Source organism: Pseudomonas sp. SDO5215_S409, assembly GCF_054071325.1.
The window spans coordinates 1-54,920 of sequence record NZ_JBSVWN010000032.1 but is presented as its reverse complement, the minus strand read 5'-3'; the positions used below and the strand labels follow the sequence as shown (position 1 = coordinate 54,920).

Annotated in this window: 55 protein-coding genes and 1 pseudogene (1 of these 56 running past the window's edge); 28 read left to right on the top strand and 28 right to left on the bottom strand. The window is 62.9% G+C overall.

The genetic code is table 11. From position 1 onward, the window contains the following. Positions 1-709, bottom strand: partial view of a hypothetical protein gene (locus ACW9H9_RS17330; protein WP_457344293.1) — the beginning only. Its footprint begins 983 nt before the window's first position; only the first 709 of its 1,692 coding nucleotides appear in the window; the start codon lies at positions 707-709; its stop codon lies off the left edge, out of view. Positions 710-868: 159 nt separating this feature from the next. Next, a complete protein-coding gene (locus tag ACW9H9_RS17325) occupies positions 869-1,189 on the bottom strand; it encodes a hypothetical protein (RefSeq protein WP_457344294.1) in 321 nt (106 codons plus the stop codon). Between the two features lie 201 nt (positions 1,190-1,390). Here ACW9H9_RS17325 and ACW9H9_RS17320 point away from each other — a divergent pair, with 201 nt between their 5' ends. Together ACW9H9_RS17320 and ACW9H9_RS17315 are read left to right on the top strand one after the other, a co-directional pair. Then, the gene (locus ACW9H9_RS17320) at positions 1,391-2,899 is read left to right on the top strand and encodes a class I adenylate-forming enzyme family protein (RefSeq protein ID WP_457344295.1); all 1,509 of its coding nucleotides are present in this window, start codon (positions 1,391-1,393) and stop codon (positions 2,897-2,899) included. Between the two features lie 50 nt (positions 2,900-2,949). Then, positions 2,950-3,930, top strand: coding sequence for a hypothetical protein (locus ACW9H9_RS17315; protein ID WP_457344296.1), 981 nt, complete (start codon positions 2,950-2,952; stop codon positions 3,928-3,930). Positions 3,931-3,932: 2 nt separating this feature from the next. Here ACW9H9_RS17315 and ACW9H9_RS17310 read toward each other — a convergent pair whose 3' ends face one another. Then, on the bottom strand, positions 3,933-4,562 hold the full coding sequence (locus ACW9H9_RS17310; RefSeq protein ID WP_457344297.1) for a LysE family translocator: 630 nt from the start codon (positions 4,560-4,562) through the stop codon (positions 3,933-3,935). Positions 4,563-4,714: 152 nt separating this feature from the next. Here ACW9H9_RS17310 and ACW9H9_RS17305 point away from each other — a divergent pair, with 152 nt between their 5' ends. Beyond that, entirely contained in the window at positions 4,715-5,188 is a 474-nt protein-coding gene (locus tag ACW9H9_RS17305; RefSeq protein ID WP_457344345.1) for an Lrp/AsnC family transcriptional regulator, read from the top strand. Positions 5,189-5,200: 12 nt separating this feature from the next. Here the strand turns inward: ACW9H9_RS17305 and ACW9H9_RS17300 are convergent, their stop codons facing one another. From ACW9H9_RS17300 to ACW9H9_RS17275, 6 genes are read right to left on the bottom strand one after another with little or no spacing between them, the layout of a single operon-like run. Then, positions 5,201-6,133: a phosphatidate cytidylyltransferase gene (locus ACW9H9_RS17300; RefSeq protein ID WP_457344298.1), complete on the bottom strand. Its 933-nt coding sequence runs from the start codon at positions 6,131-6,133 to the stop codon at positions 5,201-5,203. 1 nt (position 6,134) lies between these two features. Further along, complete coding sequence (locus tag ACW9H9_RS17295; protein WP_457344299.1) at positions 6,135-6,755, bottom strand: lysophospholipid acyltransferase family protein; 621 nt, start codon at positions 6,753-6,755, stop codon at positions 6,135-6,137. Positions 6,756-6,764: 9 nt separating this feature from the next. Then, positions 6,765-7,208, bottom strand: a complete 444-nt coding sequence (locus ACW9H9_RS17290) for a hypothetical protein (protein WP_457374538.1) — start codon at positions 7,206-7,208, stop codon at positions 6,765-6,767. Then, positions 7,198-8,496, bottom strand: a complete 1,299-nt coding sequence (locus ACW9H9_RS17285; protein WP_457344301.1) for a phosphatase PAP2/dual specificity phosphatase family protein — start codon at positions 8,494-8,496, stop codon at positions 7,198-7,200. Before ACW9H9_RS17285 ends, ACW9H9_RS17290 begins: the two co-directional genes overlap by 11 nt. Before the next feature lie 2 nt (positions 8,497-8,498). Next, entirely contained in the window at positions 8,499-10,247 is a 1,749-nt protein-coding gene (locus ACW9H9_RS17280) for a bifunctional alpha/beta hydrolase/class I SAM-dependent methyltransferase (RefSeq protein ID WP_457344302.1), read from the bottom strand. A gap of 10 nt (positions 10,248-10,257) precedes the next feature. After that, positions 10,258-10,881, bottom strand: a complete 624-nt coding sequence (locus tag ACW9H9_RS17275; RefSeq protein WP_457344303.1) for a CDP-alcohol phosphatidyltransferase family protein — start codon at positions 10,879-10,881, stop codon at positions 10,258-10,260. A gap of 223 nt (positions 10,882-11,104) precedes the next feature. Between ACW9H9_RS17275 and hflK (ACW9H9_RS17270) the strand changes: the two genes are divergently transcribed. From hflK (ACW9H9_RS17270) to cfaB, 12 genes and pseudogenes are all read left to right on the top strand, one after another. Then, the gene (gene hflK, locus ACW9H9_RS17270; protein WP_457344304.1) at positions 11,105-13,036 is read left to right on the top strand and encodes a protease modulator HflK; all 1,932 of its coding nucleotides are present in this window, start codon (positions 11,105-11,107) and stop codon (positions 13,034-13,036) included. Positions 13,037-13,045: 9 nt separating this feature from the next. Further along, on the top strand, positions 13,046-14,038 hold the full coding sequence (hflC, locus tag ACW9H9_RS17265) for a protease modulator HflC (RefSeq protein ID WP_457344346.1): 993 nt from the start codon (positions 13,046-13,048) through the stop codon (positions 14,036-14,038). Continuing rightward, positions 14,035-15,069 carry a protease modulator HflK gene (gene hflK, locus ACW9H9_RS17260; protein ID WP_457344305.1) on the top strand — a complete coding sequence of 345 codons (1,035 nt, stop codon included), beginning with the start codon at positions 14,035-14,037 and terminating at the stop codon, positions 15,067-15,069. The genes hflC and hflK (ACW9H9_RS17260) overlap by 4 nt, the downstream gene beginning before the upstream one ends. Beyond that, a complete protein-coding gene (locus ACW9H9_RS17255; RefSeq protein WP_457344306.1) occupies positions 15,066-16,955 on the top strand; it encodes a heavy metal translocating P-type ATPase in 1,890 nt (629 codons plus the stop codon). Before hflK (ACW9H9_RS17260) ends, ACW9H9_RS17255 begins: the two co-directional genes overlap by 4 nt. Positions 16,956-17,090: 135 nt before the next feature. Then, complete coding sequence (locus tag ACW9H9_RS17250) at positions 17,091-17,711, top strand: cytochrome b/b6 domain-containing protein (RefSeq protein WP_457344307.1); 621 nt, start codon at positions 17,091-17,093, stop codon at positions 17,709-17,711. Then, a complete protein-coding gene (locus ACW9H9_RS17245; protein ID WP_457344308.1) occupies positions 17,708-18,493 on the top strand; it encodes a molybdopterin-dependent oxidoreductase in 786 nt (261 codons plus the stop codon). Before ACW9H9_RS17250 ends, ACW9H9_RS17245 begins: the two co-directional genes overlap by 4 nt. Positions 18,494-18,546: 53 nt before the next feature. Beyond that, positions 18,547-18,831, top strand: coding sequence for a pentapeptide MXKDX repeat protein (locus ACW9H9_RS17240; RefSeq protein ID WP_457344309.1), 285 nt, complete (start codon positions 18,547-18,549; stop codon positions 18,829-18,831). Between the two features lie 80 nt (positions 18,832-18,911). Next, positions 18,912-19,058, top strand: a pseudogene (locus tag ACW9H9_RS17235) (hypothetical protein); the annotation flags it as partial. Positions 19,059-19,174: 116 nt separating this feature from the next. Next, positions 19,175-19,429, top strand: coding sequence for a BufA2 family periplasmic bufferin-type metallophore (bufA2, locus tag ACW9H9_RS17230; RefSeq protein WP_457344310.1), 255 nt, complete (start codon positions 19,175-19,177; stop codon positions 19,427-19,429). Positions 19,430-19,494: 65 nt separating this feature from the next. After that, positions 19,495-20,340: an MNIO family bufferin maturase gene (gene bufB, locus ACW9H9_RS17225; RefSeq protein ID WP_457344311.1), complete on the top strand. Its 846-nt coding sequence runs from the start codon at positions 19,495-19,497 to the stop codon at positions 20,338-20,340. Beyond that, complete coding sequence (locus tag ACW9H9_RS17220; protein WP_457344312.1) at positions 20,331-21,122, top strand: HvfC/BufC family peptide modification chaperone; 792 nt, start codon at positions 20,331-20,333, stop codon at positions 21,120-21,122. The genes bufB and ACW9H9_RS17220 overlap by 10 nt, the downstream gene beginning before the upstream one ends. Before the next feature lie 83 nt (positions 21,123-21,205). After that, on the top strand, positions 21,206-22,387 hold the full coding sequence (gene cfaB, locus ACW9H9_RS17215) for a C17 cyclopropane fatty acid synthase CfaB (RefSeq protein ID WP_457344313.1): 1,182 nt from the start codon (positions 21,206-21,208) through the stop codon (positions 22,385-22,387). 42 nt (positions 22,388-22,429) lie between these two features. Here the strand turns inward: cfaB and cls are convergent, their stop codons facing one another. Continuing rightward, entirely contained in the window at positions 22,430-23,869 is a 1,440-nt protein-coding gene (gene cls, locus ACW9H9_RS17210) for a cardiolipin synthase (protein WP_457344314.1), read from the bottom strand. A gap of 130 nt (positions 23,870-23,999) precedes the next feature. Between cls and ACW9H9_RS17205 the strand changes: the two genes are divergently transcribed. Then, on the top strand, positions 24,000-24,521 hold the full coding sequence (locus ACW9H9_RS17205) for a DUF3617 domain-containing protein (protein WP_457344315.1): 522 nt from the start codon (positions 24,000-24,002) through the stop codon (positions 24,519-24,521). Here the strand turns inward: ACW9H9_RS17205 and ACW9H9_RS17200 are convergent. Genes ACW9H9_RS17200 through folE2 form a run of 7 tightly spaced genes read right to left on the bottom strand, consistent with a single transcriptional unit; the run spans position 24,518 to position 30,161 of the window. Further along, positions 24,518-25,855 carry a dihydroorotase gene (locus ACW9H9_RS17200; protein ID WP_457344316.1) on the bottom strand — a complete coding sequence of 446 codons (1,338 nt, stop codon included), beginning with the start codon at positions 25,853-25,855 and terminating at the stop codon, positions 24,518-24,520. The genes ACW9H9_RS17205 and ACW9H9_RS17200 overlap by 4 nt on opposite strands. Positions 25,856-25,858: 3 nt before the next feature. Then, positions 25,859-26,419 carry a gamma carbonic anhydrase family protein gene (locus ACW9H9_RS17195; protein ID WP_457344317.1) on the bottom strand — a complete coding sequence of 187 codons (561 nt, stop codon included), beginning with the start codon at positions 26,417-26,419 and terminating at the stop codon, positions 25,859-25,861. Beyond that, positions 26,416-26,841 (bottom strand): phosphoribosyl-AMP cyclohydrolase, encoded by a 426-nt coding sequence (hisI, locus tag ACW9H9_RS17190; protein WP_457344318.1) that lies wholly within the window; start codon positions 26,839-26,841, stop codon positions 26,416-26,418. Before hisI ends, ACW9H9_RS17195 begins: the two co-directional genes overlap by 4 nt. Continuing rightward, positions 26,838-27,722: a metal ABC transporter substrate-binding protein gene (locus ACW9H9_RS17185; RefSeq protein WP_457344319.1), complete on the bottom strand. Its 885-nt coding sequence runs from the start codon at positions 27,720-27,722 to the stop codon at positions 26,838-26,840. The genes hisI and ACW9H9_RS17185 overlap by 4 nt, the downstream gene beginning before the upstream one ends. 11 nt (positions 27,723-27,733) lie before the next feature. Beyond that, positions 27,734-28,600 carry a metal ABC transporter permease gene (locus ACW9H9_RS17180; protein WP_457344320.1) on the bottom strand — a complete coding sequence of 289 codons (867 nt, stop codon included), beginning with the start codon at positions 28,598-28,600 and terminating at the stop codon, positions 27,734-27,736. Continuing rightward, positions 28,600-29,268 carry a metal ABC transporter ATP-binding protein gene (locus ACW9H9_RS17175; protein ID WP_457344321.1) on the bottom strand — a complete coding sequence of 223 codons (669 nt, stop codon included), beginning with the start codon at positions 29,266-29,268 and terminating at the stop codon, positions 28,600-28,602. Before ACW9H9_RS17175 ends, ACW9H9_RS17180 begins: the two co-directional genes overlap by 1 nt. Beyond that, positions 29,265-30,161 (bottom strand): GTP cyclohydrolase FolE2, encoded by an 897-nt coding sequence (gene folE2, locus ACW9H9_RS17170; RefSeq protein ID WP_457344322.1) that lies wholly within the window; start codon positions 30,159-30,161, stop codon positions 29,265-29,267. Before folE2 ends, ACW9H9_RS17175 begins: the two co-directional genes overlap by 4 nt. Before the next feature lie 128 nt (positions 30,162-30,289). On the opposite strand from folE2, the gene ACW9H9_RS17165 reads away from it, so the two are divergent. Next, the gene (locus ACW9H9_RS17165) at positions 30,290-31,522 is read left to right on the top strand and encodes an N-acetylmuramoyl-L-alanine amidase (protein WP_457344323.1); all 1,233 of its coding nucleotides are present in this window, start codon (positions 30,290-30,292) and stop codon (positions 31,520-31,522) included. Here ACW9H9_RS17165 and ACW9H9_RS17160 read toward each other — a convergent pair. After that, a complete protein-coding gene (locus tag ACW9H9_RS17160) occupies positions 31,519-31,884 on the bottom strand; it encodes a glutamine synthetase (RefSeq protein ID WP_457344324.1) in 366 nt (121 codons plus the stop codon). The genes ACW9H9_RS17165 and ACW9H9_RS17160 overlap by 4 nt on opposite strands. A 128-nt stretch (positions 31,885-32,012) precedes the next feature. Here ACW9H9_RS17160 and dksA point away from each other — a divergent pair, with 128 nt between their 5' ends. The 4 genes from dksA to ACW9H9_RS17140 are packed head-to-tail and all read left to right on the top strand — an operon-like array spanning position 32,013 to position 35,305. Continuing rightward, positions 32,013-32,417: an RNA polymerase-binding protein DksA gene (gene dksA / locus ACW9H9_RS17155; protein WP_457344325.1), complete on the top strand. Its 405-nt coding sequence runs from the start codon at positions 32,013-32,015 to the stop codon at positions 32,415-32,417. Between the two features lie 27 nt (positions 32,418-32,444). After that, positions 32,445-33,653 carry a zinc metallochaperone GTPase ZigA gene (zigA, locus tag ACW9H9_RS17150; protein WP_457344326.1) on the top strand — a complete coding sequence of 403 codons (1,209 nt, stop codon included), beginning with the start codon at positions 32,445-32,447 and terminating at the stop codon, positions 33,651-33,653. Then, positions 33,653-34,297: a DUF1826 domain-containing protein gene (locus tag ACW9H9_RS17145; protein WP_457344327.1), complete on the top strand. Its 645-nt coding sequence runs from the start codon at positions 33,653-33,655 to the stop codon at positions 34,295-34,297. Before zigA ends, ACW9H9_RS17145 begins: the two co-directional genes overlap by 1 nt. A gap of 45 nt (positions 34,298-34,342) precedes the next feature. Next, on the top strand, positions 34,343-35,305 hold the full coding sequence (locus ACW9H9_RS17140; protein ID WP_457344328.1) for a CobW family GTP-binding protein: 963 nt from the start codon (positions 34,343-34,345) through the stop codon (positions 35,303-35,305). On the opposite strand, the gene ACW9H9_RS17135 is transcribed toward ACW9H9_RS17140, so the two are convergent. After that, positions 35,299-35,691, bottom strand: a complete 393-nt coding sequence (locus tag ACW9H9_RS17135; protein ID WP_457344329.1) for a DUF3301 domain-containing protein — start codon at positions 35,689-35,691, stop codon at positions 35,299-35,301. The genes ACW9H9_RS17140 and ACW9H9_RS17135 overlap by 7 nt on opposite strands. Before the next feature lie 118 nt (positions 35,692-35,809). On the opposite strand from ACW9H9_RS17135, the gene pdxY reads away from it, so the two are divergent. Next, positions 35,810-36,682, top strand: a complete 873-nt coding sequence (gene pdxY, locus ACW9H9_RS17130) for a pyridoxal kinase PdxY (RefSeq protein ID WP_457344330.1) — start codon at positions 35,810-35,812, stop codon at positions 36,680-36,682. Between the two features lie 65 nt (positions 36,683-36,747). Here the strand turns inward: pdxY and ACW9H9_RS17125 are convergent, their stop codons facing one another. Continuing rightward, entirely contained in the window at positions 36,748-37,233 is a 486-nt protein-coding gene (locus ACW9H9_RS17125) for an acyl-CoA thioesterase (RefSeq protein ID WP_457344331.1), read from the bottom strand. Between the two features lie 281 nt (positions 37,234-37,514). On the opposite strand from ACW9H9_RS17125, the gene ACW9H9_RS17120 reads away from it, so the two are divergent. Further along, on the top strand, positions 37,515-39,278 hold the full coding sequence (locus tag ACW9H9_RS17120; protein ID WP_457344332.1) for a cation:proton antiporter: 1,764 nt from the start codon (positions 37,515-37,517) through the stop codon (positions 39,276-39,278). A 19-nt stretch (positions 39,279-39,297) separates the two neighbouring features. Here the strand turns inward: ACW9H9_RS17120 and ACW9H9_RS17115 are convergent, their stop codons facing one another. From ACW9H9_RS17115 to uvrD, 3 genes are all read right to left on the bottom strand, one after another. After that, on the bottom strand, positions 39,298-39,705 hold the full coding sequence (locus ACW9H9_RS17115; RefSeq protein ID WP_457344333.1) for an SMI1/KNR4 family protein: 408 nt from the start codon (positions 39,703-39,705) through the stop codon (positions 39,298-39,300). Positions 39,706-39,840: 135 nt separating this feature from the next. Then, a complete protein-coding gene (locus ACW9H9_RS17110) occupies positions 39,841-40,713 on the bottom strand; it encodes a Tim44 domain-containing protein (RefSeq protein ID WP_457344334.1) in 873 nt (290 codons plus the stop codon). 186 nt (positions 40,714-40,899) lie between these two features. Then, complete coding sequence (gene uvrD / locus ACW9H9_RS17105; RefSeq protein ID WP_457344335.1) at positions 40,900-43,083, bottom strand: DNA helicase II; 2,184 nt, start codon at positions 43,081-43,083, stop codon at positions 40,900-40,902. Between the two features lie 268 nt (positions 43,084-43,351). Here uvrD and ACW9H9_RS17100 point away from each other — a divergent pair, with 268 nt between their 5' ends. Together ACW9H9_RS17100 and hexR are read left to right on the top strand one after the other, a co-directional pair. Continuing rightward, positions 43,352-46,225 carry a putative bifunctional diguanylate cyclase/phosphodiesterase gene (locus tag ACW9H9_RS17100; RefSeq protein ID WP_457344336.1) on the top strand — a complete coding sequence of 958 codons (2,874 nt, stop codon included), beginning with the start codon at positions 43,352-43,354 and terminating at the stop codon, positions 46,223-46,225. 161 nt (positions 46,226-46,386) lie between these two features. Beyond that, a complete protein-coding gene (gene hexR, locus ACW9H9_RS17095; protein ID WP_457344337.1) occupies positions 46,387-47,253 on the top strand; it encodes a transcriptional regulator HexR in 867 nt (288 codons plus the stop codon). Between the two features lie 199 nt (positions 47,254-47,452). Here hexR and ACW9H9_RS17090 read toward each other — a convergent pair whose 3' ends face one another. The 4 genes from ACW9H9_RS17090 to ACW9H9_RS17075 form a co-directional block, all read right to left on the bottom strand. Continuing rightward, entirely contained in the window at positions 47,453-48,139 is a 687-nt protein-coding gene (locus ACW9H9_RS17090) for a hypothetical protein (RefSeq protein WP_457344338.1), read from the bottom strand. A 2-nt stretch (positions 48,140-48,141) separates the two neighbouring features. Continuing rightward, a complete protein-coding gene (locus tag ACW9H9_RS17085; protein ID WP_457344339.1) occupies positions 48,142-48,756 on the bottom strand; it encodes a hypothetical protein in 615 nt (204 codons plus the stop codon). Positions 48,757-48,779: 23 nt separating this feature from the next. Continuing rightward, positions 48,780-49,937 carry a DUF2515 family protein gene (locus ACW9H9_RS17080; protein ID WP_457370435.1) on the bottom strand — a complete coding sequence of 386 codons (1,158 nt, stop codon included), beginning with the start codon at positions 49,935-49,937 and terminating at the stop codon, positions 48,780-48,782. A gap of 126 nt (positions 49,938-50,063) precedes the next feature. Then, positions 50,064-50,249, bottom strand: a complete 186-nt coding sequence (locus ACW9H9_RS17075) for a hypothetical protein (protein ID WP_457344347.1) — start codon at positions 50,247-50,249, stop codon at positions 50,064-50,066. Here ACW9H9_RS17075 and ACW9H9_RS17070 point away from each other — a divergent pair. Beyond that, entirely contained in the window at positions 50,187-50,384 is a 198-nt protein-coding gene (locus ACW9H9_RS17070) for a PA3496 family putative envelope integrity protein (protein WP_457344341.1), read from the top strand. The two genes, ACW9H9_RS17075 and ACW9H9_RS17070, sit on opposite strands and share 63 nt — an antisense overlap. Here the strand turns inward: ACW9H9_RS17070 and ACW9H9_RS17065 are convergent. Continuing rightward, positions 50,314-51,288 (bottom strand): LysR family transcriptional regulator, encoded by a 975-nt coding sequence (locus ACW9H9_RS17065; protein WP_457344342.1) that lies wholly within the window; start codon positions 51,286-51,288, stop codon positions 50,314-50,316. The two genes, ACW9H9_RS17070 and ACW9H9_RS17065, sit on opposite strands and share 71 nt — an antisense overlap. A gap of 194 nt (positions 51,289-51,482) precedes the next feature. On the opposite strand from ACW9H9_RS17065, the gene ACW9H9_RS17060 reads away from it, so the two are divergent. Both ACW9H9_RS17060 and oadA read left to right on the top strand, forming a co-directional pair. Then, entirely contained in the window at positions 51,483-52,898 is a 1,416-nt protein-coding gene (locus ACW9H9_RS17060; protein WP_457344343.1) for an acetyl-CoA carboxylase biotin carboxylase subunit, read from the top strand. A gap of 102 nt (positions 52,899-53,000) precedes the next feature. Further along, on the top strand, positions 53,001-54,809 hold the full coding sequence (gene oadA / locus ACW9H9_RS17055; RefSeq protein ID WP_457344344.1) for a sodium-extruding oxaloacetate decarboxylase subunit alpha: 1,809 nt from the start codon (positions 53,001-53,003) through the stop codon (positions 54,807-54,809). Positions 54,810-54,920 lie beyond the last annotated feature (111 nt).

Sequence of the window (54,920 nt, the reverse complement as noted above, 5' to 3'; positions counted from 1 at the left end):
GGGCCTGGCCACGACTCGGGTATTCGGGGAAGAGCTTGGCAAAGTCGCGATCCAGTTGTTTCTGAGAGACTTTGGCGTCGTACAGCAACCGTGTGCGCTCCTGCGGCGCATAACTGGGCTGGTAGACATGCACCACGTGGGTGTCCGGGCCCAGCAGCGAACAGTCTTCGCGCAGCAAGGCCCGGCCGAACTCCGGCCAGGCGTCGGCAACCACGTTTTGGCCCGGCGCCCGACGGTCACCGATCAGTGCGACGGTATGGTCCGGCTCCGGCGACACCAGCAGCGAAACCGGCTGTTGGATACCCGAGCTTGCACAGAGCAGCGCACAGACCGCATTCATCTCGCCGCAATTGCCCGCCTGGAAGCGCGCCGCATTGCGGGCCAGGTCGACCTGGTCATATTTGGCCCCCTCGCGGGACAACATCGTGCGCTTGAACGAATCCCCGTCGGTACTGAGCAGATGCGCCACCTGGTTGCCCGAACCGCTGTTGAGTACTTGCCAGGTGTCATCGATCGCCTGGTTGGCCACCAGCAGTGCGTCCATTTGACGGGGCGACACCGCTTTGACTGTCACCGGGTGCCGCGTGCTGCCGGCGGCGATGGCCGGGTGTGAGAGTGCCTGTCTCAGGGGGACGCGCTGGTGGTCGTCGGGGCCGTTGAACAGGTTTTGGTTTACCGAAAACGTCGAACTGTAGGTAGTAAATGGCATGGCAATTCCTTTGCAGGGGGGAATGCTGCGCGAGCCCTGTGGGCGCACCTGAATCTCAAGCGAATGAGTGTGAGTGTCGAACAACCCTGTTCCGGTTCCCGTGCAAGGGCGAAAACCGGCCCCTGCTTCCCCGCCTGGCAGCGCTGATCAGCGCCAGCGTTACCGCTTGGGCAACGTGGTCATGTCACTCCAGTCGGTGCTCACCGCTTTTTGCTCCTTGCGGTTGTACAGGCACAGCTCAGTGCCGGTCTTGCCCTTCATGTGCGGCTGAAGGTACTGGCCTTTGATCAACAGCGCGTTGTAGCCAACGGTGTCGTCAAACAGCGCGGCGGTGCCCGCGGGTCTGGCGTTTTTCAGTTGGCTGATTTTCACGCAGCTGTCGATCACGGCCTTGTCCAGTTGGGCCCAGGCTTCGGGGCTGGAGGCGTGGGCCTGGGTGGCGATGGCCGTCAAGGCCAGTAGCAGGGGGGCTGTTTTCATGGGGAACTCCTGGGGGGTTTCGTCACTGTGACGTGCAACGGTTGGAGCCGATAAGCGCGCGGCGGTTCGGTGCGCCAAGAAAATTCGCGGCAACCTCGTGCCTTCAAGCGTCACGGGGAATAAATCGCCAGGGCCGCGTGTTCCTTTGAGGAGTCCGCGCGTTATCGCGGGTGTTTTCTTCCTGGCCCTCTGGAAAAAACCATGTCGACCCCTTTGTCTTCTGACCACACCCGATTACCTGCGCAAACCCCGTTAGACGCGTTGTTTCGCCACGCCGCTGAGCGGCCCAACGCGATTGCCCTGATTGCCGGGGACGAGGTCTGGTCCTACCACCGTCTCGCCAGCGAGGTGGTGGGGTTGAGTGAGGGGCTGCGCCGTGCGGGCATTGTGCCCGGTGATCGTTTGGTGATGTCGGTCCGCACCTCGCCGGTGTACGCGGTATTTCTGTTCGCGGCGATGATGACCGGCGCCATCGTGGTGCCGTTGAAGATCGAGTTCACCGCACGCGAGTTGAACGAGTTCATGAGCTGGCTGCGGCCCGCCCTGTACATCCACGAGGCGGACCTCGAGCTCGTCGCGCAGCTGGAACTGGGGCAGGCCCGGCGCCTGGACACCCGTGAGCAGGGCGCGCACTCCTGGCGTCAGCTGGTGGGCCCGGCGTCGCCCGGCCAAGCGGTGTTGCCGACCAGTATCGATGCCACGTGCGTGCTGTTGGCCACCTCCGGCACCACCGGCATGCCTAAGCTTGTGGCCTACAACCAGCGAGTCATCTCCCATGTGATGGGCGGGCTCGACGCCTGGTGCATCACCTCCGACGGCTGCGTGATCGGCAGCACGCCGGTGGCGCATGTGTCTGGAACACTGGTGATGCTGGCGGCGGTTACCAATGGGTGCCAAGAGGTGATGATGAGCCGCTTCGACGCCGAGCAGTTGCTGGACATCATCGAGCAATATGGCGCCACCACGTTGTTTGTCGCACCCTTCATCTGCACGCCGTTGGTGGACGCGCAGCGCAAGCGGCCCCGCGATCTCAGCTCGCTGCGCGTATGTGGCGTGGGCGGCGACGCGTGCCGGCCGCAGATTGCCGAAACCTTCGAAAGCACCTTCAACCTCACGCTGGGCAACACCTACGGGCTGACCGAGTGCATTGGCAGCACCACCTTCGGCGAAGATTGCCGCGCCCTGCGCGGCGTGCCCGGGCGCACGCGGCTGGTGGATGCGAACGGCGTCGACGTGGCGCCGGGCACCGTGGGCGAGTTGCTCCTGAGCGGCCCCAACCTGAGCCTGGGTTACTGGACCGGGCCCGGCGACATCATCAGCCATACCCAGGACGGCTGGTTCGCCACCGGCGACCTGATGGTGCAGCAGGACAACGGTGAGTACCGCTTCGTGGGGCGCAACAAAGACCAGATCGTGTGCAACACCGACAAGATTTCGCCGGTGGAAGTGGAGAACCAACTGATCCTGCACCCTGACGTCGCCGACGCCGCAGTGGCCGGGGCGGCCGACGAAGACACCGGCCAGCGCGTGGTCGCGCTGGTCAAGTGGCAGGCCGAGGGGACCACCCCGGCAGCGCTACACGACTGGTTACGCGAGCGGCTGGCGCCGTTCAAAGTGCCCAAGCAGATCCTGGTGGTCGATGTAATTCCTCGCAACGCGCTGGGCAAAATCGACCGGGGCGCGGTCGCGCGCATCATCCAGGCGTCCTGATTAACGCTAGACTGCGGCCCTGTGCCTATCAGCCAGGGACGTGGTCACTGATGAACAAAACCTTTTATCGCGCCGATCAGCGCCTGCCCTTGAGCCCCTCGAACAGCCTGGCACCGGGCCTGGTGAAAATCAGCGGCACCGTGGTGCTGAGGCAAACACGCCTGTCGCCGGTGGACGGCGTGCCGTGTGCCGGTTACCGGTTGAGCATCGAGCAATACATAGGGAGTGATCCGGGCGACCGGATGCAGTGGCAAACGGTGTTCTCGGATGCCCAGTGCATCGACTTCGCCGTCAAGGATGCCCACGGCACTGTGGATATCTGCGCAGAGGGCATCGAGTTAATGAGTGGGGAAGTGCCCGAGTGGGGACGCTACCGGCCCACCGCCGGGCCGAATCGCCAGCAGGGCGAGGTGTTGCTCGATGAGGGGCTGGCCGTGGTGGTCATCGGCACCGCCGTTCGGCGCCACGGGAAAACCGTGATCGCCCGCGGCGAACACCCGGGCAGTGTGTTTGGCGTTGAGCGCTTGCGCACGGTGCAGAACTGGCAGGTGGGGCTCCCCGCCTGGCGTATGTTGGGGCTCTGCGCGCTGCTGGTGGTGGCGTTCAGCATCGCCCTGCTGAGCATCGGCCCGGCGCAGTGGGCCCAGTGGCGGTTGCCCAGCCGGGAAACCTTTCAACAGATGGCGGCGTGGGGGCCTGCATATGAGTGGGCCGCGCTGCTGTATCAACGCCCCGGCCCCACGCTGGCGTTAATGGCGGTGTTCGGCGGCCTGTTGATAAGTGTTGGGTTGATGGGCCTGGCGCGGGTGCTGCTCTATAAAGATATCCACAGGGCGGTGCAGCCGGTGCTGGTGGCCTGGGCCGGCATCGGTGCCGTCACGGGCGGCCTGGTGGTTTGGGCCCTGCTGGCGCTGGCGGTAGACCCGTTCAAAGTGTTGCTGATCTGGCTCAGCGTCATGCTGGCCCTGTTGGTGTTTTGTGCCACCCAGCAACGCGCCTTGCGGGCGCTGCTGGCGAGCATCTTTCGCTAGGCTCAGGCGTTTTGCACAAAGGCCAGCCTCACGGCAAAACCGATCAACACGCTGCCAAACAGCCATTGCTGCACCCGCTGGGCCGAGGCGTTGCGGGCCAGCCACTGGCCGATGCGGGCACCGGCCAGGCCGTAGCCGGTGTCGAACGCCAGCCCGACAGCGACGAGAATCGCGCCCAGCAGGGCGAATTGCGCCACCACCGGCGCGCCGTGGGGGTCGATGAACTGCGGCAGCAACACCGAGCAAAACAGCAGCGCCTTGGGGTTGAGCAGGTTGGTCAACAGGCCGCGCTTGAACGCATCGCGCCAGGCGTGCACCGACGCGGCAGCCGTTTGCGCGTTGAAGTCGGGCAACAGCGTGGCCCGCAGGCACTGCACGCCAATCCACAACAGGTACGCCGCGCCTCCCCAGCGCACCACGTCGAACGTCCACGGCGCGACTTTGAACAACGTCGCCAGCCCCATCCCCGCCAATGCCACGTGGCAGGCCCGCGCCAACCCCAGGCCTGCGGCCGTGGCCAGGGCCATCGCCTTGCCTTGGCGCGCGCCGGTTTGCAGCAGCAGGATCATGTCCGGCCCGGGCAACAGGTACACCACCGCCAATGCGACTAAAAACAACCAGAGCTCTGCCATGTGCCTACCCCTTGCGGCGTGCGATACGGAATGTGTGGGGCCATTTTAGGGGCGAAGGGCGGGGCAGGTGCTTGCGTAGTCAGCCGTAAAGGCGTCTAGTCTTGGCACAATCTGCCACTGACATCGGGCGAAACATTTCATTTATGCCAAATCTGAAACTGGATGCGTTTGACCGCAAAATTCTAGAGGCCCTGCAACGCGATGGCCGCCTGAGCAATGTGCAACTGGCCGACGAGATCGGCCTGTCTGCCTCGCCCTGCCTGCGTCGGGTGCGTCTGCTGGAAGAGGCTGGGGTGATTCGGGGCTACCAGGCCAGCCTGGACCGTGACGAAGTGGGCCTGGGCCTCACGGTGTTCGTGGGGGTCAAGGTGGAGCGGCACAACGATGAGCAGGCCGAGGCGTTCCGCCTGGCGGTCACGGCGCTGCCGCAGGTGATTTCGGCGTTTCTGGTGTCGGGCGAGTCGGACTTTTTACTGCAAGTGGTGGTCCCGGACCTGCGCGCTTATGAGCGGTTTCTGACCGGCAGTCTGTTGAAGTTGCCGGGGGTGAGCGATATCCGCAGCAACTTCGCGATCCAGACCGTGAAAACCCCAGGGGCGCTGCCGCTGGGGCATTTGCCGGTGTGACGCTCGGTGTTTTCAGGTCCACCAGTACCGCACCAGGTGGAAGAAAATCGGCGCCGCAAAACACACCGAGTCCAGGCGGTCCAGCATGCCGCCGTGGCCTTCGATCATATGGCCCCAGTCCTTCACGCCCCGGTCGCGCTTGATGGCCGACATCACGATGCCGCCAGCAAACCCCAGCAGGTTGATCAACAGCGCGATCAAAAACGACTGCCACGGGTTGAACGGGGTGGTCCACCACAGCGCCGCGCCGATCAGCGACGACAGCAGCACCCCGCCCACAAAGCCTTCCACGGTTTTTGACGGCGACAAGTTGGGCGCGATCTTGCGTTTGCCGAACAGTTTTCCGCACACGTACTGCAACACGTCCGACAGCTGCACCACGATCACCAGGTAGGCGATCAACAGCAGGTTGCGCCCTTCGTAACCGACGATGTCCAGGGTCAGCAGCGCGGGCACGAAGGACACGCAGAACACCGCGATCATCAGCCCCCATTGCACCTTGGAGGCGCGCTCCAGGAAGTGCGTGCTGTCGCCGCCCAGCGACGCGAGGATCGGCAACAGCAGGAACACGTACACCGGGATAAAGATCGAGAACAGCCCGTACCAGTCAAAGTAGATCAGCAGGTATTGCAGCGGCAGGGCCAGGTAAAACGCCGCCACCAGCGCCGGGTAATCACTGCGCCGGGTGGGGGTGAGGGTCAGGAATTCGCGCAGTGCGTAGAACGACACCGCGTAGAACAGCAGGATCACCGCGCCGGTGCCCAGCCAGAACGCGATACCGATCACCACCACCATCACCCACCACGCGTTGATGCGTGCGTTGAGGTTGTCGATGACCGCATTCGGCGTGCCCCGGGTGCGCCACTTGAGCGCAAGGCCGATCAGCGAGGCGAGGACCAGGATCAGGCCGATGCCGCCAAACAGCATCAGGGTTTGGCTATCCATGTCAGGTGTGCTCCGGGGCAAGGGCGAGCAGGGCGTCGCGGGTGCGGGCGAGAAACAGCGCCTTGTCTTCGCCGTCTTGCAACTGCAAAGGCGCGCCAAAGCTGGTGGTGCACAACAGCGGCAGCGGCAACACCCGGCCTTTGGGCATGACGCGGTTGAGGTTGGCGATCCACACCGGGATCAGTTCAGCCTGTGGGTAACTTTTTGCCAGGTGATACAGGCCGCTCTTGAACGGCAGCAAACCGTTGTCCAGGTTGCGCGTGCCCTCGGGAAAGAGGATCAGCGAGTCGCCGTTTTCCAGCGCCGCCAGCATGGGCTGCAAGGGGTTGTCCACAGGGTCCTTGCGCTCGCGGTCGATCAGCACGCCATTAAAGACGCGGCGGATAATGTAACGGCGCAGCGCGCTCTGGTTCCAGTAATCGCTCCCGGCCACCGGGCGCGTGAAGGCGCGCAGGTTTTGCGGCAGCGACGCCCACAGCAGCACGAAATCACCGTGGCTGCTGTGGTTGGCAAAATAGATGCGCTGCACCGGCACCGGCGCGCACCCCAGCCACAGGCTGCGGGCGCCGGTGACCGTGCGGGCCATGGAGGTAATCAGGGTGGCGACCACGGGTTCGAGCATGGGGGTTCCTTACGCGGCGAAGGGCAGCCAGGGGCTGGCCAGGATGATACCGAGGGTCAACAGCACCTGCGCCCCCAGCAGGTAGACCTGTTTGCGCAGCAGTTTGAGCGCGCCGCGGCGGCGCTCGGCCCACGGCCGGCCAGCGCGCTTGGCCGATTGCATGCCCAGGGTTTGCAGGGCTTCGTCCAGGTCGGGCGTGCGTGACAGGTCGCGGGCGAGCAGGGCGAACAGGTCGGCGTCGAACGCCACCCGCAGGGCCCAGTACTTTTGCAGCAGGCCCAGGATAATCATCCACAGGCTCAACAGCAGGCAGATCGGCGTCAGGGCCACCAACAGCCATTGCGCCAGGCCAAACACCACGCCCAGCAAGGTCAGGCCTGTGGATAACTGGTCCAGCGAGCGGCCCCGGCGCAGCAGGCTGGCGACCACGTGCAGTTCCATGTCAGCGGGCATGGGGCAAACCCTCCAGGGCTTCACGGTGAGCGGGATGCAGGACCACCTGCCCCCGGGCTGTACGAAGGATAGCCAGTGCCTCATCGACCGTGGCCGCGCGCCCTCTGTTCAGCAGCCAGGCGGCCACCGCCGTGGCACTGCGCGAGTAACCCAGCGCACAGCACACCAGCAGCGGGCCCTGCTGGCGCAGGCGTTCGATCGCCTGCGCGGCGTCCAGGCATTGCGCCGGGGTGGGCGCTACCAGGTCGAGCACCGGCACGCTGCAATAGGCGCGGCCCCGGGGCTTGAGCGGCAGTTCGGCGCACAGATCGACGATGGCCTTGAATGAATCAGCCTCTGCACCTGCGGGAATTCGCCCCAGCCAAACGTTATCCACAACCGGGTCGGGCTGCGGATGCCTGCGTGTCCACAGCCGGGAATTGAGCCACGCCGCTGCCCGATAAGGCGCGAACAACCAGCGCGCCGCTGGGCTGAGTGAACCATCGGCGCGTTTCTGAAACCCCGCCGCCCCCGGCATCAGGTAGTTCACCGCCACCAACCCCAGGGACACCGCTGGCCACAACAGCCACAGCGCCCCGCCGCCCAGCGCACACGCCAACGCGGCAACGGCCAGGCCGCCCCCGGCGTAGCGTAACCCCACGCGCCACCGCTGCCGGTCCCGCGTGAGCCGCCCCTTCAATAGCGGGCCGCGCTGCTCCAGTGGCCACAACCATACGCACAGCCAGCCCAGCAAGGCGCCTGTGGGTAAGTCAATAAAGTGATGTTGATAAGTGGTCAGCACCGACACGCCGATCAACCCGAACCAGCCGTGCACGGCCCAGCGCCACAGGCCCCGGCTGTGCTGTTGGTAAAGTGTCCACAGCACCACCAGCAGGGCGATGTGCAACGACGGCGCCTGGTTGAACGGTTTGTCGAAGCCCGCCAACACGGCAAACAGCCAGCCAAACACGCCGTCCAGTGGCGGGCGCTCGAAGGTGAAGCGCAGCGGCCAGAGCAAAAAGCAGCTCACGGCAATCAACTGCGCGGTGAGCAGGCGCAACGCGTGTTGGTTGAGTGCGCGGCGGCTGTTGGGCAGTAACAGGGAAAACCCGTAAAGCAGGTCAATCGACCAATAGGGCACGATGGTCCAGGCCCAGAAGGGCATCTGCGTTTCCCAGCCAAACACCAGCGTGCCCACATCACTGCGCTGGCTGGTTACCCAGGTGGCCAAGCCGTAGGTGCCGAAAAACACCGGTGCCAGCAGCAACAGCCACAACACCGCCGGTTTCAACAGGCCGGGTTCGCGCATGCTCAGCGCTTCTGCGCCAGTGACACGGTGAAAATCCCCCACTCATCCACCCGCTGGGTGAGCTTGCGAAAGCCCGCCGCCTCGACCAACTGGTCCATCTCGGCCTGGCTGCGCCGCCGCATCACCCACGCCTGGCCCTGGCGATGGCTGGTCAGGGCACGGGCGATCAGTTCCAGCTGCGGGTGCCAGGGTTGGCCGGTGTAGACCAGATAACCGCCGGGCTCCACGGCCTCGGCCAGCCCGGCCAGCGAACCGCCGACCATCGTGTTGTCGGCAAACAGTTCGTACAGGCCGGACACCACCGCCAGCGTCGGGTTGGGCGCCAGCGCGGCCAAGTCTGCCCGGTCGAAGGCATCGCCTTTGACGAAGCGGGCGATGCCCTCCAGGCCTTTTTCGCGGATCAGCGCGCCGCCGTCGCGTACGTTGATGTCGCTGTAATCGCGCAGCAGGATCGATTCGGGCAGCGGCGAAACACCCTGCAACGCCTCCAGAATGTAACGCCCGTGACCGGCGGCAATGTCGACGATCCGCACTTCGCGCCCTTGCTCGCGCAACCGGGCCATGGCCAGGCGCAGCAGTTCCTCTACGTGCAATTTGCGCTGGCGAATGCCGCGCCAGCCGATGGAGTTCAGGTAGTTGGCGTCGATCATCCGCCCCAGCGGGCCTTTGCCGGTGGGCTGGTTGCGGTACACGTAGTCCAGGGTGCTGCCAGAGTCAAAGCCGGTGTCGAACCCAAGCTTCACCCCGCTCGACAGCGTTTTGCCCAGGCCCATGCTGGCGCGGGTCAAGCGCCAGTACAGGTCGCGTGGCGAGTGGCGCGGCAGCGGCGCGGCGAGGGCTTCGGACTCGGCGCAGGTGGCGCCCAGTTTGTCGGCATGCAGCAGGTTGGCGCGGTCCAGTGGCTGCTCGAAATTCTGCAGGATAAAGCGCCGGGCGCTGCCCACCGCCACGGCGCGGTCGCGCTCGCCCAGGGTGTCGTGAAAGAACCCCGGCAAAATGTGCAGCTCTTTTTTAAGGCTGCCCAGGCGGTCGAAAAACTGTTGCTGGGGCGCGCGGTGTACGACGAAGTCGGCGCCGGAAACCAGCAATTGCGTAGGCACCTGGATGGCCTGGGCGTCGGCCACCACCCGGTCGGCGGCTTCATACAGGCCCAGCAGCACATTCACCGAGATGGCCTTGGTGATCAGCGGGTCGCTGTCATAGGACGCCACGCGCGCCGGGTCGTGGCTGAGAAACCGGGCCTTGACGTAACTGTTGACGAAAAAATTGCCACGAAACCTGCGCATCAACGCCAGGCCCGGTCGGGCGAACGGCACGTACAGCTTGACCTTGAACGCCGGTGAGGCCAGTACCAGCGCGCGCAACTGGGGCGCGTAGTCGTGCACCCACGTTGCCGCGATCACCGCGCCGACGCTTTGCGCGATGACCGCCAGTTGGTCGGCCTCGATGCCGTAGGTGGCGCCGATATGGTCGCAAAAGGTCTGCACGTCCCGGGCACTGGTGGCAAAACTGGGGCTGTCCCCGCGCGCGCCGGGGGACTGGCCGTGACCGCGGGCGTCCCAGGCAAAAAAGTCGAAGCCCGGCAGGTCCAGTTCGTCCACCAGGTGGGCGATGCGCCCGGAGTGCTCGTGGCCGCGATGGAACAGCACGATGGCCTTGCGCGGCGCCTGGCTTGGGGCCGCGGGCCAGTGGCGGTAGAACAGGGCCACGCCGTCATGAGTGTCGAAGCTGTGCTCTTGCTGTTCGCGCATCGCAAAGTCCTTATGCAGAAAGGGAAGTGTGCTGTGCTTCGTTCAGGCCCTGTCGTACCCGGTTGAACAACGTATAGCCCAGCAGGAGGGCAACCACCCACATCACCCCCTCCACCCAAGCGTCACCCAGCCAGCCCAGCGCCACGCCGGTGGCCAGCACGCCCAGCACAAAAGCGCGGTCGCTCTTGCCCATGGGCCCGTCATAACGCCGCGAGGCCCCGACCATGGGCCCGAGCACGCCGGCGTACTCGCTGAACAGCGCCAGCAACGTCACCAGCAGCACCGGCACCAGGTTGACGCCGGGGATCAGTGCAAACGGCAGGACCAGCGCGCTGTCGGCGATCACGTCACACAGCTCGTTCAGGTAGGCGCCGAGCCGCGATTGCTGGCCGAATTCCCGTGCGAGCATGCCGTCGATGGCGTTGAGGGCCATGCGCAGGATCATCCACAGCGGGATCAGCGCGAACAGCCACATGTGGTGGGCAAAGCTTGCGATCAACAGGCCCACCAGCAGCGACACCCCGGCGGCGAGCACGGTGATCTGGTTGGCGGTGGTGCCGTTGTCATAGAGGCGTTGTACCAGCGGGCGTAGCAGGTTCTGGAAACGCGGTTTGAGCTGGTAGATCGAGATCATGAGCGGACAGTTCCTTGTCGATGGCCTGCGAAAACTCTGGGGAGTGTGCCGATTTATGTCGAGCCAAACCAGTGAGCACGCCTGTTTCTGGGGGTGTCGTCACGTTTGCAGCCTCGGCGCTTGCACGCGGAAGGGGCGCCCGGGCAGAGATTTGTATCCAAACACAAAAATTTCACGCCTGCCGTCATAAAGTAACCAATTGTTTCTTGGCGAGTGTTGGCGGATGCATGTGGACCTGGACACTGACGGCGCCGCTGTCGAAGGCTTGCCGCGTTTTCAGCAAGGGCTGTTTCATGCCCGGCGTTTAAGGCAGGCCGGTATCGGCCTGGTTGCGCTGGCCGTTGTCGGCTGGGTGCTGGCGCTGTTTGTCGCGCTGTTTGCGCCGCTGTCGATCTGGCCGGTGGTGTTGAACACCGGTGCCCAGGCCTTGCTGGTGCTGATGGCGGGCGTTCAGTCGGCCTGGTGGGTCGCCGACTGGCGGGCCCAGGCGCTGGAGGTCCCGACACCCGCTCCGCTCGAGTCACCGGCCCCGACAGAACCTGCGCGTTGGTTTGAGCGCGGGGTAAGCGTGTTGACCCGCAGCCTGCGGGCTCATATCGGTACGCCCGTGATGTGGCTGTGCGGCACGTCGCTGTTTGCGCTGATCAACCTTCAACAGTTCTGGAACCTTGCGCTACCGGCAGCCCCTGTGGGCGCGTCTGCCAACGTCGGCGCGGCGGTCGCGCTGGTGTTGGCGTTCGGGTTGTTGGTGTTCGAACGCCGGCTGGCGCAGGAAAGCACTGCCCAGTGGCCCGAGGCCGAGCCGTTGGCACAGTTGAGCCGGGTGACGATTACCTGCCTGGTGGTGAGTGGGATTTGCCTGTTGTTTGCCAGCGAAACGTCGGTGTGGCCCGTACGCCTGGCGGTGTTGGTCGGCGTGCTACCGGGGCTGGTGGCGCTGGAGTTTCTGCTCCGGGGCGGGCTGTCGCTGTTCAGCCCGCGCCAGGCGCGCCTGGAACCGCGCCTGATCGCCCACAGTTTTGTGGCCGGGCTGCTGCGCTGGCCGCCGCGCCCGCTGCAGGCGTTGCAGCACGAATTGCACAACCGCTTCGGCATCGACCTGCGCCAGATCTGGGCCTTTACCTACATGCGCCGGGCATTCCTGCCGGTGTTGGTGGTGGTGCTGGCGGTGGGCTGGTTACTGACAGGCGTGCATGAAGTGGCCCTGCAAGGCCGTGGGATCTATGAGCGCTTTGGCAAGCCGGTCGAGGTCTTCGGCCCTGGCCTGCATGTGAGCCTGCCCTGGCCCCTGGGCCGGGTGCTGAGCGTGGAAAACGGCGTGGTCCATGAACTGGCCACCAGCGTCGGCCAGGCCACCCCCGCCGAGGTCGCCCCCGCTGAAGGCCCGGCACCGCTGATCGCCAATCGGCTGTGGGACGCGACCCACGTGAACGATAAATCCCAAGTGATCGCCAGCAGCCGCGACGACAAGCAGAGCTTGCAGATCGTCAACATGGACGTGCGTTTCGTGTACCGCATCGGCCTCACCGACCAGGCCGCGCTCGCCGCCACTTACAACAGCGCCGATGTGCCCACGCTGATCCGCAGCACCGCCAGCCGCGTGCTGGTGCATGCGTTCGCCTCGCGCACCCTGGACGAGTTGCTCGGCGAGCAGCGCAACCGCCTCGCCGACGACATTGGCCAGGCGGTACAGGCCGACCTGCAAGCGCTGGACAGCGGCGTGGAAATTCTCGCCACGGTGGTCGAAGCCATCCACCCGCCCGCCGGGGCGGCCAACGCCTACCACGGCGTGCAGGCGGCGCAAATCGGCGCCCAGGCGTTGATCGCCCGGGAGCGCGGCGCCGCCAGCGAGCAGGCCAACCAGGCGCTGTTGCAGGCAAGCACGGCGCAGGACCAGGCGCAGGCGACCGCCCATGAAGTAAATGCCGACGCCCGCGCCGCAGACTTACGCTTCACCGCCGAGCAAACGGCCTACGCCGACGCGGGCAAGGCCTTTGTGCTGGAACAGTACCTGAGCCAGCTGCGCCAGGGCCTGAGCCAGGCCCGGCTGCTTATTCTGGATCATCGCCTGGGCGCCGGTGGCGCACCGACCATCGATCTGCGTTCCTTTACCTTGCCGGCCGACCCCGTGGCGCCGCGTAAAGCCGGTCAATAAGGAGTTCATCTGTTGAGCGCTCATTCCCACGATCACGGTCATCATCATCACCACCACCATCATCACGGCCATGGCGATGACCACGAGGCTGGCCCTATGCCCTGGCGGCGCCTGGCTTGGGCCCTGTTGCTGGTGCTGTTTGCCGTGGCGGCCGCGAGCCTGGTGCAGGTGCGTTCCGGCGAGGCCACGGTGATCACGCGCTTTGGCAACCCGTCGCGGGTGCTGCTCACGCCGGGCCTGAGCTGGCGCTGGCCGGCGCCGTTCGAGGCGGCGATCCCGGTGGACCTGCGTCTGCGCACCACCTCCAGCGGTTTGCAGGACGTGGGCACCCGCGACGGCCTGCGCATCATCGTGCAGGCGTACGTGGCGTGGCAGGTGCAGGGCGATGCCGACAACGTGCAGCGTTTCATGCGCGCCGTGCAAAACCAGCCGGACGAGGCGGCGCGCCAGATTCGCACCTTTGTTGGCTCGGCGCTGGAAACCACCGCCGCCAGTTTTGACCTGGCGAACCTGGTGAACACCGACGCCGCGCACGTGCGCATCGCCGACTTTGAGGCGCAGCTGCGTCAGCAGATCGATCAACAATTGCTCAGCACCTATGGCGTGCGCGTGGTGCAAGTGGGTGTCGAACGGCTGACCCTACCGTCGGTGACCCTCAGCGCCACCGTGGACCGCATGCGCGCCGAGCGGGAAACCATCGCCACCGAGCGCACCGCCGTAGGCAAGCGCGAGGCCGCGCAGATCCGCTCCGCCGCCGAGCGCGACGCCCGCATCTTGCAGGCCGACGCCACGGTGAAAGCCGCCGATATCGAAGCGCAATCACGGGTGCAAGCCGCGCAGATTTATGGCCGCGCCTACGCGAGCAACCCACAGCTGTATAACTTGCTGCGCAGCCTCGACACCCTGGGCACGGTGGTCACGCCCGGCACCAAAATCATCCTGCGCACCGACGCGGCGCCGTTTCGTGCGTTGGTGGACGGGCCCAAGGACGTGCAGCCATGACCCCGCGCGCAACCCTGGACAGCCCGTGGGTGCAGGCCGGGCGCCTGACCTTTATGGCGCTGTATGCGGTGACGGTATTGGCCGCGCTGGCGTGGGCGTTTTCCAACGTGCGCCAGATCGACCCGCAAGACCGCGCCGTGGTCCTGCGGTTTGGCGCCCTGGACCGCATCCAGAACGCCGGGCTGCTGACCGCCTGGCCGAGCCCCTTCGAGCAAGTGGTGGTGCTGCCCGCGGCCGACCGGGTGCTCGAGCGCCGGGTGGACAACCTGCTGCGCTCCGACGCGGCCTTGCAGGCCGACCGCGTGGCCAGCTTTGCCACACCGCTGAGCGACGCGCTGGCCGGTTCCGGCTACCTGCTGACCGGCGATGCGGGCGTGGTGCAACTGGAGGTGCGGGTTTTCTATAAAGTCACCGAGCCTTACGCCTTTGTGCTGCAAGGTCCCCATGTGTTGCCCGCGTTGGACCGGCTGGTGACGCGCAGCGCCGTGGCGCTGACCGCTGCGCGTGACCTGGACACTATTCTGGTGGCCCGCCCCGAACTGATCGGCACCGACAACGGCGCCGCCGAGCGCCGCGAGCGCTTGCGGGGCGACCTGCTGCGCGGCATCAACCAGCGGCTGGCAGACCTTGGCACCACCGGCCTGGGCCTTGGCATTGAAGTCACCCGTGTGGATGTGCAGTCGAGCCTGCCAGGCCCGGCGGTGAACGCCTTCAACGCCGTGCTCACGGCCAGCCAGCAGGCCGACAAGGCGGTGGCCAACGCCCGCACCGAGGCCGAAAAACTCAACCAGGCGGCCACCCAGGACGCCGACCGCACCGTGCAAGTGGCCCGCGCCCAGGCCAGCGAGCGCCTGGCCGAGGCGCGCGCGCAAACCGCCACCGTGGCCAGCCTGGCACAGGTCGACGACCCCGGTTTGCTGCTGCGCCTGTACCGCGAGCGTCTGCCCAAAATCCTCAAACAGGCGTTGTCCGTCACCACGGTGGACCCCAAGGACGATTCCCGCCTGATTATCCAGGGAGCCGAACAATGAGTGCCGCTGCCGCGCCGATGCTGTCGGGGGCCGAACAACGCAGCGCCGCCCGCCAGTTGACCTTGGCCATGCTGGCCCTGGGCTTGCTTGCGCTGGGGCTGGTGTGGCGCTGGCTGGCGCCGGATCAGAGCGGTGTGAGCCAGTTGTTGCTGGGCGCCGCGTCCTTATTGGTGGCTGTGCCGGTGATGCGCTCGGCAGGGTTCAGCCTGCGGTATCCCAGTTTGCATGGCATCACCGACCAGTTGATCGCCCTGGCAATGCTGGGGGCCTGGGCCACCGGCGACCTGCTGACCGCCGCCTTGCTGCCCATCATCATGATCTTTGGCCATGTGCTTGAAGAGCGCAGCGTGATTGGCTCGCAGGAAGCCATCCACGCCCTGGGCCAATTGACCCGCAGCCACGCGCGCCGGGTGCAGGCCGACGGTGCTCTGGTAGAAGTCGACAACGCCACCTTGCAGCCCGGTGATGTCGTCGAAGTGCGCGCCGGTGACCGCGTGCCCGCCGACGGCGTGGTGCTGTCGGGCCAGGCGAGCCTGGACACCGCGCCGATCACCGGCGAGTCGGTGCCGCTGGAGGCCCGGGTGGGCGTGCCGGTGTTTGGCGGCGCGATCAACCTGGACGGTTTGCTGCGCGTGGAGGTGACGCGCACCGGCGACGAATCGACCTTGGGCAAGGTCATCGCGCTGATGCAAAGCGCCGAGCGCGCCAAGCCCCCGATCACCCGGCTGCTGGAGCGGTATGCCGGCAGTTACCTGGTGCTGGTGTTGCTGCTGGCGGCGGTGACCTGGTTTGTGACCCACGATGCGCAGGCGATGCTCGCCGTGCTGGTGGCGGCCTGCCCGTGTGCGCTGGTGTTGTCGGCACCGGCCACGGCGATCGCCGGTATTGCGGTGGCGGCGCGCCACGGCATTTTGATTCGCAGCTCGGCGTTTCTGGAAGAACTGGCGGACTTGACCTCGCTGGTGGTGGACAAGACCGGCACGCTGACCTTTGGCCGCCTGCGGTTGCAGTCCATCGACACCTCCCAAGCCGACCGCCAGCCGCTGCTGGACCTGGCGGCCAGCCTGGGCTCGGCCAGCAGCCACCCGGTGAGCCGCGCCTTGGCGGGGTTGGGGCAGCAGCCGTGGGAATTGTCGGATGTTCGTGAGCGACAGGGCCTGGGCGTGGTGGCGAATACACCACAGGGCGAGGCGGCGCTGGGGCGCCCGGAGCTGTTCGGGAGCTTGGGCATCGCGACCCCGGCGGTGCCCGAGCATGACGGCCCGATTGCCGGCCTTGCGTTGAACGGGCAGTTTCTGGCGTGGCTGTTGTTGGCCGACAGCGTCAAGCCCGAAGCACGCCAGGCCCTGCTGGAGCTGCGCGAGCTGGGCCTGGGCCGCCAGTTGCTGCTGACCGGCGACCGCCAGAGCGTGGCCGACAGCCTGGCGCGGGAGGTGGGCCTCAGCGACGTTGAAGCCCAGGCGCTGCCAGAGGACAAGCTCAACCGGGTGCTGGGCGAGATCGGCAGCGGCTTTCGCCCCATGGTGGTGGGCGACGGCATCAACGATTCGCTGGCCCTCAAGGCCGGGGTGGTCGGCGTGGCCATGGGCGCGGGCGGCGCAGACATCGCCCTGGCCTCGGCAGACGTGGTGCTGATCGGCAGCGACCTGCGCAGGCTGGGCACCTGTGTACGGCTCAGTCGCCGTTGCCGGCAGACCTTGCAGGTGAACGTCATCATTGGCCTTGGCTGGACGCTGGCCATCGTGGTGTTCGCCGCTTTTGGCTGGCTGGGCGCCGCCGGGGCGATGATCGCGGCGGTGTTGCATAACCTCAGCACGCTGTTGGTGCTGTGTAATGCCGGGCGTTTGCTACGCTTCCAAGAGCCGTTATCGAAGCTCGACAAATAATTTCAAAATATTTTCGTACCGGTTGTAACGGCAGATGGGCAGCTCACTCTAGTGCTATATCGAGACTGAACAATCCGTTCAGACCGACGCCCATGCCGATACTACGCTGCAATAAGCAGCAACCGGGGCCCGGATATGTCGCAGACCACTGCTTCACCCAAATCAAGTCACCCACGCTGGTTACGCCTGACCCATTGGCTCAATGCCGTGGCCGTGGTGGTGATGGTCACCAGCGGGTGGCGCATCTATAACGCCACACCCCTCTTCGATTTCAGCTTTCCCAAGTCGATCACCCTCGGTGGCTGGCTCGGCGGCGCGTTGCAGTGGCATTTTGCGGCGATGTGGTTTCTGGCAATCAACGGCCTGATTTACCTGGCCTTCAACCTGTTCAGCGGGCGTCTCACGCGGCGCTTCTTTCCGGTTTCCCCCAAAGGTGTCCTGCATGACCTGTGGGCTGCACTGCGGGGCAAGCTCGGCCATGCCGACCTGCAACATTACAACCAGGTGCAGCGTGCGGCTTACCTGTTTGTGATGGTGGACATCACCTTATTGGTGATCTCCGGGCTGGTGTTGTGGAAGTCGGTGCAGTTCCCGCTGCTGCGCGAGTTGATGTTTGGTTATGAAGGCGCCCGTCGTGTGCACTTTTTTGCCATGGCGTTGCTGGTGGCTTTCGTCGCGGTGCATCTGGTGATGGTGGCGCTGGTTCCTAAGACATTGGTGGCCATGATTGTTGGCCGCAAGAAGGAGCACGTATGAAAAAGCGCATTCAGATCCCCGGCTTGGACGAAACCTCGATTTTGACCGACGCCCGGAAAATCCTTGCCCCGAAAATCGAAGACCGTTCGCGCCGTTCGTTCCTGCTGCGCGGCCTGACCCTGGGCGGAGTGGCACTCTTGTCGGGGTGCGACATTACCGACAACCAAAGCGTCGACACCGCGTTGTCATCCATGTCGCGTTTGAACGACCGGGTACAGGGCTGGCTGTTCAACCCCAATGCGATGGCGCCCACTTATCCCGAGTCGATGATCACCCGGCCGTTTCCCTTCAATGCTTTTTACGGCATCGACCAGGCACCGACGGTGGAAGAAGAAAGCTTTCGCCTGGAAGTCACCGGAATGGTCGCCGATAAGCGCAGCTGGCGCCTGGAAGAGTTGCGCGCCATGGCCCAGACCGAACAGATCACCCGGCACATCTGCGTGGAAGGCTGGAGCGCGATCGGCCGTTGGGGCGGCGTTCGGTTCAGCGACTTTTTGCGGCATATCGGTGCCGACACCGATGCCAAATACGTAGGTTTCAAATGCGCGGATGACTACTACACCAGCATCGACATGGCCACCGCTCTGCATGCGCAAACCTTGTTGGCGCTGACCTACGACGGCGCGGTGCTGCCACGCGAATACGGTTTCCCGATGAAACTGCGCATGCCCACCAAGCTGGGCTACAAAAACCCCAAACATATTCAGGCGATTTTCGTCAGCAACACCTACAGCGGCGGCTACTGGGAAGACCAGGGCTACAACTGGTTCGGCGGCAGTTGATGAACGTTGCACCCTTTCACCCAACCACAACCCTAGCTCCAAGGAGTTTCACCATGAAAAAGTTGACGACTGTTGTTCTGTCCATGTGCCTGGCCTTTGGTGCCGCCAGTGTTTTTGCTGCCGACACGATGAGCAAGGACGCCATGTCCAAAGACTCGATGTCCAAGGACGCCATGTCCAAGGATGCGATGAGCAAAGACGCCATGTCTAAAGACGCGATGAGCAAGGACGCCATGTCCAAAGACTCGATGTCCAAGGATGCAATGTCCAAGGACGCGATGAAAAAGACCGACGCCATGTCCAAGGACGCCATGAAAAAAGACGCCATGTCGCAGTAAGCGTCGCCTCTGCCCAGCGGCTAGTTTCGATGCCGCTGTCACGACGATGAGGCCGGGCGATACCCCCGGGCTTTCGCCCCATCGTGGTGTTCGCCGCTTTTGGCTGGCTGGGCGCCGCTGCAGCGATGACCGCAGCGGTGTTGCATAACGTCAGCACGCTGTTGGTGCTCGCTGATGCCGGGCGCTTGCTACGCTTCCAAGAGCCGTTATCGAAGTTCGACAAATAATTTTCAAAGTATTTTCGTACCGGTTGTAACGGCACAAGGGCGACTCACTCTAGTGCTATGTCGAGACTGAACAATCCGTTCAGACCGACGCCACTTTCGATCATGAGGAAACAACAATGAATATCAAGTCTGCTGCTGCCGGTGCCGCTCTCGCAATGGCCGCTGCTACTCTGTTTGCCGGTGTCGTGACTCAAGCCCAGGCAGCCGATACCGCCGTGCACTGCTACGGTATCAACGCCTGCAAAGGCCAGAACGATTGCAAGACCAAGGACCACGCCTGTAAAGGCCAGGGTTCCTGCAAAGGCCAGGGCTTCCTGGTTCAGCCAAGTGCCGCTGCATGCGCCAAGGCTGGCGGTACTGTCGGCGAGTAACCGCTCAACGGTGTTCCCGCAGCGGCGGCCCCCCACCGCTGCGGACACTTTGCCTGGAGTCTGCGATGTCCACTTCTTCTCAAAGCCTGGGTTATGGCCTGGGCCTGCGCAGCGAGTACTACCAGGAGATCCTTGAACAATCGCCCGCCGTGGATTGGTTCGAGGTGATCTCCGAGAATTATTTGGTTCAGGGCGGCAAGGCCCTGTATTACCTGGATGCGATAGCCGAGCGTTATCCCCTGGTGATGCACGGTGTGTCCTTGTCCATCGGCGGTCCCCATGCCCTGGACACCGATTACCTCAAGCAGCTCAAGCAACTGGCCGAACGGGTCAACCCCGCGTGGGTTTCCGACCACCTGTGCTGGAGCCGCGGCAACGCGCACCAGTTGCACGACTTGCTGCCATTGCCATACACCGAAGAGAGCCTTTACCACGTGGCCGCCCGCGTGCGTCAGGTGCAGGACGTGCTGCAGCGCCCGTTGGTGCTGGAAAACGTCTCCAGTTATGTGCGCGCCAAAGCCGACCAGTTCACCGAATGGGAGTTTCTCAGCGCACTGGTTCACCTCACCGGCTGCAAGCTGTTGCTGGACGTCAACAACGTATACGTCAGCTCGCGCAATCACGGTTTCGATGCCTGGACGTTTATCCGCAACCTGCCGCCGGACAGCATCCGCCAATTGCACCTGGCCGGGCACATGGACTACGGCGACTACGTGGTCGATACCCATGACCACCCGGTGTGCGACCCGGTGTGGGCGTTGTACCAGCAGACGCTGGAATGGCTGGGGCCGGTGTCCACCTTGCTTGAGCGCGATGACCATTACCCGCCGTTCGAGGAACTGCTGGCAGAACTGGGCAAGGCCCGTGAGCTGGGCGCGACGGCGTTGGCCAGGAGGGCGTTATGCGCCTGACCGACTGGCAACTGGCCTTCGAGCAGCATTTATTGGCCGAGCAGCCCAGCGCCAACAGCGGGTTTACCGCGACGTTGCTGGGCGGGCCGACGTTGGATATCGACACCGGGCTTGCGATTTACCACAACGCCTACGTGGCCCGTTTGCAGGAAGTGTTGCGGCATGACTTCAGCGCGATCTGGTACTGGCTGGGCGACGATGAATTTGCGCAATTGAGCCAAGCTTATGTGCGTCGCTACCCGTCGGCCCATTTCAGCTTGCGCTGGCTGGGCGAGCGGTTCCCGGGGTTTATCCTTGAACACCTGGTGGCTGAGCAACGTGCGCCGTTGGTCGAATTGGCGCAACTGGAATGGGCATTCACCCTGGCCTTCGATGCCGCGCCGGGCAAGCCCCTGACCTTGCAGGACATGGCTCAACTGGCGCCGCAGGAGTGGCCCGAGTTGCAGGTGCAACTGGCGCCTTCGGTGCAGCGGATTCTCTGCCGATTCAACACGGTAGCGATCTGGCGCGCCAGCAAGGATGAAGGCGATTTCCCCGGCAGCGAGGCGCTGGAGCAGGCGCATGTCTGCCTGACCTGGCGCGATCAGAACCGCTGCAATTACCGCACGCTGGACGCGGGCGAGGCCGCGGCGCTGGCCGGGATGGTCGACACGCGGTGGTGTTTTTCAGAACTGTGCGCTGAACTGGCAGTCACTTATCAGGAGGGCGCGCCCTTGCAGGCCGTCACCTGGCTAAAACAGTGGGTGCAGGACGGCTTGCTCGAGCGCCGGAGGCATCAATAGCGGCGATCAATTCGATAGCCGCCTACTTTTTGGCCGGATGGTCTACCCTCAGTTCCAGACGTCTGAAACAAGGGGGGACTATTATGCTCGCGCAACTTCCACCGGCCTTACAGAATCTCAAGCTTGCACTGCGTCTTCGACTCTGGGACGGTCACGAATTCAACCTGGGGCCTGAGCCCAGCGTCACCATCGTGGTCAAGGACCCCACCGTGGTGACACAGCTGACCCATCCCACGCTCGATTCACTGGGTGAAGCCTTCGTCGAGGGCAAGCTGGAGCTGGAAGGTTCCATCACCGAGGTGATCCGGGTCTGTGACGAATTGAGCAACGCCCTGATTGGCGACGCAGAAAGCCGCCCGGTGCGCTCGATCCACGATAAGGCGACCGACGCCGCTGCCATTTCCTACCATTACGACCTGTCCAACGCGTTCTACCAACTGTGGCTGGACCAGGACATGGCCTATTCGTGCGGCTATTTTGAAACCGGCAGCGAAACCCTCGACCAGGCCCAGCAAGACAAATTCCGCCACCTGTGCCGCAAGTTGCGCCTGCAACCGGGCGAGTATCTGCTGGACGTGGGCTGTGGCTGGGGCGGGCTGGCGCGGTATGCGGCGCGGGAGTTCGGGGTCAAGGTGTTTGGCATTACCTTGAGCAAGGAACAACTGGAGCTGGCCCGCGAGCGGGTCAAGGCCGAAGGCCTGCAAGACCAGGTGGACCTGCAACTGCTCGACTACCGCGACTTGCCGCAAGACGGGCGCTTCGACAAGGTGGTGAGCGTGGGCATGTTCGAGCATGTGGGCCATGCCAACCTGCCCGAATACTGTCGCATCCTGTTTGGCGCGGTGCGCGAGGGCGGCCTGGTGATGAACCACGGCATCACCTCCAAACACACTGACGGGCGCCCCGTGGGCCGGGGCGCCGGGGACTTTATCGACCGTTACGTGTTCCCCCATGGCGAATTGCCGCACCTGGCGATGATGACCGGCATGATCAGCGAGGCCGGGCTGGAAGTGGTCGACGTGGAAAGCCTGCGCCTGCATTACGCGCGCACGCTGGACCACTGGAGCGAGCGCCTGGAAGACAACCTGGAAGCGGCGGCGAACATGGTGCCCGAGCAGGCGTTGCGGATCTGGCGCCTGTACCTGGCGGGTTGCGCCTATGCGTTTGCGCGGGGCTGGATCAACCTGCACCAGATTCTGGCGACCAAGGCCCATGCCGACGGCAGCCATGAACTGCCGTGGACGCGTGATGACCTGTACCGCTGAGCGCACCCCCGGGCCTGCGCAGGCAAACCTGCGCGGGCCTGTTTAAAGGATCGGTGAGATCAGCCGCGCCACGCGCATGCCCAGTTGCTGCAAGCGGCGCGTCTGGCGGCTTTCTTCCTGGCTCACCTCGTGGGCCTGGGCAAAGTCATCCACCAGCATCTGCTCCACCTCGCGGGCGAAGGCTTCGTCTACCGTCAGCAACATCACCTCGAAATTCAGCCGGAACGAGCGGTTGTCCAGGTTCGCACTGCCAATGGCGCTGATTTCGTTGTCCACCAGCACCACCTTCTGATGCAAAAAGCCTGGGGTGTAGCGAAACACCCGCACCCCGGCGCGCACCGCTTCAATGGCATACAGGCTGGAGGCGGCATACACAATGCGGTGATCGGGGCGCGAGGGCAGCAGCAGGCGCACGTCCACGCCGCGCAAGGCTGCCAGCCGCAAGGCGGCGAATACCGCTTCGTCGGGGATAAAGTAGGGGCTGGTGATCCACACCCGCTCGGTGGCCGCGTGGATCGCCTCGACAAAAAACAGCGAGCAGGTTTCATACGGGTCCGCCGGGCCGCTGGCGAGCAACTGGCAGAGCACGCCGTGGTCGGGGTAGGTGTCGGGCAGTAACAGCGGCGGCAATTGGCGCGAGGCCCAGAACCAGTCTTCGGCAAACGACTCCTGCAAACACGCCACCACTGGCCCGCTGACTTGCACATGGGTGTCGCGCCACGGCGCCAGCGGCGGCTTTTTGCCCAGGTACTCATCGCCCACGTTGTGCCCGCCGACAAACCCGGTGATGCCGTCTACCACCACCACTTTGCGGTGGTTGCGAAAATTCACCTGGAAGCGGTTGAGCCAGCCGCTGCGGGTGGCAAACGCGTGCACCTGCACCCCGGCATCGCGCAGCGATTGCACATAGTGATGGGGCAGGGCGTGGCTGCCGATGCGGTCATACAGCACGTAAATGGCCACGCCCTCGGCGGCTTTTTCCTTCAACAGGGCGTGCAATTGGCGACCGAGTTCGTCGTCGTGAATGATAAAAAACTGAAACAGCACCGCGGTTTTTGCACCGCGGATCGCGTCGAAAATCGCGCTGAAGGTGGCCTGGCCATTCACCAGCAACTGCACCTGATTGTTCGCCAGGCACGGCATACGCCCAAGCTTAGGCATGGCCCGCAACGAGGCATAAGCGCTGGAGTTGCGCGCCGCCAGGGCCTCTTCGACCCACGGGCGCCAGTTCAGCTCGGTGATCGCCTTGTGCATTTCCTGGTTGGCCTGGCGGCGTGCCTGAATGTAGGCATCAAAGGTGCTGCGGCCAAAGATCAGGTAAGGAATGAGCGTGAGGTAAGGGATGAACATCAGCGACAGCGCCCAGGCGATCGAGCCTTGGGCGGTGCGCACGGTCAGCACCGCATGAAGGGCGGCGAGGGTGCCCAGAAAGTGACAAGTGGCGATGAAATAGCCGAGCAGGTGCGGGCCAAAAAAATCCATGGACAACGGTACTCCGGGCAAACGAGTGCCTAACAGACCATGTTCGGCGGTGAATGTCGCTATTTTATTTGCTGTGCAACACTGGCGGTTTTGCGGCGTCTAACGCCCACTATTGTTCAGGAGTTACCCGATGAAAGCGCGCCTCTTAGGTTTGGCCATGGTTGTGGGTGTGTTGCTGCCGGTGGCGGCGCAGGCACAGATGCTGGCGCCTGGGTTGTGGGAATTGACCACCAGCAACATGAAAGTCGATAACCAGGACCTGCCGGACTTGTCCTTGATCCTGGGCCAGTTAAAGCAGCAGATGACGCCGGAACAACGCGCCATGCTGGAAAAACAAGGCATCACCATGGCCGGTAAAGGCGTGCAGGTGTGCCTCACCCAGGCCCAGGTGGCCAGCGACGCCATCCCCCTCACCGACCCGCAGTCGGGCTGCCGCCAGGAAGTGACGGACAAGACCGGCAACCAGTGGACCTTTCGTTTCAGTTGCCCGAAAGCCCAGGGCACCGGCGTGGCCACCTTCCAGAGCCAGAAAGAATTCACCACCACGGTCAACGGCACCTTCAATGCCACCGGCATTCAGCAAAAAGGCAGCCTGGACACCCACGCCCAATGGCTGGGCGACAGCTGCGGCGCCGTCAAACCCCGCGCCTAACGCAGAAAACGCAAGGGCAGGCCCTGGCAACTGTCGTGCACCCGCCCCTGGTGCCAGGCCACCTGCCCAGACACCAGCGTGGTGCTGACGCTGTGGCGAAAGCGGCGCTCGGCAAAGGGCGTCCAGCCGCAGCGGGCCAGGACCGGCTCGTCGCTGACAGCCTTGCCCTGGGGCTCCGGCTGGATCAGCACCAGGTCGGCCCAATAGCCTTCGCGCAGGTAGCCCCGGTCGGGAATCGCAAACAGGTCCGCCACCCGGTGGCTGGTCTTGGCCACCAGAGTGGTCAGCGGTAACAGGCCGTCGGCCACCAACTCCAGCAGCGCAGGCAGGGCGTGTTGCACCAGCGGCAAGCCCGACGGTGCTTCGCGATAGGCCAGCTGTTTTTGTGCCCAGGTGTGGGGCGCATGGTCGCTGCCGATCACATCCAGTACATCGCTCAACAAGGCCTGGCGCAGCGCATCGCGGTCGGCACGGGTCTTGATCGCCGGGTTGCATTTGATCTGGTGGCCCAGGCGGTGATAGTCGTGGTCGTCAAACAACAGGTGGTGCAGGCACACCTCGGCGGTGATGCGTTTGTCGGCCAGGGGCTTGTCTTCAAACAGCGCCAGCTCGCGGGCGCTGGTCAGGTGCAGCACGTGCAGGCGGGTGCCGTGCCGTTTGGCCAGTTCTACCGCCAAAGACGAGGAGCGGTAACAGGCCTCGGCATCGCGGATCAGCGGGTGGGCGACGGCGGGGATGTGCTCGCCGAACCGCTCGCGCAGGCGCTGTTCGTTGGCCTGGATGCTGGGCGTGTGTTCGCAGTGGGCCAGCAGAATAGTCGGTACGTCGGCGAACAGGCGCTCCAGAATGTTCGGGTCGTCCACCAGCATGTTGCCGGTGGACGCGCCCATGAACACCTTCACCCCGGCGACTTCGCGCGGGTCCAGTGCGGCGACGGTGTCGAGGTTGTCGTTGCTCACCCCAAAGTGAAAACCGTAATTGGCCACCGAATGCAGGGCCGCGCGGCGCTTTTTGTCGGCCAGCGCTGGCAGGGTCAGCGTGGCGGGTTGGGTGTTGGGCATGTCCATGAAGCTGGTGATGCCGCCTGCCACGGCCGCGCGGGACTCGCTGTAAAAGCTGCCTTTGTCCGGCGCGCCGGGTTCGCGAAAATGCACCTGGTCGTCGATCATTCCCGGCAGCAGCCACTGGCCTTGGGCGTCGATTTCCACGGGCGCATTCTGCCCGTCCAGGCTGCTGGCGATCGTTTCGATGCGACCGTTGGACACCAGCACATCGGCGTCGAACGCCAGCCCTTCATTGACCACGCGGGCATTGCGAATCAGCAGGCGGCTCATGGCTCAGAACTCGTTTTGCAGGGCTTTGTAGCCGCGCACCAGGTCGACATTGGTGCGCGCCACGTCTTCGGAAAACTCCGAGGCGCTGACGCTCACCGGCGGGAATTGCGACAGGTCGGTGTTGGGCCCGATGCGGGTGGTGGAGGGCACGTAGAACGCGGCGGGCAAGTCGCGACCGTCCACCACCGAGTTGTGGCGCACAACGCAGCCGTCACCGAGCGCGCAGTTGAACAGCACGCTGTTGAACCCGATGAACACCCGGTTACCCACGGTGCACGGCCCGTGGACGATGGAGCGGTGGGCGACGGAGGTGAACTCGCCGATGGTCACGGCGGCGCCGGACTTGGAATGGATAACCACGCCGTCCTGGATGTTGGAATTGGCGCCGATGATGATCGGGTCCATGTCGCCACTGGCGTTGACTTCGTCGGCGCGGATCACGGCGTAAGGGCCGACGAACACGTTTTCGCCAATCACGACCTTGCCGCAAATGATCGCGGTTTTGTCGACGTAGGCCGATTCGGCAATCACGGGCAGATCGCCGGAAGGGTTCTTGCGGATCATGCGTAAGGCTCCTTGAGGGGCGCGGTGATGATGTGGACGTCGTCGCCATCGATGGCGTTGTAAAAGCAGGTGGGGCGGCCGGTGTGGCAGGCCGGGCCGTGCTGGTTGACGATCAGCAGCACGGCGTCGCCGTCGCAGTCCAGGCGGGCGTGCACCAGGTGCTGGCGGTGGCCGGAGCTTTCGCCCTTGCGCCATAGCCGCTGGCGCGAACGCGACCAGTAGCACACTTGCCCGGTGGCCAGAGTTTCGGTGAGGGCCTGGCGGTTCATCCAGGCCAGCATCAACACCTCGCCGCTGCCGTGTTGCTGGGCGATGGCGGCAATCAGGCCCTCGCGGTTCCACGGCAGGGCGTGTAGCACCTGATCGAGCGGAAAGCTGCTGCCCAGGGCAGCCTCTTCCAGGTCGAGCATGTTCAGGGTCATGGCTTGCTCAGGGCCGCGCACAGGGTGTTGAGGTTGTATTCAAACAGGCCGGTAAAGGTGCTCGCCGGGCCTTCGGCCGCCAGGGCGTCGGAGTACAGGGTGCCGCCGATTTGCGCGCCGCTTTCGTCAGCGATCTGCTTGAGCAGGCGCGAGTCCTTGATGTTTTCCATGAACACGGCCTTGACCTTGTCTTTGCGGATCTGGGTGATCAGCGTGGCGACTTCGGCGGCGGACGGCTCACGTTCGGTGGACAGGCCCTGGGGCGCCATGAAGTCGATGCCATAGGCCTGGCCCAGGTAACCAAAGGCGTCATGGGAGGTCACGATGCGGCGGTTGCCGGCGGGCAGTGCGCCGAACTTGGTCTTGGCTTCGGCCAGCAGGCGGTGGATCTGCACCAGGTAGGCCTGGCTGTTTTTCTGGTAGTCGGCCTTGTTGGCCGGGTCGGCGGCGATCAAGGCCTTGGTGATGTTGTTCACATAAATTTCGGCGTTGGCCAAGTTGTGCCAGGCGTGCGGGTCGGGGATGGTTTCGCCGTCCTCTTCCATGGTGTGGGAGAGCACGCCTTTACTGGCGGTCACCACCGTGGCCTTGGTTTCGGTGCTGGTCACCAGGCGGTCCAGCCATGGCTCGAAGCCCAGACCGTTCTTGACGATGACGCTTGCCTTGAGCAGGGACTTGGCGTCGTCCGGCGTGGGCTCATAGGTGTGGGCGTCGGCGTCGGGGCCGACCATGTTGCTGATCTGGATGTGATCGCCACCGATCTGGTGGGTGATGTCCTCCAGGATACTGAAGCTGGTGACCACCTGAAGCTTGTCGGCCGCCTGGGCCGTAGCGAACGACAGCGGCAGCACGAGACTGAACAACACGAGTAGAGCACGCATCGGGAAACACCTCATTGGGATGTAAGCAAGGGTGGGCGGCGCAGCAAACCGTGCACCGGACCAAAGACCACGGACAGCAGGTACAAGCCGCCAGCCACCAGCACAATCGCCGGGCCGCTGGGCAGCGAGTAGTAGAACGACAACAACAGGCCAAGCCACACCGACAGGCATCCCAGCACTGCCGACACGGCGATCAACACCGGCAGGCGCCGGCTCCAGAAGCGCGACGCCGCCGCTGGCAACATCATCAGACCCACCACCATCAACGCGCCGATGGCCTGGAAGCCGATCACCAGGTTGAGCACCACCAGTGTCAGGAACAGGCCGTGGGCCAAGGGCCCCAGGCGGCTGACGGTTTGCAGGAACAGCGGGTCGAGGGTGTCCAGCAGCAGCGGTTTGTAGATCACCGCCATGGCGATCAAGCTAAAGCCCGACACCCAGAGCATGCCGGTGAGGGTGGGGGCGTCCACCGACAGCGCCGAGCCAAACAGCAGGTGCAGCAGGTCCAGGCGCTTACCGGCGATGCCGAGGATCAGCACGCCGCTGGCCAGGGAGATCGGGTAAATGGCGGCCAGGCTGGCGTCTTCGCGCAGGCCGGTGCGGCGGGTGATCCACGCAGCCAGCCCGGCCATGCTCAGGCCCGCGCCCAGGCCACCTAACGTCAGTGCGGGCAGGCTGAGCCCGGCGAACCAGAAGCCCAGCGCGGCGCCGGGCAAAATGCCGTGGGCCACGGCGTCACCGATCAGGCTCATGCGGCGCAGGATCAGGAACACCCCCAGCGGCGCCGTGCTGCACGCCAGCACAAGGCCGCCGATCAGGGCGCGGCGCATGAACACAAAGTCTTGGAACGGCATCCACACGTGAGCGGCGAAGTGCATCAGGACACCTGCATCTGAGGTTGCGGGCGGATCAGCTCGTGGCTGGGCGCCAGCACGCAGCCGCTGCGTTTGATCTGCAATACCTGCGGCAGGTGCTGGCGGACGGAGGCCAGGTCATGGCACACCACCACCAGCGTGCGCCCTTCGGCGTGCCAGGCGTGGAGGTGGTTCCACAGCAACGCCTGCCCGTCTTCATCGAGGGCGGCGTGGGGTTCGTCGAGCAGCAACAGCGGCGCGTCGGTGAGGCTCATGCGGGCGAGCAAGGCGCGTTGCAGCTCGCCGCCGGACAGCGCCATCAACGGACGGTGCTCCAGGCCGCTCAGGCACCAGTCTTCCAGCGCCGCCTGCATGCGTTCGGTGCGTTGCTGCGGCGTTTGCTTGCTGCCCCAGAAGCCTGCGGCAATCAGCTCTTGCAGGCTGATGGGAAACTGGCGGTCCATGTATTGCTGTTGCGGCAGGAACGACAGGCTGCCACGGCGCGGCACGGCCAGCTCTACTGTGCCTGCCAGCGGTTTTTGCAACCCGGCGATGACTTTGAGCAGGCTGCTTTTGCCGGTGCCGTTGGCACCGATCACGCCGGTGAGGCTGCCTTTTTCCAGATGAAAATCCACAGCGGGGGTCAGCGGTTGGCCGGGGGCGCCCCAGCGCAGGGCGGTGCAAGTGATCATGCGGGTTCTCGCACCCAACGGCTTTCTGCGACGGCGTCGTGGGCGTGCAGGCTTTCGGCGTGGATGACTTTGAGGTGAAAGGCCTTAACCGCATCCGAGCGTTTGAGGGACAGGTGCAGGCGACGGGCTGCGTCTTCGCAGAACATCAGGTTTTGCCCATTGGCCAGGGCGAAGGCTTGTTCGTCCGCGCGCTTGACCGCGGTTTGTACGGCGGTGCCCAGCGCGGCTTCGGCGTTGTTGATCAGTTCGGTGAGCGGCAGCGAAGCAACGTGATCGTGCAGATGAACCTGCAACTGGGCGCTGCTGCGCTGGCTGTGGGGCGTGGCGACGATACCGTCGGGGCTGCCCAGCCAAGCCAACACGGTGTCGTGTTGCAAGGGCGTGTTGGCGAAGTCTTCGACAAACTGCTGTTGAATCAACTGCCTGGCGAGGGCAGCCGAGCAGGGGCAGGTTGACGAGTAGGTCACGTCAATTTTTAGTTCCACGTGGAACATCTGGTTTTCCAGGCGCGCTTCGATGCTCACCGGGTAGCCTTTCCAACCGCTCAACGGGCTGACCAGGGCTGGCCGTTTTAACAACACATTGGTGTGAATACGCAAGTAGGCGTTCTTAGATAAACCTTCATGTGTGTCGATGAAGCGCTGTAATACAGTACGCAGTAGTCTTGGCGTCAGTGCGCGTTGCTCCAGCAGCTCCAGCGCCAGGTACAGCCTGGACATATGAATTCCACGCGCCTCGCCGTCATCCAGGCTCACGCCCGCGTCGGCGGTTGCGCTCAGATGCTGACCGTCGATCTGGATAGGCAGGGCAATGCCGCACATGCCCACCCAGTCGAGCGGCAAGGCTTGGCGTGAAGCCTGCGCGGCGATATCCGGCAGAGTCAGCGCGTTCATGAGCAGGTCCATCGTTGGAAATAAAAAGACATGTTATATTATAACCATTAAGTCGACGAAGATTTTTCTGCGCCACCTTTATTCAGTCATGTCGAGCAGGGACGCTCCTTTTATTTGCGGTGTTTTTCATGCACAGACGTCAACTTCTCAACCTGCTGCTGGCCAGTGCCGTGTTTTCCCTGCCGGTGCTGCCCTTTAGTGCGTCGGCCGCGCAGATTCGCAATGCGCGCCTGTGGCGCTCGGACAACAAGCTGCGGCTGGTGCTCGATCTGAGCGGCCCGGTGCAGTACAAAACCTTCACCCTGACCGCGCCGGAGCGGCTGATCATCGACCTGAGCGGCGCCAAGCTGAGCGGGGACTTCAGCCAATTGGCCCTGGCCAGCACGGGCATCACCTCGATTCGCTCCGGGCACTTTGGCCAGGGCGACACGCGCATCGTCCTCGACCTGGCCTCGCCCATGCAGCTCAACAGCTTTTTGCTGCCGCCGCAGGACGGGCAGGGGCATCGCCTGGTGCTCGACCTGAGCACCGCTGGCCATGCCGTGCAACACATCGCCGCTGCCGCCCCGGCGGCGGTCGCGGTCGAAAAGCCGCCGGTGAACGGCGCTCACCCCAAGCGCAACATCGTGGTGGTGGTGGACGCTGGCCACGGCGGCAAAGACCCGGGCGCCGTGGGCTCCAAAGGTCAGCGGGAAAAAGACGTGGTGCTGTCCATCGCGCAATTGCTGGCCAAGCGCCTCAAGCGTGAAAAAGGCTTTGATGTGAAGCTGGTGCGCAACGACGACTTCTTTGTGCCGCTGCGCAAGCGGGTGGACATCGCCCGCCAGAACAAGGCCGACATGTTTATCTCGGTGCATGCCGACGCCGCGCCCCGCCTGACCGCGTCCGGTGCCTCGGTGTTTGCGTTGTCCGAGGGCGGCGCTACCTCGGCGACGGCGCGGTTCATGGCGCAGCGCGAAAACGGCGCCGACTTGCTGGGCGCCACCACGTTGCTCAACCTCAAAGACAAGGACCCGATGCTGGCCGGGGTGATCCTGGACATGTCGATGAACGCCACCATCGCCTCCAGCCTGCAACTGGGCCATTCGGTGCTGGGCAGCCTGCAAGGCATCACCACCTTGCACCAGAAGCGCGTGGAGCAGGCCGGTTTTGCGGTGCTCAAGTCACCGGACGTGCCGTCGATCCTGGTCGAAACCGGGTTTATCTCCAACACCCAGGACGCCCAGCGCCTGGTCACTGCGCGCCATCAGCAGGCGGTGGCAGACGGCCTGTTTGAAGGCCTGAAAAATTACTTCCAGAAGAACCCGCCGGTGAACAGCTACATGGCCTGGGTGCAGGAACAGCAGCGCGGCCAGGTCTAACAGCCGGTTATGCGGCTACAGGTGAATTTGGCGCTGGTGCCCCCTGAACTGGAAAACCGGTTGAGGGTGGTCCAGCCCACTCGCCGCGTGTAGCCCACCCACGCCTCCCCATCGGACGCCAACCCGGTGAAGAACGTCAGTTGCCCGTAGCGACTGCTGGTCTGCGCCCAATAGCGCTTGCCGATCACCTCGAACCCACGCACATACGTGGTGTTGCCAACCGTGGCGACGCTGTAGGCATTGCCCTGCGCGTCGCTGCACGCCAGCAGGTGAGCGCTGCGCGTGCAGGTGGCCAGCGCGCCCGGCATTTGGGCGCTGGCCTGGGTGGCAATCAATAACAGTGCGTACAACACATGTCTCATGGGCGTTCTCGAAAGGGCGGTGGCCGCCAGCATTACGCCCTTCGTCGCGGTGAACAAGGGGGGGATTGGCTTATTTGCATTGTTATACTATAACATAAAAGCACAGCCTGACCCGTGAACCCTTTCCCATGACCGAACAAGACCTTCTCGCCCAGCCACCAATCGACTACATGAACGACGCCCAGCAAGGCTTCTTTCGTGCGTTGTTGCTGGCCCAGCGCGACGAGCTGCAAGTGCGCATCGATGCCGAGTTCATGGTGTTGCGCGAACAGGAACCCAACAGCGACATCGCCGACATCGGCAGCGCCGAAGAACAGCGCCACTGGCAACTGCGTCTGCTGGAGCGGGAAAAAAAGCTGCTGGACAAGATCGACCAGGCCCTGGAGCTGCTGGCCCACGGCGAATACGGCTGGTGCCGCGAAACCGGCGAGCCCATCGGCCTCAAGCGCCTGCTGCTGCGCCCCACGGCCACCCTGTGTATCGAAGCCAAAGAACGTGAAGAGCTGCGCGAACGCCACCTCCGGGCGATTTGACCGGCCACCCCTGATGAGGAATACCTGATGTCCAATCGTCTCCCCGTTACCGTGTTGTCCGGGTTTCTCGGCGCCGGTAAAAGCACGCTGCTCAACCATGTCCTGCGCAACCGCGAAAACCTGCGGGTAGCGGTGATCGTCAACGACATGAGCGAAATCAACATCGACGGCAGCGAGGTCCAGCGCGACGTCACCCTGAACCGCGCCGAAGAAAAACTGGTGGAGATGAGCAACGGCTGCATCTGCTGCACCTTGCGTGAAGACTTGCTCGCTGAAGTCGGAAAACTCGCCAAGGAAGGTCGGTTTGATTACCTGCTGATCGAATCCACCGGCATTTCCGAACCCTTGCCGGTTGCCGAAACCTTCACCTTTCGCGATGAAGACGGCCAGAGCCTGGCAGACATCGCGCGCCTGGACACCATGGTCACCGTGGTGGACGGCATGAATTTTCTGCTCGACTACCAAGCCGCTGAAAGCCTGGCGTCCCGTGGCGAAACCCTGGGCGAGGACGACGAGCGCTCCATCACCGACCTGCTGATCGAGCAGATCGAATTTGCCGACGTGATCCTCATCAGCAAGATCGACCTGATCAGCCAGCGCGAGCGCGAAGAGCTGATGGCCATCCTCAAGCGCCTTAACGCCCAGGCCGAAATCATCCCGATGGTCATGGGCGAGGTGCCCCTGGCCAAGATCCTCAACACCGGCCGTTTCGACTTTGAACGCGCCGCTCAGGCGCCGGGCTGGTTGCAGGAGCTGCGCGGCGAGCATGTGCCGGAAACCGAGGCGTACGGCATTGCCTCCACGGCGTATCGCGCCCGCCGGCCGTTTCACCCCCAGCGTTTTTTCGACTTTATCGACCGGCCATGGGTCAACGGGAAACTGCTGCGCTCCAAGGGGTTTTTCTGGCTGGCCAGCAAACACCAGGACGCTGGCAGTTGGTCCCAGGCCGGTGGCCTGATGCGCCATGGGTTCGCCGGGCGCTGGTGGCGTTTTGTGCCAAAAAGCCAATGGCCGCAGGACGAGGAAGGCGTCGCGGCGATCCTGGACCACTGGCAGCCGAGCACCGGTGACTGCCGCCAGGAACTGGTGTTTATCGGGCAAAACATCGACTTCGCCAAGCTCACCACCGAGCTGGACGGGTGCCTGCTCACCGATGACGAAATGGCCCTGGGCGTCGAAGGCTGGCGCTTGCTGGCCGACCCCTTTGGCCCTTGGTTTGAGGAGGCTGCCGCCTGATGCTCGCCCCCACGTTGAAGCTGCGCCCGGTGATTCGCCAGAGCTTTGGGCAAACCCCGGTGGTGCTCACCGACATCCTTGAAGACGGCGTCAACATGGCCGTGTGGCAGCGCCAATTGCCCGTGCACATCGCCGAGTTTGGCGCCCTGCTGGTGGCACTGGGCGAGCCGCTGGCCGAGTCGTTGGTGATCGAGCTGGCCGACGACGAGGCCACGCCCGACCTGCGTCACCTGGCCTCGACCTGCCGCGATCTGGAAGGCTACGAAGGGTTTATCGCCGATGTGTCCTGGCTGGTCAGCGCCTTTGCCTGCCTGCTCGGCGCCCGACGGATCGGCATTCGCTTGCGCCTGCTGGACAAGGCCATGTGCCCGCGGTTTCACGTGGACCACGTGCCGGTGCGCTTGATCACCACCTATGCCGGGGTGGGCAGCGAGTGGTTGCGCGAGGGCGCAATGGACCGTCGCCGGTTGAGCCAGCCGGACGCTGAGCCTGTGGATAACATCGAGCACATTCGCTGTGGGGAAGTGGCCTTGCTAAAAGGCGAAAAATGGCACGGCAACGAAGGCAATGGGCTTATCCATCGCTCGCCATCTTTGCAGGCGGATGAACGCAGGTTGATCCTGACGCTGGATTGGTTGGCATAAGCGCGTAGGATCAAGCTTCTCCACACCGTCTGAATGATGCCTTCGATGCTGCAGAACATTCCCACTCATGTGATTGCCGGGCCCTTGGGTGCCGGCAAGACCAGCCTGCTCAAGCACCTGTTGGCCCAACGCCCGGCGTCTGAGCGCTGGGCGGTGTTGATCAACGAGTTCGGGCAAATCGGCCTGGACGCCGCATTGCTTACCCGTGATGAAGACGGCATCGCCCTGGGCGAGGTGGCGGGTGGCTGCCTGTGCTGCGTCAACGGCGCGCCGTTCCAGGTGGGGTTGGGGCGTTTATTGCGCAAGGCCCGGCCCGATCGGCTGTTTATCGAGCCGTCGGGGCTGGGGCATCCGGCGCAATTGCTTCAACAACTGCGGCAGGCGCCTTGGCACACGGTCTTGGCGGTGCAGCCGTGCGTGGTGGTGCTGGACACCCAGGCCCTGGCGGCGGGTCTGCCCTTGCCAGCTTCCCAGCAGGACACCCTGGCGAGCGCCGGGCTGTTGGTGTTGAACAAAGATGAAGGGCTCACCGACGCCCAGCGCCTGGCCATTCGCGCGCAACTGCCCGACATCCCGCTCAAATGGACGCGACAGGGCCACCTGCCGTTGGCGCAGTTGCCGGGTGGGTCGGCGCAGGCGGGCCAGGCTGTGGATAACTTCGCGGTGCCCCAGGGGCTGGCGCAGCGGCCGGCGATCTGGACGGATCCGGCGTTGCCCATTTGCCTGAGCCATGGCCAAGAGGACGGCTGGAGCATCGGCTGGCGTTGGCACCCGAGCCAGCGCTTTGATGCACGGCGTGTCGAGGCATGGTTGCAGGCGTTGGCGTGGCGGCGGGCGAAACTGGTTATCCACAGCACCGAGGGCTGGGTGTCGTGTAACGCTGTGGATAACGCCACGTTGAGTTGGCAACCCAGTGAATGGCGCCGGGACTCGCGGATTGAACTGATTTTCAACGGGGCCCAAGAGGCCAACCTCTTGCAGCAAGCCCTGGCCGACTGCCGTCAGTGACGGCCTTTGCCATGCTCCTGGCGCCACTGGCTCAGTTCGATCACCTCGGCGGTGGGCTGTGGGGGCTTGATTTCAAAGGGGTAGGGCGCCAGTTCGATCTGTGCGCTGTGGGCGCCGAACTGGGTGATGGTGCCGGGATGGCGTGCATCGCCGGTCACGGTGAACTCAAAATTGTAGATGCGCGCCAGGCGCCGCCGACCGCTGGCATCTTTGACAAAACCCATGCGTTTTAACGCCACCGCTTCGTCCAGCAGCTCGATGTCGAGCTGGGCGCAATGCTGTTTGACCCGCGCCAGTGCCCGCTCGCGCAGGCCGTGGTTGTGCCACAGCCAGGCAGCGCCGGTGGCCAGCAGCATCAGCACGAAGATATTTCCAAGGGTGAGCATTGGGGGAGACTCCAACAAGGTCGTGCCAGCTTAACTGCGTCTCTGGTCTGTCGTACAGGCCGCGTTTAGTCGCATACTGCGCGGCCAGAATTTCAACGGCTTTACGGAAATCTCCTGCATGAAACGTACCCCCCATCTGCTTGCGATCCAGTCCCATGTGGTCTTTGGCCACGCCGGTAACAGCGCCGCCGTTTTCCCCATGCAGCGGGTCGGGGTAAACGTGTGGCCGCTCAACACCGTGCAGTTCTCCAACCACACCCAGTACGGGCAGTGGGCGGGCGAGGTGCTGGCGCCGCAGCGCATTCCCGAGCTGGTGGAAGGGATCGCGGCGATCGGCGAGTTGGGCCATTGCGATGCCGTGCTGTCGGGCTATTTGGGCAGCGCCGCGCAAGGGCGGGCGATTCTGGCGGGCGTGGCGCGCATCAAGGCGGTCAACCCCAAGGCCCTCTACCTGTGCGACCCGGTGATGGGCCACGCCGAAAAAGGCTGCATCGTGCCCCAGGAGGTCAGCGACTTTCTGCTCGACGAGGCGGCGGCGGTGGCGGATTTCCTGTGCCCCAACCAGCTGGAGCTGGACAGCTTTGCCGGGCGCAAGCCGCAGTCGTTGTTCGACTGCCTGGGCATGGCCCGCGCGCTGCTGGCCCGGGGGCCGAAGGCGGTGCTGGTCAAACACCTGGACTACCCCGGCAAGCTGCCGGACGGTTTCGAGATGCTGCTGGTGACCGCCGAAGGCAGCTGGCACCTGCGCCGACCGCTGCTGGCGTTTCCGCGTCAGCCGGTGGGCGTGGGCGACCTGACCTCGGGCCTGTTCCTGGCGCGGGTGCTGTTGGGGGACAGCTTGCTGGCGGCCTTTGAGTTCACCGCCGCCGCCGTGCATGAGGTGCTGCTGGAGACTCAAGCCTGCGCCAGTTACGAGCTGGAGCTGGTGCGGGCCCAGGACCGTATCGCCCACCCGCGTGTGCGTTTCGAGGCCACCGCCATCAGCCTGTAAAACACCGGCGCTGCCCACCGGCTTGAGCGTGTTGACCGCTCAAGCCGGTGGGCGCGGGGCGGGAATCAAGGGGCGTCGGCTTTGATTTCCTGATAGCGCTTTTCCAGCTCCTGGCGGATCTGGCGGCGCTGCTGGGCCTGCACGAAGCGGCGTTTTTCTTCGCCGTTCTGTGGCTGCAACGGGGGCACGGGGGCCGGTTTGCGGTTGTCGTCCACCGCCACCATGGTGAAGAAGCAGCTGTTGGTGTGGCGCACCGAACGCTCGCGGATGTTTTCGGTGACGACCTTGATCCCCACTTCCATCGACGTATTGCCGGTGTAGTTGATCGACGCCAAAAAGGTCACCAGTTCGCCAACATGGATCGGCTCACGAAAAATCACCTGGTCCACCGACAGCGTCACCACGTAACGGCCGGCATAACGGCTCGCACAGGCGTAGGCCACTTCGTCGAGGTACTTGAGCAGCGTGCCGCCGTGCACGTTGCCTGAGAAGTTGGCCATGTCAGGGGTCATCAATACCGTCATCGACAGCTGGGCGTTTCCGGGTTCCATAGCACACTCACGGGTTGTAGGCATTGGTTGGGGGGCACCTCTGCGGGTGCTGCACTCTTAATGACGGACGCCGGGGCGCGGCTTGCCGTCACGCCCGGGTCGATCTGTTTCCATATATTGCACCGGCTTTCTGCTGGAAGTCGCGGTGTTACCCTTGAAAAGCCCATTTCAAGGGCATTTCTTACGATCAAGGCCGACTTTTCCTTCCGTTAATTGCGACTTTTCGGTGGCGTATTGCGGAAGCGGGAAAGGTGCCAGTACCCCTCAAGGAGCCCCACGCCATGCACGCCATCAGCTTTATCCAGGACCTGGCCGTGATCATGCTGGTGGCCGGGGTGGTCACCATCCTGTTTCACCGCCTCAAGCAACCGGTGGTCCTGGGGTACATCGTGGCCGGTTTCATCATCGGCCCGCACACCCCGCCGTTCGGGCTGATCCACGATGAAGACACCATCAAGACCCTGGCCGAGCTGGGGGTGATCTTCCTGATGTTCTGCCTGGGCCTGGAGTTCAGCCTGCGCAAGCTGTTCAAGGTGGGGGCCACCGCGTTTATCGCCGCGTTTCTCGAGATCGTGCTGATGATCTGGATCGGCTACGAGATCGGCCAGTGGTTTGACTGGAACACCATGGACTCGCTGTTTCTGGGCGCGATCCTGGCGATTTCCTCGACCACCATCATCGTCAAGGCGCTCAACGACCTGAAGATGAAAAACCAGCGTTTCGCCCAACTGATTTTTGGCGTGCTGATCGTCGAAGACATCCTGGGCATCGGCATCATCGCCTTGCTGTCGAGCATCGCCGTCAGCGGCACGGTCAGCTCCGGCGAGGTGTTTTCCACGGTGGGCAAGCTGTCGTTGTTCATGATCGTCGCGTTGGTGATCGGCATCTTGCTGGTGCCCCGCCTGCTGGCCTACGTGGCCCGGTTCGAGAGCAACGAGATGTTGCTGATCACCGTGCTGGGCCTGTGTTTCGGTTTTTGCCTGCTGGTGGTCAAGCTGGAATACAGCATGGTGCTGGGCGCGTTCCTGATCGGCGCGATCATGGCCGAATCCCGGCAGTTGCTCAAAATCGAGCGGCTGATCGAGCCGGTTCGCGACATGTTCAGCGCCATTTTCTTTGTCGCGATCGGCTTGATGATCGACCCACAGATTCTGCTGCAATACGCCTGGCCGATTGCGGTGATCACCGTGGCCGTGGTGCTGGGCAAGATGTTGTCCTGCGGCCTGGGGGCGTTTATCGCCGGCAACGACGGAAGAACCTCACTGCGCGTGGGCATGGGGCTGTCACAGATTGGCGAGTTTTCGTTCATCATCGCTGCGCTGGGCATGACGTTGCAGGTGACCAGCGACTTCCTCTACCCGGTGGCCGTGGCGGTGTCGGCCATTACCACCTTGCTCACGCCTTACCTGATCCGCGGCGCCGACCCGCTGTCGTTGAAGATCGCGGCGGTCATGCCCAAGCGCATGAGCCGGGTGTTTGGCCTGTATGGCGAATGGCTGCGCAGCATTTCGCCCCAGGGCGAAGGCGCGATGCTGGCCTCGATGATCCGCAAGATCATCCTGCAGGTGGGGGTAAACCTGGCGTTGGTAGTGGCGATCTTTTTTGCGGGCAGCTTTTTCGCGGCGCGTATCGGCCGTTACCTGGAGGGCTGGATCAGCGACCCGAGCTGGCAGAAGGCGTTGATCTGGGGCGGGGCGTTGCTGTTGTCGCTGCCGTTTCTGATTGCGGCCTATCGCAAGCTCAAGGCGCTGTCGATGCTGCTGGCCGAGATGAGCGTGAAGCCGGAAATGGCCGGGCGCCATACCCAGCGCGTGCGACGGGTGATCGCGGAACTGATCCCGATCCTGTCGCTGCTGATGATCTTTGTACTGCTGGCAGCCTTGTCGGCCAGTATCCTGCCGACCAACAAGTTGCTGGTGCTGATTGCCGTGGTCACGGCGGCGGTGGCCGCGGTGCTCTGGCGCTGGTTCATCCGCGTGCATACGCGGATGCAGGTGGCTTTGCTCGAAACCCTGGAGAACAACAAGGAAACGTCGGAGCATTGACCGCGCCGAGCGCGCGGGCTCAGCTTTCCAGCCAGACGTCCCGCGCCCAGTGCCACACCGATTCCCACGACTCTTCGGTGACGATTTCTTCTTCGCCGGACCACAGCACCACGGTGCCGTCTTCTTCGACGCAATAGTAGTCGTCGCCGTCCTGGCAGATCGGGATCAGTTCACGCGGCACGCCCAGGTCCCAGGCGGTGGCGGCCACTTCCGGCAGGTAAGTGTGCGAACCCGGGTCGGTCACGGTGACCGGCTCCAGGCTGCCGTAGACCACGTCGCTGACGGTCAGCAAAAATTCCTTGAACACGAACGGGATGTTGATGAACAGCTGTTCCTCGACTTCCACCAACTGGTCTTCGTCTGGCAGTTCCAGGGGAACCGGGACCGGTTCGTTGGCTTCACGCAATTGTTCGATGATTTCTTCCACGGCCGGGATCCTCTTGCTCGATGGCTCGGTTTATAGGGGCGCTTTATACAGTAGCTCGCTATAAGTGCAACCGTGAAATAGAAAACCCCGGACATGTCCGGGGTTTGGCTAAACACGTGGGTAACGCGTCTGGAATCAGCCGTTCTGGCGGATACCGGCCACCAGCCAAGGCTGGTTGTCGCCTTGTGGGCGCTCCATGTTCCAGCTTTCGCTGAAGGTTTCGCCCTGGTCGAAACGCGAGGTTTTCGACACGCCGCTGAAGGTCAGGGTGGCGATGGTCTTGTCGGCGCGGTCGTCCACACCTTCAAGCTGCACGTGCAGGTTGTCGATGAAGGTCGACTGGAAGCCGTCGCCCAGGTCGGCACGTTCGCGCTTGAGGAACTCCAGCAGTTGCGGGGTCACGAACTCGGCGATCTTGTCCATTTCGTTCGCGTCCCAGTGCTGCTGCAGCGCCTGGAAGTGGTTGCGGGCGGCTTCGACAAAACGCTGCTCGTTGAACCAGGCCGGTGCATTGATGACCGGACGCGCGGCAGCCGGCGCGGCCGAACCCCCGAAGAGCGAACCCATGGCGGGTTTCTGCTCGAACACTTCACGCTGCATCGGCGCGCCAGCCGGGGCCATGTGCTCCTGCTGCTTGCGGCGACGGGCGGCGATAAAGCGGAAGATCACAAAGGCGATGACGGCCATGATCAGGATGTCGAAGAACTGCATGCCCTGGAAGCCGCCGCCCATGAACATGGACGCCAGCAGGCCACCGGCGGCGATGCCTGCCAGAGGGCCCAACCAGCGCGAAGCACCGCCGGCCTTGGCCGCGGCGCCAGCGGCACCTGCCGCGCCAGCTGTTGCAGCGGCGCCGCCGAAACCACCGCCCGAAGGCGCCATTTGGCTGGTCTGGTGAGTCGGCGCCGAGCCCATGCTTTTGCCGCCACCGAAGCGCTTGGCGTTGGCGTCGAGGCTCATCGTCAGGCCGATGCACAACGCCAGGGCGATGCTAAGAAAACGTTTCATAAAGGGAATTCCCGTTTGTGGATTGCACGCGCGCCATGTTGCACAGGTGAAGCGGCAGTGGCTAGCGGCATAGTGTTTCGGGCTTTTGCGTAAGACCGATACGAATTGTCCGTAGGACTTGTTACAGATATTGGCCCGCCTGCGGCAAAAACAAGGGGCGGGCCACACTTCAATCGCAGGCAGGCGTTACAGCGCTTCCAACTTGGCGTACCCGAGCATCAGCCATTTGCTGCCCTCGGCGAAGTTCACCTGAACCCGCGCCTGGGCGCCGGCGCCTTCGAAGTTGAGGATCACGCCTTCGCCGAAGATCGCGTGCTTGACCGGCTGGCCCAGGCTGAATGGCGTCTCGGGGATCTCGGAACCGGCGAACAGGTTGCTGGTGTTCTGCGCCTGCCCACCGGCAAACGGTCGGCTGACGCTGTTGGACAGCCGCACTTCCTGGATCAGCCCCTTCGGCACTTCGCGTACGAAACGCGACACCTTGTTGTAGGTTTCGCTGCCATACAAACGGCGGGTTTCGGCGTAGGTCATCACCAGGTTCTGCATGGCCCGGGTAATGCCCACGTACGCCAGGCGACGTTCCTCTTCCAGGCGGCCGGGCTCTTCCAGGCTCATCTTGTGCGGGAACAGGCCTTCTTCCATGCCCACCAGGAACACATACGGGAACTCCAGGCCCTTGGCGCTGTGCAGCGTCATCAGTTGAATGCTGTCTTCGTGCTCGTCGGCCTGGGTGTCGCCCGCCTCCAGCGAGGCATGGCCCAGGAACGCGGCGAGCGGGGTCAGCTCTTCGTCTTCTTCGGTGTTTTCAAAGGCGCGGGCGGCGCTCACCAGTTCCTCGAGGTTTTCCACCCGGGCCTGGCCTTTTTCGCCTTTTTCCGCCTCGTGGTAGGCGATCAGGCCGGACTGCTCGATCACGGTCTGCGTCATCAAATGCAACGGCATTTCCAAGCATTTGGCCGCGAGGTTCTCGATCAGCTCGACAAACACCCCCAAGGCACTCGCCGCGCGGCCGGTAAGGCCCTTGTTGGCGATGAGCAGGCGCATGGCCTCCCACATCGACACATCGCTGTGGCGGGCGTGGTCGCGGATGGCTTCGACGGTTTTTTCGCCAATGCCTCGCGCCGGTACGTTGATCACTCGTTCCAGCGCCGCATCGTTGCCACGCCCTTCCAGCAGGCGCAGGTAGGCCATGGCGTTCTTGATTTCGGCGCGCTCGAAGAAGCGCTGGCCGCCATAAATGCGGTACGGAATGCGTTCGCGCAGCAAGGCTTCTTCCAGCACCCGCGACTGGGCGTTGGAGCGGTACAAAATGGCGATGTCACTGTGGGCGAGGCCGGTTTTCAGGGCGCTTTCGATGGTTTCCACCACATAGCGCGCTTCATCGTGTTCGTTGAAGGCGGCATACAAGTTGATGGACTCACCTTCGCCGCCGTCGGTCCACAGCTCCTTGCCCAGGCGCCCGGTGTTGTTGGCGATCAAGGCGTTGGCGGCCTTGAGGATCCCGGCGGTGGAGCGGTAGTTCTGCTCCAGGCGGATGGTTTCGGCGTCGGGGAAATCGTCGCTGTACTGGTAGATGTTCTCGATCTTCGCGCCGCGCCAGCCGTAGATCGACTGGTCGTCGTCGCCCACCACCATCAGGCTGTCGCCGCCCTTGGCCAACAGGCGCAACCAGGCGTACTGCACGGCGTTGGTGTCCTGGAACTCGTCCACCAGGATGTGCCGGAAGCGCTTCTGGTAGTGCGCGAGCAGGCCGGGGTTGTCGCGCCACAGGTCGAGGGCGCGCAGCAGCAGCTCGGAAAAGTCGATGACCCCGGCGCGCAGGCAGGCCGCTTCATAGGCCTCGTAAATGCTGCGCATGGTGGCCAGGAACAGGTCGCCACTGGCCTGGATATGCTGCGGGCGCAGGCCTTCGTCTTTCTGGCCGTTGATGAACCATTGGGCCTGGCGGGCGGGCCAGCGTTGTTCGTCCAGGCCCAGCTCGCGGATCACCCGCTTGACCAGGCGCTGCTGGTCATCGCTGTCCAGAATCTGGAAGGTCTGGCTCAGTCCCGCTTCCTGCCAATGCGCCCGCAACAAGCGGTGCGCCAGGCCGTGGAAGGTGCCCACCCACATGCCGGCCGGGCTGAGGCCCATCAACTGCTCGATGCGGTGGCGCATCTCGGCAGCGGCCTTGTTGGTGAAGGTCACCGACAACATGGAGTGGGGCGAGGCGCCTTCGACCTGGATCAACCAGGCGATGCGGTGCACCAGCACTCGGGTTTTGCCGGAGCCAGCACCGGCCAGGACCAACTGACGGCCAACGGGGGCGGCTACGGCCTGGCGTTGGGCATCGTTGAGGGAGTTCAGCAGAAGGGAGAGATCATCGCGCATCGGCGCATTCTAGGGGGCCGGAGGGAGTCGGGCAAATACCAATGCCGGGCGGTGGCGGGAAAACGTCACGGTAAGGGTTTGCCCGGTGCCTATTGATGACTGGTCAGTCAAGCGCCGCAAGCCACGGCCCGTCTCGCTCAAGCCGTCTGGCCCCAAGGTTTGCGACGGATCGGCGCGCGAGTTTTATCGCCCGGGGCTGTTTGGCACGCGCGTTTGCTTGTGTATGCTCCGTCGACGTTTCGGGCTCACCATTATAAGAACACTGCCTATGACCCTTAGCATCGACCTGGCGGGCCTTTTTGCGGCCCCAGCGCAGGTTATCCGTAAACATTACGCCACCGAGATGGCCGTTGAGCGCACGCGCCTGTTGTACCAGGGCTCGTTGCTGCCGACGTTACTAATGCTAGTGAACGGCCTGGTGTGTGCCTGGCTGCTGTGGGACCCGCAGCGCTACGTGCTGGACAGCGTCTGGCTGGTGTGGCTGCTGGCCTTGGTGGCGCTGCGCGTGATCCAGGTGGCCGCGTTCGATTCGGCCATGCCCAGCCGCCAGGCGCAGCCCGTGTGGCGGCGCATGTTCCTGCTTGGTTCTGCCGCCAGCGGCCTGACCCTGGCCAGCGCGGCCATCGCCCTGGTGCCGGTGGACAGCTTTGTGCAGCAGGCGTGGGTATTTGGCCTGATCGGCGCGGCGACGCTGTCCGCCAGCGTTGCCTATGCCGTGAGCCTGCCAGCGTTTTTGTCATTTGCCGTGCCGTGCCTGGTGCCGGCCATCGGGTATCTGTTCTGGCATGGCGACCCGCAGCAGCAGGGGTGGGGCTGCCTGGGCCTGATCCTGCTGGCGTCGTTGAGCGTGGTGGCGTGGCAGGTCAACCGGTTGATCCAGCGCGGCTTGCTGCGCCGCTTCCAGAACCAGGCCCTGATCGAGCATTTGCAACAAGCCCGGCAGCGCAGTGAACAGTTGAACCAGGCACTGGTGCGCGAGGTGGAGCAGCGGCGCCTGGCCGAACAGGAGCTGCGTGAGGCGCAGGTGGGCCTGCAACACCGTGTGGAACAACGTAGCCAGGCGTTGGACGCGGCCAGCCTGGCCCTGAACAAAAGCGAGGCACGCCTGGCCATGGCGTTGCAGGCCAGCGAGTTGGGCCTGTGGGACTGGAACCTGCAAACCGACGAAGTCCACCACACCCAGCTTCAGGAGCTGTTTGGCCTTGAGCCTGCGTACGTCACGGCAATGCTCAGCCACCTCAAGCCGCGCCTGCACCCGGACGATCTGCCGCTGCTCAAGCGCGCCCTGGTGGAGCATCTCAAGGGCCGCAGCGAAGACTATCAAGTCGAATACCGGGTGCGGCATGGCGCTGGCCACTGGGTGTGGATCCAGGACCGTGGCCGCGCCGTGGAGCGCTCGCCCGCCGGGCGGGTCACGCGGATGCTCGGCACCCGCCGCGACATCAGCGCAGGTAAAGCCCTGGAGGAGCAACTGCGCCTGGCCTCGACCGTGTTCGAGGCGGCCAGCGAAGGCATTGTGATCCTGGACCCGGACTACCGGCTGGTCGCGGTCAATCAGGCGTTTCGCCAGGTCACGGGGTTCGACACCGACGACATGATCGGCCGCAACGTCGTCGAGCTTCCCAGCAGTCGCGATGCCCGGCGCCATTTCCCGGCCATCCGCCAGGCGCTGCTCAGCCACGGCACCTGGCAGGGCGAACTGGTGGAAACGCGCAAGAACGGCGAGCTGTACCCGCAGTGGCTGCAACTGAACGTGGTGCGCGATGTGCGGGGAAACGTTAGCCATATCGTGGGCTTCTTCGCCGATCTGTCGGCCCGGCGGGAATCCGAGGAGCGCATGCGCTACCTCACCCACTATGACGAATTGACCGGCCTGGCCAACCGTTCGCTGTTTCGCGAACGGCTGCGCGAGGCCCACCAGCGGGTGCGTCAGGGCGGGCGAAGCCTGGCACTGCTGCACATCAACCTGGACCGTTTCAAGCTGCTCAATGACAGCCTCGGGCATGAAGTCGCCGACCAGTTGCTGCAAAAAATGGCCCGCCGCTTGATCAATGCGCTGCCCGAGGCCGACACCATCGCGCGGCTCTCCGGGGATGAATTTGCCGTGCTGTTCGACGCCTATGCCAACCTGTCGAGCCTGGCACGGGTGGCCACGCGGCTGTTGGCCAAGTTGCGGGTGCCGGTGACGGTGGAGGGGCATGAGCTGGTGGTCAGCGCCTCCATGGGTGTCAGTTTGTTGCCTGATAACGCGCGGGAAATTTCCGCGCTGGTCAGCCAATCGAACATAGCCATGCAACACGCCAAACATCTGGGCGGCAATAACTTCCAGTTCTACACCGACAGCCTGCAAGCCAGCACACTTGAGCGTTTGCAGCTGGAAAACCATCTGCGTAAAGCCATTGATGAACACCAACTGACCGTGTTCTACCAACCCAAATTGTGCCTGGCCACCGGCCAGTTGAATGCCGCCGAAGCGCTGATCCGCTGGCATCACCCGCAGTGGGGCATGGTGCCGCCGGGGGACTTCATCGGCATGGCCGAAGAAACCGGGCTGATCGTGCCGTTGGGGGAGTTCGTGCTGCGCCAGGCGTGCTGGCAGGCTTGCCAATGGCAGCGATCGGGGCTGGCGCCGATTCGCGTGTCGGTCAACCTGTCGGTGCACCAATTGCGTCAGGGCAAGCTGGTGAGCCTGGTGCGCCATGTGCTTGAAGAAACCGGCCTGGACCCGCAATACCTGGAGCTTGAGCTGACCGAAAGCCAGTTGCTCGACAGCGTGGAACACATCATCGGCACGTTCCAGCAACTGCGCGACCTGGGGGTGAAGCTGGCCATCGATGACTTTGGCACCGGCTATTCCTCGCTCAGTTACCTCAAGCGTATCCCGGTGGACTACGTGAAGATCGACCAGACCTTTATCCGCAGCCTGGGCCTGGGCCGCGAAGATGCGGCGATCACCCGGGCCGTCATCGCCATGGCCCACGGGCTGGCACTCAAGGTGGTAGCCGAAGGCGTGGAAGACCAACAGCAACTGGATTTCCTGCGGGCCGAGCAGTGTGACGAGGTGCAGGGGTATTTGATCGGCCGGCCCATGGAGGCCGACGCGCTGGCAGATGTGTTACGAAAAAATGCCGACATTCTCTAGTCGGGCCGGGGCCGCCAAAGGGGCTACATAGAGCCTGCCCGCTGTTTCAGCGGGCGTGCGGGCGATTTAGTAACGTATCGAGCGGGCAAATGGGCAATTCTTGTAGTATAACTACAAGCTTGCTACATCCCTCGCACCGCCCATAACAAGAGTCCTGCCCTTTGAACCTGTTGCAACATATCGCCCAGTCGCGCCACCTGTTACGCAAATCGGAACTTAAAGTTGCCGATCACGTGCTGCTTGACCCTGCGGCCGTGATGCACAGTTCCATGGCCGACCTGGCCCACAGCGTGGGCATCAGCGAGCCGACCATCGTGCGCTTCTGCCGCGCCATCGGTTGCTCGGGGTTTCAGGACTTGAAACTCAAGCTGGCCCAAAGCCTGGCCGCTGGCGCAAGCTTTGGGCAGTTCGCCATCCATGAAGACGACTCCGTCGCCGACTACAGCCTGAAAATCTTCGACACCACCCTGCACACCCTGATGGAAGTGCGCGAAAAGCTCGACCCGGTGGAGTTGCAAAAGGCCGTGACCGCCATGTCCCAGGCCCAGCGTGTGGAGTTCTACGGCTTCGGCGCCTCCGGTGCGGTTGCGGCTGACGCCCAGCACAAATTCTTCCGACTGCTGCTGACGGCCGCGGCCTACAGCGACCCGCACATGCAGGCGATGTCGGCGGTGACCCTCAAACCCACCGACGTGGCCATCTGCATTTCCCAGTCAGGCCGCTCCAAAGACCTGCTGATCACCGCCAACCTGGTGCGCGAAAGCGGCGCCTCGCTGATCACCTTGTGCCCCAGCCAAACCCCCTTGGCAGAACTGTCGACCGTCAACCTGGCGATTGATGTGCATGAAGACACCGAGATCTACACGCCGCTTACGTCGCGTATCGCCCACCTGGTGGTGATCGACGTACTGGCGATGGGCGTGGCCATGGCGCGTGGGCCGAGCCTGGTGAACCACCTCAAGAGTGTGAAGCGCAGCTTGCGGAGTTTGCGGTTGTCGCCCAAGTCGGTTAAGGCGATTGATGATTGAGGGGTTTCAGGACTCACTCACAAGGCGTGCCTGGCGATAGGCCGTTGGGCAGGTTTAATGTCTTGGAAGACAGTTGAAGAGGCGTTTCATTTTTTTAACGGTCAGCACTATGCCGATATCTAAGGCGGTAAAGTGAGAACGCATGATAAGGCTTCTTTTTTATACGTTCGGTAAGATCAGTTCACACAAGCTTTAAGTGTTATAGGTTGCTGAAGTCCGTGCCGATACTGACATCTATCAAGTACTTCGCTGTTTGCGGGTTGCGCTCATCGCAGCGCTTATAACACTTTACATTAAGGTCGAGCCGATATTTTTCGGGTATCAATAGGGTTGCCACGACCACTTTTTCAAATAATGTATTTTGCAAAAGAGCGCGGTCATTCTTATTTTCTATTTTGATCCATGTATTATCTGTTTTGTTTTTTGGTACCCAGCCGGCCTTTTGCAAGGTGTCTTGTAAATGCTTGAGGCGCGGAATGAGTTGCTCAAAGGTCACCGTTTCCAGCATTGGCGAGGTGGTAATAGTCGTAACACGCTCTTTGTTATAGCCCACGGCGCCGAACAGGGTGGCTGGCAAGATGAAACCGTGTTGAGGATCGTCAAATTTCACGATGACAGGGCTGTTGATCCACGTTGAGTCAGCCACTGGCGGCTCGGTGGGTCTTAGCAGGGTTTTAGACTTAATGGGAAATGTGGAGTCACGCACCACCGCTTCATAGGGTTTGCCAATATGCAGGGCAAGCGTATTAGTTGTGTCGGCGGGATGGATGAAATAAAAGAACAGGCCAATCGATATCATCCCCCCAACAACTATTTCTGATGTTGCTTTTTTCCTACTGAACTTTATAAATTTAATGCGAAAGCTGGCAATGAGGTTAAGGGGCATTGTTAGTGAGGTCCGGGTTTTGTGAAGTCTTTACCCAGGCTGATATCTATTAGATACCTGGCTTTTTCTGGTGCGCGTTCGTCGCAGCGCGGAGCACATATCACCGTCAAAAAAAGCATGTATTTGTCAGGAATTAAGAGCGTGACAGTTTCAATTTTATCGAATAGTACGCGCTGTAGCGCATTTCTGGCGACCTCGCTCTCAGTATTGAGCCAGCCGCCTCGATCCGCATAATGGGGTGTCCATCCAGCGGTTTTTAACGTTGCCTGTAAATCATCAAGTAGTGGAATCAGCTGTTCAAAAGGTAGCGCTTCCAGCATCGGTGACGTTGTCAGGGTCGTGACTTTCCATTCGTTGAACGCGACTACGCCAAACCGGGTGGGTGGCAAGGTAAAACCGTGTTGAGGATCATCAAATTTTATAATGACTGGACTGCGAATCCAGATCGAGTCCGGCTCGGGTTTTTCGCCCGGATAAATGACGGTTTTTGATTTAATCGGAAAGCTTGAGTCGTGTACAACCTGCTCATAGCGCTTTCCGGTGTGTGCCGAAATGAGCGGGATAGTGTTGGCTGTGTAAATACTATAAGCCAATGAAAAGAAGCAAAGGGTGATCAATATGCACTCATTAGCTCTTTGCATTATTCAACGCCGCCGCCATGAGCAATATCGGTAATGGCTGTTTTGAGTTGGGCTTGAGTTACGGGGTTTTTCAGCAATATGTCGAATTGAGTGGCCGCGCGCATCACAAAATCCATTCGCTGGTCTTTGTCTGCCAAGTCGGCAATCGGGTTTTGGCTGAATGCAATTCTCCGATTGTCTGACGCTTTGCATTGGCTGGCCAGTGTTAATTGTATTTCCTCAGGCAGCCCTGAAAATAAACCGGTGACGACAGATAGGACGTCGCCTGCTTGAGTTCCACGCATTAATAATGCGAAGCGCCTAACGTCGTACATGGCGGGTTGAAGGATATTCAATTGTTCGTGTTGCGCCATTGATCGTACGCTCGCACTTATGCTGCCTTGGTTAATTAAGCCGAACGCTTGCAAAATATCCGTTTGGGCCTTGCCAAACTTAACGGTATCGTCAATAGGCCAAAAAAAATCATTTCTTATATTTTCACGATGGGATAGACACGCTGCCATCTCTTCATATCCCCGCACCATAAAAAACCGATGCAACGGATAAACATCCAGAAACAGCGCCGTATTCCCCAGCGCCAACATTTCATGCACATACCTCAACTCTTCCTGAAGCATTTCGACCGCACCCCCCAATAGCAGGTCGCTCGTCAGTGGCACCGGGTTTCGCTGTTTGGCCCTGTCCCATTCCTCCCAAAGCTCCACATTTGAGCGCAATTTATTGAGCACAATCCGCTCGTATAAATCCTTGGGATGGCTGTCCTTGAGCGCCTGATAAGCCCTTTTCTCATCTTCGATACGTTGTTCCAGTGTCACGGCATGCAGCAGCCCACACCCGACTTGCTTCGACGCAAACGCCGCCAACCCTGCCCATTGAAACCGCTGATCCGCCAGCCACAGCTGCGCATACGCGGCGTTGATCTTGCGGTTGCGCGCCTGTGGGTCGGCGATCAGAACGCCGCCGGGGGCGATCCAGTCTTGGGCTTCTTGCTGGAAGCGGCGCCACAGGCAGTTGCAGGTCAGCAGCGGAACTTCGATGCGGGTGGTCGGGTTGGGGCCGTCGGTGAGGGTTTCGCGTTTGCAGTCGGGCAGTTCGCGGGTGCTGTCCCAGAGTTTTTTCAGATCCAGGTCGTGGGGCACCAGGCAGTGTGTGGTCATATCTGCATCCTTGCGCTCAGGCTGTGCGTGAGCCACGGACGCTATCCAGCAGGCCTGGGAGGGTCAATCGCGTACGGCCTTGAACGCCGACAATCAGAACGCTCTGTCGCTTGGGTCAGACGGGTACTACATGGCAAATGCCAATATCGCGGGATTTGCAGGATTCATCAGCTTGTCATGCCCGCGCCGCCAAACCGTCATCGCCCCGGCGGATCCTGTACTCCCCGTACTCGCATTGGGAGACTCGCAATGGCCCGGCACTACGAAGACAGCAACAGCACCGTCAAAACCCGCCGTCAGCAGGAAGACCAGCGCCGCATGGCGTTCCGTCGCGCAATTGAAGACCGCTGCGAGCAGCGTCAATTGCAGCAAGCCATCACCGATTACCCGGAGCTCCACTGGCAGGCGTCCCTGGCTGCCCAGCGAATCGCTCAGCCAGCACGCTGATCTGCGCCCGCTCGCTGCGGATAAAGCCCAAGAACGCATGGGCCACCGGTGACAGGCGCTTGGCCCTGGCCTGCACCAGGCACCAGCTGCGGTACAGCGGCAACTCTTCCACCGGCAGCTCCTTGAGCCCGCCGGTGGCCAGTTCCAGGTTGACGGCGTGACGGGTCAGCAGCGCCACGCCCAAGCCTGCCAGCACGCATTCGCGCTGCGCCTCGGCCGAGGCCACTTCGACCGTCTGGGTGAAGTGCACGCGTTTTTCCTTGAAGTACTCTTCGCACGCCATCCGCGTACCCGAGCCGGATTCGCGCAGCAGCAGCGTGTACGGCTCAAGGTCCTGCAAGCGCAGCGGGCCTTGATGGCTCAACGGGTGGTCGGCGGGCGCCACGGCCACGATCGGGTTGTTGAGAAACGGCAGAAATTCCAGGCCCATGTCCTGGGGCACCATGGACATGATCACCAAGTCGTCGCGGTTGTCGGACAGCCGGCGGATGACCTGGGCGCGGTTGACCACCGTCAGTTGCAGGTTCACCTCCGGGTGCTGGCGCTTGAAGGCGGCGAACAGGTGCGGCACGAAGTACTTGGCGCTCGACTCCACCGCCAGTTTCAACTGGCCCTGTAACGAGCCCTGCATGTCCGACAGCTGCATGTCGAGGTTTTCCAGGCGACCGAAAATGTCGCGGCTGGCGCGCTGCAAGGCCTCGGCGGCTTCGGTCATGTAGAGTTTTTTGCCGACGTACTCGAACAGCGGCTGGCCCAGCAGTTCTTCCAGCTGGCGGATTTGTAGGCTGACGGCCGGTTGAGTGAGTGACATTTCCTCGGCCGCCCGGCTGTAGGAGCGTAAATCACACACTTCATTGAAAATTTGCAGCTGACGCAATGTTATACGCATCAATGACTTACGCATTATCTAGCTCACTTGGATCCGCCCCTGAACGGCAACTATAAGCTTTTGCTTATACACGGCCCAATAATTATTGATTTTTGTTAATCCTGCGCTGCGCATAGTGTGTGTCTCGCGACTGGCTTGAAACATTTGGTCACGCGCCGACCCGCTTCCCGGGTCGAAGTAGGTAGCAATCGGCTCAAGGGAATTTCCAAGTGATAAAAAAGATCCTGATCGCCAACCGTGGTGAGATCGCCGTGCGAATCGTGCGGGCTTGTGCCGAGATGGGCATCCGCTCGGTGGCGGTGTTCTCCGACGCGGATCGCCATGCGCTGCACGTCAAGCGTGCCGACGAGGCCCACAGCATTGGCGCCGAGCCCCTGGCCGGTTACCTCAACCCGCGCAAGCTGGTAAACCTGGCGGTGGAAACCGGTTGCGACGCCTTGCACCCCGGCTACGGGTTCCTGTCGGAAAACGCCGAACTGGCCGACATTTGCGCCGAACGCGGGATCAAATTCATTGGCCCGTCGGCCGACGTGATCCGCCGCATGGGCGACAAGACCGAAGCGCGCCGCAGCATGATCAAGGCCGGTGTGCCAGTGACGCCGGGCACCGAAGGCAACGTCGCCGGTATCGAGGAGGCCCTCACCGAAGGCGACCGTATCGGTTACCCGGTGATGCTCAAGGCCACCTCCGGCGGTGGCGGTCGCGGTATCCGCCGTTGCAACAGCCGCGAAGAACTCGAACAAGCCTTCCCCCGGGTGATCTCCGAAGCCACCAAGGCCTTTGGCTCGGCAGAAGTGTTTCTGGAAAAGTGCATCGTCAACCCCAAGCACATCGAGGCGCAGATCCTGGGTGACAGCTTTGGCAACGTGGTGCACCTGTTCGAGCGCGATTGCTCGATCCAGCGCCGCAACCAGAAGCTCATCGAAATTGCCCCCAGCCCCCAGCTGACCCCCGAACAGCGCGCCTACATCGGCGACCTGTCGGTGCGCGCGGCCAAGGCGGTGGGCTACGAGAACGCCGGCACCGTGGAGTTCCTGCTCGCCGAGGGCGAGGTGTACTTCATGGAAATGAACACCCGCGTGCAGGTGGAACACACCATCACCGAGGAAATCACCGGCATCGACATTGTGCGCGAGCAGATCCGCATCGCGTCGGGCCTGCCGCTGTCGGTCAAGCAGGAAGACATCCAGCACCGGGGCTTCGCGTTGCAGTTTCGCATCAACGCCGAAGACCCGAAAAACAACTTCCTGCCCAGCTTCGGCAAGATCACCCGCTACTACGCGCCCGGCGGCCCCGGCGTGCGCACCGACACGGCGATCTACACCGGCTACACCATTCCGCCGTTCTACGACTCCATGTGCCTGAAACTGGTGGTGTGGGCGTTGACCTGGGAAGAGGCCATGGACCGCGGCCTGCGCGCCCTGGACGACATGCGCCTGCAAGGCGTGAAGACCACCGCCGCCTACTACCAGGAAATCTTGCGCAACCCGGAATTTCGCAGTGGCCAATTCAATACAAGCTTTGTGGAAAGCCACCCCGAGCTGACCAACTACTCGATCAAGCGCAAACCTGAAGAACTGGCCCTGGCTATCGCCGCCGCCATCGCTGCCCACGCGGGTTTATAAATAAGCAGCGGCAAGCTGTCAGCGGCAAGCGGCAAGCAAAAGCGAATTGGCTTTTGCTTGCGGCGTGTAGCGCGAAGCTTGCCGCCATGAGGAGTTCCGACTATGAGCAAGAAGATCTTCGTTACCGACACCATCCTGCGCGACGCTCACCAATCGTTGCTGGCGACCCGCATGCGCACCGACGACATGCTGCCGATCTGCGACAAGCTCGACAAAGTCGGCTACTGGTCGCTGGAAGTCTGGGGCGGCGCCACGTTTGACGCCTGCGTGCGCTTTTTGAAGGAAGACCCGTGGGAGCGCCTGCGCCAGATGCGCGCCGCGCTGCCCAACACCCGCCTGCAAATGCTGCTGCGTGGCCAGAACCTGTTGGGCTACCGCCACTACAGCGACGACGTGGTCAAGGCGTTCGTCGCCAAGGCCGCCGTGAACGGGATCGACGTGTTCCGCATCTTTGACGCGATGAACGACGTGCGTAACCTGCGCGTGGCCATCGAAGCGGTCAAGGCCGCGGGCAAACATGCCCAGGGCACCATCGCCTACACCACCAGCCCGGTGCACACCGTCGAAGCGTTTGTGGCCCAGGCCAAGCAGTTGGAAGCCATGGGCTGCGACTCGGTCGCGATCAAGGACATGGCCGGTTTGCTCACCCCGTTCGCCACCGGCGAGCTGGTCAAGGCGCTGAAGGCCGAGCAGAGCCTGCCGATTTTCATCCATTCCCACGACACCGCAGGCCTGGCCGCGATGTGCCAGCTCAAGGCCGTGGAAAACGGTGCCGATCACATCGACACCGCCATCTCGAGCTTTGCCTGGGGCACCAGCCACCCGGGCACCGAGTCGATGGTCGCGGCCCTTAAAGGCAGCGAGTTCGACACCGGCCTGGACCTGGAACTGCTGCAGGAAATCGGCCTGTACTTCTACGCCGTGCGTAAGAAATATCACCAGTTCGAAAGCGAATTCACCGCCGTCGACACCCGTGTGCAAGTCAACCAGGTGCCGGGCGGGATGATCTCCAACCTCGCCAACCAGCTCAAAGAGCAGGGCGCGTTGAACCGCATGAGCGAAGTGCTGGCCGAAATCCCGCGTGTGCGTGAAGACCTGGGCTTCCCGCCGCTGGTCACGCCCACCTCGCAAATCGTCGGCACCCAGGCGTTTTTCAACGTGCTGGCTGGCGAGCGCTACAAGACCATCACCAACGAGGTGAAGCTCTACCTGCAAGGCGGCTACGGCAAGGCGCCGGGCACCGTGAACGAAAAACTGCGGCGCCAGGCCATCGGCAGCGAAGAGGTCATCGACGTACGCCCGGCCGATTTGCTCAAGCCGGAAATGACCAAGCTGCGCGGCGAAATCGGTGCGTTGGCCAAGTCTGAGGAAGACGTGCTGACCTACGCGATGTTCCCGGACATCGGCCGCAAGTTCCTGGAAGAACGCGACGCCGGGACCCTGGCCCCTGAAGTGCTGTTGCCGATCCCCGAAGCGGGCGGCGTGGCCCGTGCCGGTGGCGAAGGCGTGCCCACCGAGTTCGTGATCGACGTGCACGGCGAAAGCTACCGCGTCGACATCACCGGGGTGGGCGTGAAGGCCGAAGGCAAGCGCCACTTCTACCTGTCCATCGATGGCATGCCCGAAGAAGTGGTGTTCGAACCGCTCAACGAATTTGTCAGCAGCGGCACCAGCAAGCGCAAACATGCCACCGAGCCTGGCCATGTGAGCACGGCGATGCCGGGCAACATCGTCGACGTGCTGGTCAAGGAAGGCGATGTGGTCAAGGCCGGCCAGGCCGTGCTGATTACCGAAGCCATGAAGATGGAAACCGAAGTGCAGGCAGCCATTGCTGGCAAGGTGACCGCCGTTCATGTGGCCAAGGGCGACCGGGTCAACCCGGGCGAAATCCTGATTGAAATCGAGGGCTGATCCCGGCCTTCGTTCTACCGCTTAATCCTCGGGGGGGCAGGTGCCCCCTTTTTTTTGGTTCTTCACGGAATCCCGGGAAAGACAGAAACAAGAACGCCGATTTGATGGATG

Excerpts from the sequence above, each read along its gene's own strand:
- ACW9H9_RS17325 (WP_457344294.1), bottom strand. The coding sequence starts at position 1,189 with ATGAAAACAGCCCCCCTGCTACTGGCCTTGACGGCCATCGCCACCCAG.
- ACW9H9_RS17320 (WP_457344295.1), top strand. The coding sequence starts at position 1,391 with ATGTCGACCCCTTTGTCTTCTGACCACACCCGATTACCTGCGCAAACC.
- ACW9H9_RS17315 (WP_457344296.1), top strand. The coding sequence starts at position 2,950 with ATGAACAAAACCTTTTATCGCGCCGATCAGCGCCTGCCCTTGAGCCCC.
- ACW9H9_RS17310 (WP_457344297.1), bottom strand. The coding sequence starts at position 4,562 with ATGGCAGAGCTCTGGTTGTTTTTAGTCGCATTGGCGGTGGTGTACCTG.
- ACW9H9_RS17300 (WP_457344298.1), bottom strand. The coding sequence starts at position 6,133 with ATGGATAGCCAAACCCTGATGCTGTTTGGCGGCATCGGCCTGATCCTG.
- ACW9H9_RS17295 (WP_457344299.1), bottom strand. The coding sequence starts at position 6,755 with ATGCTCGAACCCGTGGTCGCCACCCTGATTACCTCCATGGCCCGCACG.
- ACW9H9_RS17290 (WP_457374538.1), bottom strand. The coding sequence starts at position 7,208 with ATGCCCGCTGACATGGAACTGCACGTGGTCGCCAGCCTGCTGCGCCGG.
- ACW9H9_RS17285 (WP_457344301.1), bottom strand. The coding sequence starts at position 8,496 with ATGCGCGAACCCGGCCTGTTGAAACCGGCGGTGTTGTGGCTGTTGCTG.
- ACW9H9_RS17280 (WP_457344302.1), bottom strand. The coding sequence starts at position 10,247 with ATGCGCGAACAGCAAGAGCACAGCTTCGACACTCATGACGGCGTGGCC.
- ACW9H9_RS17275 (WP_457344303.1), bottom strand. The coding sequence starts at position 10,881 with ATGATCTCGATCTACCAGCTCAAACCGCGTTTCCAGAACCTGCTACGC.
- hflK (WP_457344304.1), top strand. The coding sequence starts at position 11,105 with ATGCATGTGGACCTGGACACTGACGGCGCCGCTGTCGAAGGCTTGCCG.
- hflK (WP_457344305.1), top strand. The coding sequence starts at position 14,035 with ATGACCCCGCGCGCAACCCTGGACAGCCCGTGGGTGCAGGCCGGGCGC.
- ACW9H9_RS17255 (WP_457344306.1), top strand. The coding sequence starts at position 15,066 with ATGAGTGCCGCTGCCGCGCCGATGCTGTCGGGGGCCGAACAACGCAGC.
- ACW9H9_RS17250 (WP_457344307.1), top strand. The coding sequence starts at position 17,091 with ATGTCGCAGACCACTGCTTCACCCAAATCAAGTCACCCACGCTGGTTA.
- ACW9H9_RS17245 (WP_457344308.1), top strand. The coding sequence starts at position 17,708 with ATGAAAAAGCGCATTCAGATCCCCGGCTTGGACGAAACCTCGATTTTG.
- ACW9H9_RS17240 (WP_457344309.1), top strand. The coding sequence starts at position 18,547 with ATGAAAAAGTTGACGACTGTTGTTCTGTCCATGTGCCTGGCCTTTGGT.
- bufA2 (WP_457344310.1), top strand. The coding sequence starts at position 19,175 with ATGAATATCAAGTCTGCTGCTGCCGGTGCCGCTCTCGCAATGGCCGCT.
- bufB (WP_457344311.1), top strand. The coding sequence starts at position 19,495 with ATGTCCACTTCTTCTCAAAGCCTGGGTTATGGCCTGGGCCTGCGCAGC.
- ACW9H9_RS17220 (WP_457344312.1), top strand. The coding sequence starts at position 20,331 with ATGCGCCTGACCGACTGGCAACTGGCCTTCGAGCAGCATTTATTGGCC.
- cfaB (WP_457344313.1), top strand. The coding sequence starts at position 21,206 with ATGCTCGCGCAACTTCCACCGGCCTTACAGAATCTCAAGCTTGCACTG.
- cls (WP_457344314.1), bottom strand. The coding sequence starts at position 23,869 with ATGGATTTTTTTGGCCCGCACCTGCTCGGCTATTTCATCGCCACTTGT.
- ACW9H9_RS17205 (WP_457344315.1), top strand. The coding sequence starts at position 24,000 with ATGAAAGCGCGCCTCTTAGGTTTGGCCATGGTTGTGGGTGTGTTGCTG.
- ACW9H9_RS17200 (WP_457344316.1), bottom strand. The coding sequence starts at position 25,855 with ATGAGCCGCCTGCTGATTCGCAATGCCCGCGTGGTCAATGAAGGGCTG.
- ACW9H9_RS17195 (WP_457344317.1), bottom strand. The coding sequence starts at position 26,419 with ATGATCCGCAAGAACCCTTCCGGCGATCTGCCCGTGATTGCCGAATCG.
- hisI (WP_457344318.1), bottom strand. The coding sequence starts at position 26,841 with ATGACCCTGAACATGCTCGACCTGGAAGAGGCTGCCCTGGGCAGCAGC.
- ACW9H9_RS17185 (WP_457344319.1), bottom strand. The coding sequence starts at position 27,722 with ATGCGTGCTCTACTCGTGTTGTTCAGTCTCGTGCTGCCGCTGTCGTTC.
- ACW9H9_RS17180 (WP_457344320.1), bottom strand. The coding sequence starts at position 28,600 with ATGCACTTCGCCGCTCACGTGTGGATGCCGTTCCAAGACTTTGTGTTC.
- ACW9H9_RS17175 (WP_457344321.1), bottom strand. The coding sequence starts at position 29,268 with ATGATCACTTGCACCGCCCTGCGCTGGGGCGCCCCCGGCCAACCGCTG.
- folE2 (WP_457344322.1), bottom strand. The coding sequence starts at position 30,161 with ATGAACGCGCTGACTCTGCCGGATATCGCCGCGCAGGCTTCACGCCAA.
- ACW9H9_RS17165 (WP_457344323.1), top strand. The coding sequence starts at position 30,290 with ATGCACAGACGTCAACTTCTCAACCTGCTGCTGGCCAGTGCCGTGTTT.
- ACW9H9_RS17160 (WP_457344324.1), bottom strand. The coding sequence starts at position 31,884 with ATGAGACATGTGTTGTACGCACTGTTATTGATTGCCACCCAGGCCAGC.
- dksA (WP_457344325.1), top strand. The coding sequence starts at position 32,013 with ATGACCGAACAAGACCTTCTCGCCCAGCCACCAATCGACTACATGAAC.
- zigA (WP_457344326.1), top strand. The coding sequence starts at position 32,445 with ATGTCCAATCGTCTCCCCGTTACCGTGTTGTCCGGGTTTCTCGGCGCC.
- ACW9H9_RS17145 (WP_457344327.1), top strand. The coding sequence starts at position 33,653 with ATGCTCGCCCCCACGTTGAAGCTGCGCCCGGTGATTCGCCAGAGCTTT.
- ACW9H9_RS17140 (WP_457344328.1), top strand. The coding sequence starts at position 34,343 with ATGCTGCAGAACATTCCCACTCATGTGATTGCCGGGCCCTTGGGTGCC.
- ACW9H9_RS17135 (WP_457344329.1), bottom strand. The coding sequence starts at position 35,691 with ATGCTCACCCTTGGAAATATCTTCGTGCTGATGCTGCTGGCCACCGGC.
- pdxY (WP_457344330.1), top strand. The coding sequence starts at position 35,810 with ATGAAACGTACCCCCCATCTGCTTGCGATCCAGTCCCATGTGGTCTTT.
- ACW9H9_RS17125 (WP_457344331.1), bottom strand. The coding sequence starts at position 37,233 with ATGGAACCCGGAAACGCCCAGCTGTCGATGACGGTATTGATGACCCCT.
- ACW9H9_RS17120 (WP_457344332.1), top strand. The coding sequence starts at position 37,515 with ATGCACGCCATCAGCTTTATCCAGGACCTGGCCGTGATCATGCTGGTG.
- ACW9H9_RS17110 (WP_457344334.1), bottom strand. The coding sequence starts at position 40,713 with ATGAAACGTTTTCTTAGCATCGCCCTGGCGTTGTGCATCGGCCTGACG.
- uvrD (WP_457344335.1), bottom strand. The coding sequence starts at position 43,083 with ATGCGCGATGATCTCTCCCTTCTGCTGAACTCCCTCAACGATGCCCAA.
- ACW9H9_RS17100 (WP_457344336.1), top strand. The coding sequence starts at position 43,352 with ATGACCCTTAGCATCGACCTGGCGGGCCTTTTTGCGGCCCCAGCGCAG.
- ACW9H9_RS17090 (WP_457344338.1), bottom strand. The coding sequence starts at position 48,139 with ATGCCCCTTAACCTCATTGCCAGCTTTCGCATTAAATTTATAAAGTTC.
- ACW9H9_RS17080 (WP_457370435.1), bottom strand. The coding sequence starts at position 49,937 with ATGACCACACACTGCCTGGTGCCCCACGACCTGGATCTGAAAAAACTC.
- ACW9H9_RS17070 (WP_457344341.1), top strand. The coding sequence starts at position 50,187 with ATGGCCCGGCACTACGAAGACAGCAACAGCACCGTCAAAACCCGCCGT.
- ACW9H9_RS17065 (WP_457344342.1), bottom strand. The coding sequence starts at position 51,288 with ATGCGTAAGTCATTGATGCGTATAACATTGCGTCAGCTGCAAATTTTC.
- oadA (WP_457344344.1), top strand. The coding sequence starts at position 53,001 with ATGAGCAAGAAGATCTTCGTTACCGACACCATCCTGCGCGACGCTCAC.